Source organism: Salmonella sp. 2020_1395, from assembly GCF_043848115.1.
Classification (GTDB): domain Bacteria; phylum Pseudomonadota; class Gammaproteobacteria; order Enterobacterales; family Enterobacteriaceae; genus Salmonella; species Salmonella enterica.
Map to the genome: position 1 here is coordinate 1 of NZ_JBCMFH010000022.1, position 57671 is coordinate 57671.

The following is a 57671-nucleotide window of genomic DNA, read 5'->3' on the forward strand; positions in this document are numbered from 1 at the left end:
GGACGGTGTCCGCGGCCCCCGGCAGCGGCTGGTGGGTGGTGAGAATGACCATCCCGCCCTGCGCCGTGTGCGCCGCCATCCGCCGGGTGAGGCGCGCCACGCCGTTAACGTCAATGGCGGTGAACGGCTCGTCAAGCACCCACAGAGCGGCGCGGGTCAGCCACAGGCGGGCCAGCGCCACCCGGCGCTGCTGCCCGGCCGAGAGCTGAGCGACCGGCACGTCCTCAAATCCCGCCAGCCCGGCCTGCGCCAGCGCCTCCGGGAGACGCGCGCCGTCGCCGGGGTGGAAGAAGTGCAGGTTCTCCCGCGCCGTCAGGCGGGTTTTTATCCCCGGCTGGTGCCCTATCCACAGCAGACTGCGATGGAAGCTGTCGCGCACGCGGCGCAGGGGTTCGCCCTGCCAGTACACCTCGCCGCCGTCCGGGCGCGCCAGCCCGGTCAGCAGGCGCAGCAGGGTGGTTTTTCCGGCGCCGTTGCCGCCGGTGACCTGCACCCACTCCCCGGCCTCCACGGTGAACGACAGCCCGCGAAACAGCGTCCTCTCGTCCCGCTCGCAGTACAGATCTCTGGCTTCAAGCATTCCCACTCATCAACGTCCTGTCAGAAACCTGGTTTAACATCACGCATATCCGGCAGTTTATGCGCGATCCCTTTGTGGCAATCGATACAGGTCTGTCCATCTTTTACCGCCTGATCGTGCATTTTCGCCGCGACGCCTTTTTGCGCGGTCAGATCCATAAAATCGAAATTGTGGCAGTTACGGCATTCCTGCGAGTTGTTGTCTTTCATGCGCCGCCACTCATTTTGTGCCATTGTCAGGCGATGAGCTTCAAATTTCTGCGGTGTATCTATCAGCCCAAATACCTTCGCGTACAGCTCTTTACTGGCTTTGATCTTACGGATCATCTTCGGCCCCCACTCATGCGGCACATGGCAGTCAGGACAGGTGGCACGAACGCCGCTACGGTTGTTGTAGTGGACGGTTTCCATATACTCCTCATACACCGTGTTGCGCATTTCATGGCAGCTAATACAAAACTCTTCGGTGTTAGCCTTTTCCATTCCGGTATTGAAGCCGCCCCAGAAGATGATGCCGCCGATAAAACCGATTAACAGCAGCGTCCCCAACGCCAGGCGGCTGGGGCTGCGCCACCATCGCCAGACGCGCTTTATCCAGCCAGGTTTACGGTTAGAATTTTCCATAATGACCTCTTATTTCCCGTAACCTTGCGAGGGGGTAAAGGTATTGTCGATAATCGGCGCGGTATCAGACTGCGGTACGTGGCACTGCAGGCAGAAATAACGACGCGGCGCGACGTTGCCCGACACTTTACCGTCGCTGTCCATAAAGTGCGTCGGACTGATACGCGGCGCGCCCGTCGTACGATAACTTTCCACGCCGTGGCATTGCAGACAGCGGTTGGTATTAGTCGTCACCTGGTAGCCCTCGACGCTGTGCGGGATCATCGGCGGCTGGTTGACGTAATTTAGCGGCATACGTTCCTGCTCTTTCGGCATACGAATCGCCCCTTCCTGCGTCCCGGATACTTCCGGCGACTGGCTCAGATCCACTCCGTTTGCCGCCCAAACCGCACCACTTACCACCAGGGCAAGCGTGGCCATCCATTGACACAGCGCTTTCATCAGGTCATGGCTTTTCATTGTTTCGCTCCCGAACTCCATCGCATTTACACTTCATCCTTCGAACTGCCTCTTTGTTGGCTGCGCTCGAAAATCCCAGTCACATCGTTATCTATGCTCCCGGGGATTTCCTCGCTTACCGCCGCGATGCATCCCGAATGATGTTGTGTATCGTTATTGTAAAAACATCCTCAGAACAGACATCCACGCAGCGACCGCAGGTCATGCAGTCGCGGTGAGTGACCTGCGCCGGGCTTTGCTCATCCAGCACCGGCGCACGTAGCACATGCGGTTCCGGGCAAACATGAAAACAATCCATACAGCGATTACATTTCTCACGTTTTTTGGCCGTCACGGTCACTACGCCTTTACTGCCCAGCACGCCATACAGCGCGCCCATCGGGCAAATATGGCCGCACCAACCGTGCTCAACGACTAATAAATCAAATAAAAACAAAGCAATAATCAGCAACGCGCCGCTACTAAATCCCATAATCAGACTACGACCTAACAGCGACACGGGATTAATCCATTCCCACAGCAGCGTGCCGGTCAACGCCGAACCGATTAACACCACCACCAGAAGGACGTACCGTATATGGCGTGGAATCGTCGCAGACTGGTTCAGGTCAAATTTCCTGCGCATCCAGTTAGCCAAATCGGTAACGGGGTTTAGCGGGCAAACCCAACTGCAAAATAGTCGCTTTCCCGCCAGCGCATACAGCACAGCGATAATCACTGCTCCCGTCAGCGCCACGGTAGCGGGAAGATGTCCACTGGCGAGACTTTCCAGGGTAATCAGCGGATCGGTCAACGGGAGGGTATCGAACAGCAAACTACTGCTGTAGTTGCCATGCAAAACCCAAAAGCCCAACCACGGGCCGCTGAGAAACATCCCCAGCACCATAAACTGGCTTATACGGCGTAACACCAGCCAACGATGGCTACGCCACCAGCCTTTTTTCGCCCGCGCTTCTCGCCCGGCGTCGCGTTTACGATTTGCCATCTTTCCCCTCCAGCCAGCCGAAGCGGTAATGGTGTCCTAACTCCCCTTTCGCCAATGACAACGGCAACACTTTTATCGCTGGTTGCTCCAGTACGCAGACTTTTTCGCATTTGCCGCAGCCGGTACAGGCGTCGCTGTGTACGGTGGGCAGAAAGCGCGCATGTTTGCCGGTGCGCATGTTGCGATCCAGTTCCAGCGTGATGGCCTCATCGATTTTCGGGCATTCGCGGTAACAAACGTCGCAGCGCAGCCCCTGAAAGTTGAGGCAGTTTTCCTGATCCAGCAGCACCGCCAGCCCCATGCGCGAGTCATCAATGGAGGCGATATCTTTATTCAGCGCCCCGCTGGGGCAGACTTTGGCGCACGGAATGTCTTCACACATTTCGCAGGGGATGTCGCGAGCGACGAAATAGGGCGTACCTGCCGATAGCCCGGAGGCCAGCGTCGCCAGTTTTAGCGTGTCGTATGGACACGCCTGAACGCACTGCCCGCAGCGCACACAGGCGCTGGCGAAGACATTTTCATTCAGCGCGCCAGGCGGACGCAGCCGCACGCCCGTTGCGCGCGCGGTTTGCTGTTGCAAGCCCAGCGCCACGCCAACCGCCGCCAGCCCGCCCGCAGTGCGCACAACATCACGCAGGAAGCGGCGGCGGCCATTTTGGGGTTTCGCTGTACGGGACATAACGCGTTACACCTTCGCCAGCTTAACGGCGCACTTCTTGAAGTCCGTCTCTTTAGAGAGCGGGTCCGTCGCATCCAGCGTCAGGTTGTTCACTAGCTGAGCGGCATCGAAGAACGGCATATACACCAGTCCCTGCGGCGGACGGTTACGTCCACGCGTTTCGACAATCGAAATCACTTCGCCGCGGCGGGATGACACTTTAACCTTATCCCCACGACGCAGATCGCGCGCTTTCGCATCCAGCGGGTGAATAAAGACCACCGCTTCCGGGAAGGCGCGATGCAATTCAGGCACGCGGCGCGTCATACTGCCGGTATGCCAGTGTTCCAGCACGCGACCGGTGGAAAGCCACAGATCGTACTCGTTGTCCGGCGACTCCGCCGCAGGTTCAAATGGCAGCGCGAAGATCACCGCTTTGCCATCCGGTTTACCGTAGAATTTGTACCCTTCCCCCGCTTTTACATACGGGTCGTTGCCTTCGCTGTAACGCCATTGCGTCTCTTTGCCTTCGACGACCGGCCAGCGCAGACCGCGCGCGTTGTGGTAATCGTCGAACGGCGCCAGATCGTGCCCGTGGCCACGTCCAAACCAGGCGTATTCTTCAAACAGTCCTTTTTGCAGATAGAAGCCCAGCTCACGAGACTCATCGTTTAACTGATCCTCTTTCAGCTCGCTCAGCGGGAATTTGCTGACCGCCGGCGTGGCGAACAGAACGTCATACAGAGTTTTACCGCGCAGCTCCGGCTTCTGGGCCAGCAACGCCTCCGGCCAGACCTCCTCGGTTTTAAAACGACGGGAGAACTGCACCAGTTGCCAGAGGTCGGATTTGGCTTCGCCCGGCGCTTTAATTTGCTGACGCCAGAACTGCGTGCGGCGTTCGGCGTTGCCGTAAGCGCCTTCTTTCTCAACCCACATGGCGGTCGGCAGGATCAGATCCGCAGACAGCGCGCTCACCGTCGGGTAAGGATCGGAGACAATGATAAAGTTACGCGGATCGCGCCAGCCCGGCATCCGATCTTCATTGATGTTCGGCCCGGCCTGCATATTGTTATTACACATTACCCAGTAGACGTTCAGCTTGCCGTCTTTCAACGCGCGATCCTGCGCCACCGCGTGTAAACCCACTTTTGCCGGAATAGTGCCAGCGGGGATCTGCCAGTGTTTTTCGCAGATATCACGGTGTTTTTCGTTCGTCACGACCATGTCTGCGGGCAGACGGTGTGAGAAGGTTCCCACTTCACGCGCCGTACCGCAGGCGGAAGGCTGGCCGGTCAGCGAGAAAGGACCGCAGCCAGGCTGGGAGATTTTTCCGGTCAGCAGATGGAGGTTGTAAACCAGGTTATTCGCCCACACGCCGCGAGTATGCTGGTTAAAACCCATCGTCCAGTAAGAGATCACGCGCTTATTCGGATCGGCGTAGAGCTGCGCCAACTGTTCCAGCTGATCTTTCGGCACGCCGGTCATTTCAGCGGTCTTGTCCAGCGTATATTCCGCCACGAAGGCTTTATACTCGTCGAAGCTCATCGGCTCGGAAGCATCGGAGCCCGGATTCTTCGCCGCTTTTTCCAGCGGGTGCGTCGGGCGTAAGCCGTAGCCGATATCCGTCGCCCCTTTACGCAGGTTCACATGCTTTGTGAAGAAATCCTGATTTACCGCGTTGTTCTGAATAATGTAATTCGCGATATAGTTAAGGATCACCAGATCGCTTTGCGGGGTAAAGACAATACCGTTGTCCGCCAGCTCAAAGCTACGGTGCTGGAAGGTGGAGAGGACAGCGACTTTCACATTCGGGTCGGACAAACGGCGGTTAGTGATGCGCGACCATAAAATCGGGTGCATCTCCGCCATGTTGGAACCCCACAGCACAAACGCATCGGCCTGCTCAATATCGTCGTAGCAGCCCATCGGTTCATCCATGCCAAAGGTGCGCATAAAGCCCACCACCGCCGAGGCCATGCAGTGACGCGCGTTCGGGTCAATGTTGTTAGAGCGGAAACCAGCCTTGAACAGTTTCGCGGCGGCATAGCCTTCCCAGATGGTCCATTGACCCGATCCAAACATGCCGATCGCTTCTGGCCCTTTCTCTTTCAGGGAGGTTTTAAACTTCTCCTCCATCACATCGAAGGCCTGTTCCCAGCTCACCGGCGTAAACTCGCCGTCTTTGTGATAGCTGCCGTCTTTCATGCGCAGCATCGGCTGCGTCAGACGATCTTTACCGTACATGATTTTGGGCAGGAAGTAGCCTTTAATGCAGTTCAGACCACGGTTGACCGGCGCGTCGGGGTCGCCCTGGCAGGCGACCACACGGCCCTGCTGCGTTCCCACCAACACACCGCAACCCGTTCCGCAAAAACGGCACGGCGCTTTATCCCATTTGATGGCTTCCTGCTGCCCGACAACGGCGCGGGCGACGCCCGGCACGCTCAGACCGGCAGCCGCCGCAGCGGCCGCAACGGCGTTAGCTTTCATAAAGCTACGACGACTGAGTTTCATGGTGTTTCCTCACCTTGCTCATCCTGCTGGTGATAAACCAGCGACACCGCCAGTACGCCCTCGACATTGCGTACTGACTCAATTGTTTGCATCAGCGTTTCACTCTGGTCTGCTTCCGCCACCACGATCAGTTGCCCGCTTTCAACGTCGCTTAACGCGACTTCGCAACCCGGCAACGTGTTCAACTGTGTGCCAATGGCGGCGATGTTCTGACTTTTGGCCTGCACGACCAGGCTACAGACCTGCCAGTTAGTGCGCATGGTGGTTCTCCGCTTTGATGGCTGACACGGGACAGATAGCCACACACGCCCCGCATCCGTTACAGGCCTGCGAGTCAAGCTGCGGCTGGTAAATGCCGGATAGCGTGGGACGAAAGGTGATGGCCATAGGTTCACAACTGTCCTGGCAACGATGGCATTCAACCGACTGCCTGGCGAGGCAGTTTTCCGTGAGTGTAAAAATCAGATCCCAGGCCCTGGTGTGGCGCGGAAGAAAGAGAGATTCGGGACAGGCCTGCGCACAGGCATAACAAAAGCTGCACTCGCCCCGTTTGAAATCTACGCTCGGATATCCCCCCGCCCCTCGCTGCAGGATGTCGGCCTCACACGCCTGGATGCAGGCGTCGCAACGCAGACAATGTGCGAGAAAATAGGTTGTTTCTCTGGCCCACGGCGGAAGAATCCCATTGCTGGCGTTGCGCCAACTGCCGGTCAACATGCTTCGACGGGATAAATCAACCATGATATCGCCCTTCCATAACGACACGCTTCCATAGGGAGTGAATACCAATAAAAACCGTACAATTTATGAGTAGTTGTTTTTGTAAATAAGATATTTCAGGATGTGTAAGAGATGCATACCCCGATAGAGGTAAATGCTGTTGCCGGATCAAAAGAGTGCCGGGTAAAGACCCGTAAACGTGCTTTTTCTCACATTTCAATGAGTTATATAGATGCTTATATAACGAAAATCACTAATAGTTGATAATTTCATTTACATTATCAATATCGGAATATTCCACTATATAAAAAGACGCTATTTTATTAATAATCTTGAAAATATGAGTAAATACAGATTAATAGATAATATGAATGTGTTAATCTGTTGCCCGTGCATACCGAAAACAGCAGAAAGGAAATACTGTGAACAATCAAATGAAGATGTTTGTCCCTGCCGTCGTCTTCGCCGCCCTCGCCAGCGCCTCTGCCTGGGCTAACAATGGCGATACCGCCCAGCCGCTGGAAAAAATCGCCCCCTATCCGCAGGCGGAAAAAGGAATGAAGCGGCAAGTGATAACCCTTACCCCTCAGCAGGATGAATCTACCCTCAAAGTGGAACTGTTGATTGGCCAAACGCTGAATGTGGATTGTAACCAGCATCGCCTCGGCGGCACGCTGGAAACAAAAACGCTGGAAGGCTGGGGCTATGACTATTATGTCTTTGATAACGTCACCTCTCCGGTATCAACCATGATGGCCTGCCCTGACGGTAAGAAAGAGCAAAAATTCGTCACCGCCTGGCTGGGTGAAGACGGGATGCTGCGCTACAACAGCAAGCTGCCGATCGTGGTGTATACCCCGGCGAATGTGGACGTGAAATACCGCATCTGGAAAGCGGACGCTAACGTACAGAACGCCGTCACGCGATAATGTTACGCTGCCCGGTCACACTTACCGGGCATCTGAACATGTCGACTCACGCAGCGCTCCGGAGTTCTTTTTAAAACACGTCTGGAAACCCGCTCGCCCGCCGCAAGAAATAACCCGATGCCTGGTGGCGACGCGTGGCATCTTATCAGGCCTACCCGCGTGCGGACGTAGGGCTGCCATCAGGCGGTTCATCCGGCGCCATAGTCCATTACGCAGTACGCGCAACCGCATCACGCGAGGCGGCATCACGTTCGTCGCCGGTGAGTTCGGTTAGCTGTCCGTTACGCATTTCAAGCAGACGATCGGCGTGAATAAAATAGTGATCATCATGGCTGATGGCGAAAATGGTTTTGCCCATTTCCTGCATTAACGGCAACAGTACCTGATAAAACTCCCGGCGGAAATGCGGGTCCTGATCGGCGGCCCACTCATCCAGCAAAATAATATCGCGCTCTTCCGCCAGCGCCAGCAGCAGCGCAATGCGCTTTTTTTGCCCTTTCGACAGTTTAAGATTCAAAATGCGCCCGTCGTTTAGCTCCAGCTTGTGCGTCATTTTCAGGTGCTCAAGCCACTTTTCGACCAGAGCGGGATTGGCGGGTTTCCCCTGCGGCCCCAGCAGGCGGTCGAATAACCACACATCGGTGAACACCGCAGAAAACAGTTTGCGATAATCTTCCGGCTGTCCGGCGGCAATAGGTTGACCATCAAGTAAAATCGTTCCCGATTGCGGCTGGTATAAACCGGTCAATAACATAGCCAGCGTCGATTTCCCGCTACCGTTGCCGCCAATTAAAAACAGCAGTTCGCCGCGGTGAATCGTCAGGTTGATGGGCCCCACGGAAAACGCGTTATCCTGATAGTGGAAAACCACGTTGCGCAGCTCCAGCGTCTTCCAGTCGGGAAAGGCTTTCGGCTGCGGAAAATCAGGCTTATACGGGGCTAGCGCGAATTTATTCAGTTTATTAAACGCCACCTGGGCGGTCAGTAGCGTTGGCAACGCCCCCACCGCAGACAGCAGCGGCGTGCGCAGGAACAGCAACGTCAGTGAATAGGTCGCCGCGACGTTGGTATCCGCCCAGCCGAGACTATTCGCCATCCAGAAGACCAGGCCTATCGCTCCCAGCATCATGATATTCGACCAGTTGACGGCGCTCAGATGAAAAGTATCGGCACGGATAATGTGATGACGATACTCTTTGGCGTCCGGGATATAGCATTGCTGAAAAATCTGCTCCGCACGCTCGCGGTTTAGCGTCAGCTCTTTGCGTCCTTCCAGCACCGTCTGATAGTCGTTGTACAGCTTATCTTCGGTCTCGCGCAGGGTCGCCATATGCTGGTAAACCCGCGCCACCAGCACAAATCCGCCCCAGATAGTGACCGCCATCCAGATAGCCGTAACCAGCAGCATTTTTGTCGATAGCATCGCCAGATACGCCGCCGAGCCGACGGTGAGGATAATGCCCTGCACCAGCTCAGGCAGACGCACAAAGGCGATAGTAATATTGCGAATATCGCTGGTCAGACCGGCCAGTAAAGAGGCGCTGCCCAGTTGCTCAATGCGTTCAACGTGCGTATCCAGAATGCGCTTGATAAATTCGCTGCGCAGGCGGTAAACGAAATGGTGTCCCAGAGTGGTGAGCGCCAGTTGGGAACCTAATGTGACGACCATTAGCAACAGGAGCAGGCCGAGAAATTCCGGCAGCACCATGACGTTGGTGTCCACCGTTTCAATCAGGCGCTGATTGATAAACGCGATCAGGCCAATCCCCAGCGCCGCGCTGGCGAGGCTCAGCGCCATCACGCTAATAAATGGCCAGCGGTACTGCCGCCAGACAAGAATAAGAAGTTCCATGCTTACAACCCGGACCGATAATAACAGCCCGCAGTTTAACTAACTCCACCTGCACAGCAATAATAATTCTTATTTTTATTCTTTTTCAGCCGCCTGACGGAAGGTGAGATTGTAACGAAATTCACCGGTCATGGGATGAAAGCCCGCTTTAAGCGGCTGGATACCATGATAAAACAAACGGGACTCGCCGCCCCAGACCACGATATCGCCATGCTCCAGTAAGATCCGCTGGAGCGGATCGCTGCGACGCAGGCCGCCAAACTGAAAAACCGCCGGCACCCCCAACGAAACTGAGACGATAGGCGCGCGCAGATCCGGCTCGTCTTTATCCTGATGCAGCGACAGTTTAGCGCCGGGCGCGTAGCGATTGATCAGGCAGGCGTCCGGTTGGAAGCTCGCATACCCTGCCGCGATTGCCGCCTGACGACATACGCTGGCAAACGATAACGGCAGCGCAGGCCAGGGTTTATCGGTCAACGGATCGCGCACGGCATAACAATAACCGTGACGATCGGTAGTCCACCCTAACGCGCCGCAGTTGGTCATCGCCACCGACATGGTGTAGCCGCCCGGCGTCACCATCTGACGAAACGGAGACTGACTGGCGACAAACCCGATATCGTCTAATAGCGACTGCGCCGTGCGAAACGCAAAGCGGCGCAACACCACCGCGCCAGGCGCCAGGGGCTCTTGCCAGGGCGCTTCATCAGCAAATAGATCCAGCATTGCTACTCCTCTTTTTGCGCTTCTCGCTTTAATAGCTGCACTTTTCGACGCACGCCCCAACGATAACCGGAGAGCGCGCCATCGCGACGCACGACCCGATGACACGGGATCACCATCGCCAGTTTATTCGCGCCGCACGCGCTGGCGACCGCGCGTACCGCCGTGGGTTTGCCGATAGTCGCGGCAAGCTGTTGATAGCTTACGGTTTCGCCGCAGGGAATTGCGCATAACGCCTGCCAGACCTGCTGTTGAAACGCGGTTCCCTGGATATCCAGCGGCAACGAGAGCAGCACATCGCGTGTGTTGATAGCCGCGACAACCTGCCGCACCCGTTGCTGAAAAAGCGCGTCAGCAGGTTCGTGGCGGGCCGCCGGGAACAGGGTGTGTAATTCAGCCAGTAGCGCGTCGTCGCTATCACCGGGGAGAATCGCGCAAATCCCCCGCTCGCTCTCCGCCACCAGGCACCGTCCGTAAACCCAGTCCGTCAGCGCATAGCGAACGGAGACATTATCGCCGCCTTTGCGAAACTGTTTTGCCGTCATGCCCAGCGTCTGGTCGGCATGTCGGTAGTAGCTACTGCTATCCGGGAAGCCAGCGCGGTAAATAGCCGCCGTGATCGGCTCTCCTTTCGCCAAAGCCTCACGCAGCCGCCGGGCGCGCCACGCCTGCTGCCACCCTTTCGGCGTCATTCCGGTGCTCGCTTTAAACAGACGGTGCAGATGAAACGGGCTCATCGCCACCGCCTGCGCCAGAGACGCCAGCGTTACCGGCGTCTCCTGCTCAAGTAAACGGCAGGCGCAGGCAATCTTATCCAACCGCCGTTGCTGCGCGCGCGCATTATCCGGCTGACAGCGCTTGCAGGGGCGAAAACCGGCGTCCAGCGCCTGCTGCGCGTTGGCAAAAAAGCGAACATTTTTACGTAACGCCCGCTTCGAGCGACAAGAAGGACGGCAAAAAACGCCGGTGGTTCGCACCGCAAAAACGAAACGCCCATCCGCGCTGGCATCGCGCGCCTGCACCCGCAGCCAGCATTCATCATCGGTAAGTAACGCTTTTTTCATCATAGACTCCTTCATTAAGCATAGTGCTTGCTTACATGCAGTGTGTCCGTAAATCCGCCCACAAAAACCCGTAATCTTGCGTTTTAATTCTTATCGCTCACCAGGAACGTTTTGAACTGCGGCGACATCCAGGTTTTAAAGCCTTCACCTTCTTTCATGATCATAAAGACCGCCAGCCCTTCCCGCCGCACGACCTCTTGCGCCTTTTGCGTACCAAGCACCATCAGGCCGGTGTCCCAGCCGTCCGCTTCCAGCGCCGTTGGCGCGATAACCGTAACCGATACCAGGTTGTGTTCAATGGGGCGCCCCGTTTGCGGATCGATAACGTGCGAGATACGCTTGCCATCCAGCTCATAATAGTTACGGTAGCTGCCGGAGGTGCTGATGCCATGCCCGTTGATATCCACAATCGCCTGCACCGCGTTTTCCCGGTCGGTCGGCTTCTGAATCGCGACGCGCCACGGCAGCCCCTGCGCATTCATCCCGCGACTGCTTAATGCGCCGCCCACCGAGACCAGATAACGCGCAATGCCCTCCTGCTCCATCAGACGCGCCAGGTGATCCGCCGCATAGCCCTCCCCGACCGTGGAGAGATCAACATAAAGATCCGGCAGATCTTTTTGCAAAAACTGATGTCCAGCCCTGTCGATAACCTGCAAATGTTGCAGGCCTGTTTTCGCTTTTGCCGCATCGATTTGTGCTGGTGTTGGGATATGCAGCGGCTGCCGATCCGGTCCAAACCCCCACAGATTGACCAGCGGGCCCACGGTGATATCCATCGCGCCATCCGTCTTCGCGCCAATACGTAGCGCCGAGGTCACGATATCCGCCATGGCTTCGCTGACCGGCCAGGGCGCAAGGCTGCGTGAATGGTTAAAACGCATCAGCGCGGAGTCATTTTTATAGGTAGAAAGCAACCAATCATCAGCATCAAGCTGAGTCTGGATTTTAGTCTGTAACTCTGCGGCGCGTTTCGCATCGATACCAACCACGCTCACTCGCCAGAGGGTCCCCATCGTTTTACCTTCCAGCACCTGAGCGGCAGGTGACGCTGTTGTCGTTTCGGGAGCCTCATCGCAGCCCATAAGTAAAAAAGCCGCCGCCAGACACACGGCCCGGCAAAAAGTCATTTTCATCGCTGTTTATCCTCATTCGAATGGACGCAAGCGTATATCAAAACGTCGTATTTGTACGCCGGAATAAGGCATGAAAAAAGGGCCCGCAGGCCCTTTAGCAACATCTTTTGCTGATTAGAACTGGTAAACCAGACCCAGCGCTACGATGTCGTCGGTGTTGATGCCCGCATCGCGAGTAAAGTCGTTTTTATCCAGCAGGTTGATTTTGTAATCAACATAGGTGGACATGTTTTTGTTGAAGTAGTAAGTCGCGCCGACATCAACATATTTTACGATGTCCTGGTCGCCATAGCTGGCGCCGTAGCCGTTGCTGATGTCCTTACCTTTAGACTGCAGGTAAGCCACAGACGGACGCAGACCAAAGTCGAACTGGTACTGAGCAACCACTTCAAAGTTCTGCGCTTTGTTGGCAAAACCGTAAGAGGTGGACTTATTGTTGCCGTTAGAGGTACCAAAACGGGTTGCGTTATAGGTCTGAGAATACTGCGCTGCCAGATAGATGTTGTTCGCATCGTATTTCAGGCCGCCGGTGTAGACCGTAGCGCGATCGCCGTTACCATACAGGTGTTCGTCAGCGGTGTTGTTCTGATCGGCAGTACGTTTAGACGTGGTGATAGCGCCACCGACAGAGAAGCCTTCGCCGATTGCATAAGTCAGCGATCCGCCGTAACCGTCACCGTTCTGGTTCAGCAGGCTGCGACCGTTGGTGTTTTCACCGCTCACGCTGCCGTTTTTGCCCTGATACTGCAACGCGAAGTCCAGGCCATCCACCAGGCCGAAGAAGTCGGTGTTACGGTAAGTGGCATAGCCGTTACCACGCTGCTGCATAAAGTTGTCAGCGCCGTAGGTGTCGCCGCCGAACTCCGGCAGAACATCGGTCCAGGAGGTCACATCATAGGTTACGCCGTAGTTACGACCATAATCGAAGGAACCTGCGTCAGCGAATTTCAGACCCGCAAACGCCACACGCGTCCAGGAGTCGTTGCTGCCTTCAGTCTGGTTGCCCTGAATCTGATATTCCCACTGGCCATAACCGGTCAGCTGATCGTTAACCTGCGTTTCGCCTTTGAAGCCGATACGCATGTAGGTCTGGTCGCCGTCGCTGCCTTTGTCGTCAGAGAAGTAGTGCAGGCCATCAACTTTACCAAACAGGTCTAATTTGTTGCCGTCTTTATTATAAATTTCAGCCGCATTCGCTGCGCCCGCCACCAGCAGAGCTGGTACCAGGAGGGACAGTACTTTAACTTTCATGTTATTAACCCTCTGTTATATGCCTTTATTGCTTTTTTATGCCACTGCTTACTGGTTAACCCTCATTAACCAGTCGGCAAGTCCATTCTCCGCAAAAATACAGAATAATCCAACACGAATATGATACTAAAACTTTTAAGATGTTACAGTTATCTACATAGATGTTTCAAAATATGAATTTTACGGAACTTTTTTAAAGCAAAAATCAAGTAAAAATAAGCACAAATAGACAAAATATATTCACGAGACTTTTAAAATCAATGGGTTAAATTGATGAAATTCATAGCACTGAATGATAAAACAGAATCTTCATTCGCAACTAAAATAGTGACCGCTATCATCATTAACTTTATTTATTACCGTCATTCACTTCTGAATGTCTGTTTACCCCTATTTCAACCGGATGCTTCGCATTCGGTTTTTTTTAGCCTTTTTCAGACACACCCGGCTGATTTATGCTACCTGCCTAAAACTATCACGGTTATTCACTACACTCCCCTGCTCGACCGTTCGTAAGACATTAGCAAATAATTTCTTGATATTTAGTGCTAAACATTTATAAGTAGTCTTTATATTTGTACCGTTCTGCGAAGGTTGTACGCTTTTCCCGTCCCGCCGACGGAGCGCGTGTTAAGTTGCCCGGCATGACGTAAGAGTCTGGAAATTCATTCATTACCCTTTATACTGCCCTTCACCTTCAGCGTTGCTTTTACAGGTCGTAAACATAAATGAGTCAGTCTGACACAACGGTCTCTACCCGATTCTCCCTTCTACCGGGAAGCATTACCCGTTTCTTCTTATTGCTGATCATTGTGCTGCTGGTAACGATGGGCGTTATGGTACAGAGCGCCGTCAACGCCTGGTTGAAAGACAAAAGCTATCAAATTGTCGATATCACCCACGCTATTCATAAACGCGTGGATACCTGGCGGTATGTTACCTGGCAAATTTATGACAACATCGCCGCGACCACTACGCCATCGACAGGTGAAGGACTTCAGGAAACGCGTCTGAAGCAGGATGTGTATTATCTTGAAAAGCCGCGACGTAAAACTGAAGCGCTGATTTTCGGTTCCCATGACAGCGCCACGCTGGAAATGACGCAGCGTATGTCAACTTATCTGGATACGCTGTGGGGCGCGGAAAACGTGCCGTGGTCAATGTATTACCTCAACGGACAGGATAACAGCCTGATTCTTATCTCTACTCTACCGTTGAAAGATCTCTCTTCCGGCTTTAAAGAGTCCACTATTGGCAATATCGTCGATTCCCGCCGGGCAGAGATGTTGCAGCAGGCGAATGCGCTGGATGAGCGCGAAAGTTTCTCCTCATTGCGAAAACTGGCCTGGCAAAACGGTCACTATTTTACGCTGCGCACGACCTTCAATCAGCCAGGACATCTGGCAACCGTGGTGGCGTTTGATCTGCCCATTAATGATTTAATCCCGCCGGGAATGCCGCTGGACAGTTTTCGGATAGAGCCTGACGCAACCCAGGCGACGGGGCGAAGCAGTGAAAAGGAAGCGCCTGATAGCGTCACGATTAGCTTTAACGGTTCAAAAATTGAGATCTCCTCAGCGCTTAACTCTACCGGAATGCGCCTGATCTGGCAGGTACCTTTCGGTACGCTTTTGCTTGATACGTTGCAAAATATTTTGCTGCCTTTACTGCTGAACATCGGGCTGCTGGCGTTGGCGTTATTTGGCTACGCCACGTTCCGTCATCAGCCGGGACGGTCGACGGAATCGACATCCGGCAACGCGGCGAATAATGAGCTTCGCGTCTTACGCGCCATTAATGAAGAGATCGTTTCTCTGCTGCCGCTGGGTCTGCTGGTCTACGATCAGGAAGGCAACCGCACCGTGATCAGCAATAAAATCGCCGATCATCTGTTGCCGCATCTTAACCTGCAAAATATTACCAGCATGGCGGAACAGCATCAGGGCGTGATTCAGGCGACAATTAATAACGAACTGTATGAGATCCGTCTGTTTCGCAGCCAGATCGCTCCCCGCACGCAGATCTTTATTATTCGCGATCAGGACCGGGAAGTGCTGGTGAATAAGAAGCTTAAACAGGCGCAGCGTTTGTATGAGAAGAATCAGCAGGGCCGCGCCGCCTTTATGCAAAATATCAGCAACACGCTTAAAGAGCCCGTACGCCAACTGGCGGTTAACGCCGCGGCAGTCACCACGCCGGAAAGCCTGAAACTGGCGGATCAGGCGGATGTATTGGTACGTATGATCGATGAAATCCAACTGGCGAATATGCTGGAAAATGACGCATGGAAGAGCGAAGCAACGCTGTTCTCCCTGCAGGATCTTATTGACGAAGTCGTGCCGGAAGTGCTGCCCGCCATTAAGCGTAAAGGGCTGCAACTGCTGATTAATAACCATCTTAGCGGCAACGATGAACGCTGGGGCGATCGCGACGCCCTGCGCCGGATTTTGCTGCTGTTGATTCAGTATGCCGTCACGACGACTGCTATGGGTAAAATTACGCTTGAAGTCGAGCAGGATGAATCTATCGCGGAGCGTCTGACTTTCCGTATTCTGGATACGGGCGAAGGTGTAACGTTAAACGAGATTGATAATCTGCATTTCCCGTATATGAATGAAACGCAGGGCGATCGTTACGGCAAAGCGAATCCGCTCACCTTCTGGCTGTGCAATCAACTGGCGCGCAAACTGGGCGGTCATCTCAACATTAAAGCGCGAGAAACGCTGGGCACGCGCTATACCGTTCATGTCAAAATGCTTCCTCACGATCAGCATACTCAGGTCGAAGAGCGCCTGCTGGACGACGTGAGCGTGATGGTCGATGTGACGTCCAACGAGGTTCGCGCGATTGTGCTGCGTCAGTTAGAAAACTGGGGCGCCACCTGCATCACGCCGGATGAAAGGCAGATAAGTCAAGAATATGATCTCTTTTTAACGGATAATCCGTCTAATCTTACTGCCTCGGGCTTGCTTTTAAGCGATGATGAGTCAGGCGTGCGGAAAATTGGCCCGGGTCAGTTGCGCGTCAACTTTAATATGAGCAATGCTATGCAGGAAGCTGTACTACAACTTATCGAAGAGCAGCTGGCGCAGGAAGAGATTCCCGCCTCCCCGCTCGGCGGAGATGAAAATGCCGAGCTTCATGCCAGCGGCTATTATGCGCTATTTGTAGACACAGTACCGGATGATGTTAAGAGGTTGTATACTGAGGCGGCAACCAGCGATTTCGCTGCGCTGGCCCAAACGGCCCACCGCCTGAAAGGGGTGTTTGCCATGCTTAATCTGGTACCCGGCAAGCAGTTATGTGAAACGCTGGAACATCTGATTCGTGAGAAAGATGCTCCAGGTATAGAAAAATATATCAGCGACATTGACGCCTACGTCAAAAGCTTGCTGTAGCAAGGTAGCCCAATACATGAACAATATGAACGTAATTATTGCCGATGACCACCCGATTGTACTGTTCGGTATTCGCAAATCACTTGAACAAATCGAGTGGGTGAATGTTGTCGGCGAATTTGAAGATTCCACAGCATTGATCAACAACCTGCCGAAATTAGATGCGCATGTGTTGATCACTGACCTCTCCATGCCGGGAGATAAATACGGCGATGGGATCACCTTGATCAAGTACATCAAGCGTCATTTTCCGAGCCTGTCTATTATCGTTCTGACCATGAACAACAATCCGGCGATCCTGAGCGCCGTGTTGGATCTTGATATTGAAGGGATCGTACTCAAGCAGGGTGCGCCAACCGATCTGCCTAAGGCGCTGGCCGCGCTGCAAAAAGGCAAAAAATTCACCCCAGAAAGCGTTTCTCGTCTGCTGGAGAAAATCAGCGCAGGCGGTTACGGCGATAAGCGCCTGTCGCCAAAAGAGAGCGAAGTATTACGCCTGTTCGCCGAGGGTTTCCTGGTCACCGAAATCGCCAAGAAGCTCAACCGCAGCATTAAGACCATCAGCAGCCAGAAGAAATCGGCGATGATGAAACTGGGCGTAGAGAATGATATCGCGCTGCTCAACTATCTCTCTTCCGTCACCCTGAGTCCGACAGACAAAGAATAAATCGCTTTACGTTACCCAGCCTGATGGCGCTACGCTTATCAGGCCTACCAGTCGACTCATCTTTTGCAGGCCGGACAGGCGACGCCGCCATCCGGCATTTTTTATGCCCGCGTTTTACGTACCCGCTCGGCATACACCGCCAGCGTCTGTTTCAACACATCCAGCGTCACAGGCTTCGACAAACAGCTGTCCATACCGGACTCCAGGCAACGTTGTTTCTCTTCCGCCAGCGCGTTCGCCGTCACGCCGACGACCGGCAGCGTCAGCCCAAGCTGACGGATACGCTGCGTCAGGCGATAGCCGTCCATGTTCGGCATGTTCACATCGCTCAGAACAATATCGATAGCATTTTTACTCAGCACATTCAGAGCGTCCACGCCATCATTGGCTGTCTTACACTGATACCCCAGCGATCCCAATTGATCGGCCAGCAAGCGGCGATTGATAGGATGATCGTCAACGACCAGAATCATCATATCGTCATTTGAATCTGCGGTTTTATCCGTCGTCGGCAATGCGCTGGAAAGCGCTTCACTATCCAGCTCAATACTATAAATACGCGCCAACAGTGCGGGCAACTCATGCACCGACGCCACACTATGCACCCACTCGCCAGGCGCTCTTTCCAATGGAATCCCGATATGACGGCGGCAAAAGACGACCGCCGCCCTCCCCTGCCAGGTATGCTCCAGCGCGTCATCGACAATCAAAATATCGTCTGCGGCGGGTTCTTGCCCTTCATAACGCTGCGTATGAACGCCGCTACGCGCCAGACTGGTCTCAATAAACTGGCACAAAGAAGTATTGCGCACCGCCAGCCAACAGCAGGTTCCGGCGAGTCCTTCCACGCTCTTTTTCACAGGGTATTGCGCGCCATAAAGCGGGATGCGCAGCGTAAACTGGCTTCCCATGCCCGGCTCCGAATCGACGGAAATATCGCCGTCCATCATGCTGATCAATTTTTCGCAAATCGCCAGCCCCAGACCGGTCCCCTGAAAGTTACGCTGTACGCCGGTTCCCACCTGGAAGAAGGGATCGAACAGGCGAACCACCTCTTTTGCCGGAATACCAACGCCGGTATCCCGCACGCGAATGCTGAGATAATCCCCATCACAGCGCACATGCAGCACGATGCAGCCAATATCGGTAAACTTAATGGCGTTGCTCAACAGGTTTGAAATGACCTGCTGTAAACGCATCGGGTCGCCGTTCAGCGATACCGGCACGTCAGGCTCAATAAAACAATACAGGCCGAGCTGCTTACGCACCACCAGCGGCAGATAATTGGCGGTGATATGGTTCATCACCTCTCGCGGTGAAAATTCGCGCGGCTCAATCTTTAGCTGTTCCGACTCAATTTTCGAGAAGTCGAGAATGTCGCTGATAATTTTCAGCAACAGGCTGGAGGAGTTATTCATCGCCGTGACCAGCCGATCCACGCCTTTTGGCAACTCTTTGGTTTGCAGCAGATCGAGATTGCCGATGATACCGTACAGCGGTGTGCGCAATTCATGGCTGACCGTCGCAAGGAACATGGATTTAGACTGGCTTGCCTGCTCCGCCGCCTGCGCCATCTCCTGCAGCGACTCTTCCATTTTGACGCGCGTACTCACATCTACCAACACGCAAATCGCGACGTTTTCATTGCGATAGCGGGAATGGACGAAGCTAATTTGCAAATTGGTATTATTGCTGGTCAATACATCAACGAAGTTAACCTGCTGGCCGCAAATAATTTGCGTCAGGCGCTGTCTGTCTTCATGCGTGAGCATGTTCAGGTAGGTGTGCGCCAGTTCGTTACTCAGAATATTGACACCATCGATAGTGCGCAGAATACAGATCCCCACCGGCGCGGAGGCGACGATTTTACGGTTGAACTGTTCATGTTCTTCCAGGCGCTGAGCATCGCTCTCCGCCGGAATGAAAATTCGCCGCTCATACATCCGCGCAAGCGTAAACAGCCCTGCGCCCACCAGCACGTTCAGCAGGATAGCGTTCAGGATAAGAATACGAATACGCTCCAGGACTAAATCTACAGGCACAGAATAGACAATACTGAGCGAGGATGGCGGCAGGCTTTTTTTGAGTACCAGTTCGCGAAAACCTGGCGTATAACCAAACCAGGAACGCTCCTGCATCCAGCGCGGCTCCGCTTTAATAATGCCGTCAGGACCGGTCAACGAAATCAGCGAATGGCCGTTCTCATCAATAATAGTGACGCCCATCGGCAAACTGCCGGGCGTGAAAAAATTTTCCATGCGGATGGACTGCTCGACGCCCAGCAGCGCCTGCAGACGGTTGGCCAGATACACCGGCGTCAGCGCATAAAAGTAGCCCACGCCCTGACGCGCGCCCTGGCTTATCCAGAAAAGGTTATTCCCACTTTCTTCCTGCGGCGCGTTGCGGTATTTCATAATCCGCTCATGTAACGCTTTTAACGCATCATCGCGCTCCACGGGCATTTCACGCAGGCCGAAATTCGCCATACAGAGGTTATCGCTGCCAATCAGGAAAACGCGGTTAAGATCATACGCCGCTGAAAAGTTGTCGCGCCAGTAACGCATAAACCAGGCCAGCGACTCCAGCGATCCACGCCAGGCGGAGCCCATCGCCGCACAGTCTGAGTCGGCAAATAGCGGTTCAAAGTCCGGCACCACCATTTTGTCATCACGCGCACGCGACGACATGACGCCGTTTTCCGCCGTTAAACGGTTCTCGGCGATATATTTGAGCTCTTTCATCACATCCGACGTGCGCTGGATAAAACGCTGCGCCTGATCGGAGCTAAGGTTGAACTCCTGACGAATTTCAGATTCCCGCTGGTGCAGGGCATTGACGATGTAAAACACCGAAACAAAGGCGATTAAGAGCCAAATGAGTAACGCTAACGCTCTGAATAAGTAGCGCGAGACTTTCAGCGTAGTTCGAAAGGAAGCAAGGTATTTCAAAGGGGCGAAGCTCCGCCTCAGGATGTAAATAGAGTGTGACTAAGGTAGCGGTAAATGACGTAGCCCGCAACGGCAAAGAAAAAGGGCCGGATATCCGGCCCTCGCACAGCAATAACATTACTCGTCAGCGTCATCCGCAACGTCGTCATCGCTTTCCGCTTCCGGGGCGATATCCTCATCCCCTTCCGCCACGCTGCCGTCGATAGCGTCGAGTTCTTCGTCATCTACCGGTTCAGCAACGCGTTGCAGACCCACCACGTTTTCATCTTCCGCCGTGCGGATAAGGATAACGCCCTGGGTATTACGTCCCACTACGCTGATCTCGGACACACGGGTACGCACCAGAGTACCGGCATCCGTGATCATCATGATCTGGTCGCAATCGTCTACCTGTACCGCACCGACAACGGAACCGTTGCGCTCGGTCACTTTGATAGAGATAACGCCCTGCGTCGCACGAGACTTGGTCGGGTACTCGTCCGCTGCGGTACGCTTCCCGTAGCCGTTTTGCGTTACGGTCAGAATAGCGCCTTCGCCGCGTGGGATGATCAGAGAGACGACTTTATCGTCTCCCGCCAGCTTAATACCGCGCACACCGGTCGCGGTACGCCCCATCGCACGGACGGCGTCTTCTTTGAAGCGCACCACTTTACCCGCGGCCGAGAACAGCATGACTTCGTCAGAACCAGAAGTCAGGTCAACGCCAATCAGCTCGTCGCCGTCGTTGAGGTTTACCGCGATAATACCGGCGGAACGCGGACGGCTGAATTCGGTCAGCGCCGTTTTCTTCACGGTACCGCTGGCGGTCGCCATAAAGACGTTGACGCCTTCTTCGTACTCACGAACCGGCAGAATCGCGGTGATACGTTCGTTGGCTTCCAGCGGCAGTAGATTGACGATCGGACGACCGCGCGCGCCACGACTGGCTTCCGGCAACTGATAGACCTTCATCCAGTACAGACGGCCCCGGCTGGAGAAGCAGAGGATGGTGTCATGGGTGTTGGCCACCAGCAGGCGGTCGATAAAGTCTTCTTCTTTAATACGCGCGGCAGATTTACCTTTCCCACCACGACGTTGCGCTTCGTAATCCGTCAGCGGTTGATACTTGACGTAACCCTGGTGAGACAGCGTCACGACAACATCTTCCTGGCTAATCAGATCTTCGATATTAATATCGGCGCTGTTGGCGGTGATTTCGGTACGACGCTCATCGCCGAACTGATCGCGAATTAACTCCATCTCTTCACGGATCACTTCCATCAGGCGATCGGCGCTGCCCAGAATGTGCAGCAGTTCAGCAATCTGCTCCAGCAACTCTTTGTATTCGTCGAGCAGTTTTTCATGCTCCAGGCCGGTCAGTTTCTGCAAACGCAGATCCAGAATCGCCTGCGCCTGCTGCTCAGTCAGGTAGTACTGACCGTCACGCACGCCAAATTCTGGCTCCAGCCATTCCGGGCGCGCGGCGTCATCACCGGCGCGCTCCAGCATCGCAGCAACGTTGCCCAGATCCCACGGACGCGAAATCAGCGCCGCTTTTGCTTCTGCCGGCGTTGGCGCGCGGCGAATCAGTTCGATAATCGGGTCGATGTTGGCCAGCGCAATCGCCAGAGCTTCAAGGATATGCGCGCGGTCACGGGCTTTACGCAGTTCAAAAATAGTCCGACGCGTCACCACTTCACGGCGGTGGCGCACGAACGCTGAAATGATATCTTTCAGGTTCATGATCTTCGGCTGGCCGTGATGCAGCGCCACCATGTTAATACCGAAGGAAACCTGTAGCTGGGTCTGGGAGTAGAGATTATTAAGCACCACCTCGCCCACCGCATCGCGTTTTACTTCAATCACGATGCGCATCCCGTCTTTGTCGGATTCGTCACGCAGCGCGCTGATGCCTTCCACGCGTTTATCTTTCACCAGCTCGGCGATTTTCTCGATCAGGCGCGCTTTGTTCACCTGATAGGGAATTTCATGGACGATGATGGTTTCACGGCCCGTTTTCGCGTCAGCTTCAACTTCCGCGCGGGCGCGAATGTACACTTTGCCACGACCGGTACGGTAGGCTTCTTCGATACCACGACGACCGTTGATGATCGCGGCGGTCGGGAAGTCCGGACCCGGAATATGTTCCATCAGCCCTTCAATGCTGATGTCTTCGTTGTCGATATACGCCAGGCAGCCGTTAATCACTTCCGTCAGGTTGTGCGGCGGGATATTCGTCGCCATACCTACTGCGATACCGGAAGAACCGTTCACCAGCAGATTCGGAATTTTGGTCGGCATGACGTCCGGAATTTTTTCCGTACCGTCATAGTTATCCACGAAATCCACCGTCTCTTTTTCGAGATCGGCCATCAGTTCGTGGGCGATTTTCGCCAGACGGATCTCCGTATAACGCATTGCCGCCGCGGAGTCGCCGTCAATAGAACCGAAGTTACCCTGACCATCCACCAGCATGTAACGCAGCGAGAATGGCTGCGCCATACGAACGATGGTGTCATACACTGCGGAATCGCCGTGGGGATGGTATTTACCGATTACGTCACCAACGACACGGGCAGATTTTTTATAGGCTTTGTTCCAGTCATTGCCCAATACGTTCATGGCGTAAAGTACGCGACGGTGTACCGGCTTCAGGCCATCTCGGACATCCGGCAGCGCACGGCCAACAATGACCGACATCGCATAATCCAGATAGGAGCTCTTCAGCTCTTCCTCAATGTTGACCGGTGTAATTTCTCTCGCAAGGTCGCTCATCTAACCGCTATCCCTCTACTGTATCCCGGATTCAAAGGTCGCAAATTATAACACATTCGCCCACGTACTGGTAAACGGAATGCAGCCAGACAATGCTTTATTCGGGTGCCGCATGCTCTCTTCATTTATAAGCGTGGTCTCGGCGTTTATCGGCGATCGGTTTCAGAGGCGACACAGGGGAGATCGGGGTCTGGCCAGGAAGAGGCTGGAAAATCAATACCTCCCGTGTATACCCGTCATACTTCAAGTTTCATGTGCGTTGGCGGCAAGTTACTCGGCCCATCCCTGGGCCCCGCCCCGTCGGGGTTAGCGCAAGCGCTGTTCAAGACGGTTAACCATTTTATCCTGCAACTCGAATTATTTAGGGGATATGCCGGGAGGCATAAACCATAATCAGTATCACCAGATGCTATTTAATCACATAGGCCAGGTATTCTTTCACTACCTCATCGTTTAATTCCTGACCCAATCCGGGCTGTTCCGGCGCGACATAATAGCCATTTTCCGGCTGATAATCGTGGGTACAAAGTTCCCGAATAGATGCTTTCATCGCATTGGTATGATGCTCATGAATAATAAAGTTGGGAATTGCTGTTTCCATATGCAGCGCGGCTACCGTGGAAACAGGACCGCCGCAAACATGCACCTGTACAGTGGTGTCATAAATATTAGCATAGTCACAGATTTTCTTTCCTTCGGTAATTCCGCCGCAGAGACACAAATCAGGTTGCGCTACGGCAATAGACTGCTTCTCCAGTAATTCCCTGTATCCCCATCTTGTGTAGGAACGCTCGCCAGTGGCGATTGGAATCGTTGTTGAACGGGAAACTTTCTGCATATTATCAGAATTTAATGGATGAATCGGTTCTTCATAAAGAAAGATACGATACTTTTCTATCGCCTTCGCAAATTGAATAGCTGAGTTTGTACCGAGAAGAGAATGGATTTCCACGATAATATCAGCATCATCCCCCATTGCTTCACGCATAGCGGCAATTCGCGCTTCCCCCATTTTTAATTGATCGGCCAGTAACAATCCTGAATAGTTACGATTTTTATTCTGAAAAACACAGTCATCGCCATTACGATCGATTTCGAGTGGATCCACTTTAATCGCATCATATCCATCGTCAAGAGCCGCACGCGCCGCCTCAGCATATTCATCAGGTGTCACTAATATCTGGCGTTTATCCCCCCAACCAAATTGTAACTGACTAGCATAGGTTCTTAATTTTTCATTAGTTTTCCCGCCAAGGAGCTGATAAACAGGTACACCTAAATATTTACCTTTGATATCCCAAAGAGCAATATCAATAGCGCTCATTCCGGCATAAAAAACGTTCCCGCCCCCCATCCCCCAAAAAGTCTTTCTGAAAAAGAACTCCCAAATTTTTTCGATATTTAGTGGATCTTCACCCACAATCAATGGCGCCAGATCTCTGATGATCCCTACGCCAGCTTTAGCGCCTGCGCCATAGGCCAGTCCTACTTCGCCAATACCACTTAATCCTGAGTCGGTATTCACCCGGATAAGTACTGGATTATAGGAGGACATCGTTTGATCTCTTTTTTTTAATTCACAGTCAAAAACTTCAATAGACGTAATTTTCATAATTTCTCCATTTATCAGGTTCGTGATACAACATTTGTTTGTTGGCTTTTTTCTTTTTTCACATCAATTTTCATTAACGCCAAAACGGCTACCGCAGCGAAGCAAAGTATTGCCTCTACAATAAATATTCCTGTCGCACCATAATGAGTAGAAACGAATCCCAGTGACTTATTAATCAGGAATCCGCCAAGACTTGAACATGAGTTAATAAACGCAATGCTGACAGCCAACCCTGACGGCGACAATAATGCAGAAGGCAGCGCCCAGTAAGGTCCGTAATAGCTGAGGATCCCAACACCATAGAACGTTAGCCCCAGCATTCTCAGCGACATTGAGGGGACAAGAGCAATCATCAGAAAACCACAGCCTGCCAGAAACATGGGTAATGCAGCATGCCATTTTCGTTCATTCTTTTTATCGGAATGCCAGCCCCACCAGGGCATGCTGAACATAGCGAAAATAAACGGAATACTCATGATTAAACCAACGTCAGTATCCGTAAAATCAGCTGAAAATCCCTTCACCAACCCCGGCAACCAGTAGTTTGCCGCCAGAGCAGCCGCCTGAATCAACATGTAGGCGAAAGAAAGCTGAAGCAAAACTGGATTTTTGATTACGGAAAGAAAGGATGAGTTGGTATTTTTATTTAATGCAGCTGCGGTTTCATTGTCAGTGCGTAATTTATTAACTAAGGCCGATATCTGCTGTGGCGTAAGCCATTTAGCCTTTTCTGGACTGTCAGGCAGTAAATAAAATGTCAGGATGCCAAGGAATACGGTAGGGATACCTTCAATAGCAAAAAGCCAGCGCCAGCCTTCATAATCCGGGGTATTCAAATGCTCGATGATCCAACCAGACATCGGCGCAGCCAATACCGATGCAACAGCAATAGATAACATGAAGAAACTATTGACTTTTCCGCGTTCACGAGCCGGGAACCAGCATGCAAGATAATAAACCATGCCCGGGAAAAAGCCAGCTTCAAATACCCCCAAAAAAATGCGAGCCAGCAAAATATGTTGAGTATCTTTAGCAAAAAAAATCAGCCCTGTTACCGCTCCCCAGCCGATAATAATGGAACTAATCCATTTTCTTGCGCCAAGCTTTTGCAAGCCAATGCTACTCGGAATTTGAAAGATTAAATATGATATGAAGAATATAGAAGAAATATTAGCGAAATCCTCAGGCGTAATACCGAGAGATTCATTCATGCGTAATGCAGCAAACCCAATATTGACACGATCCATATAGTTAAAAAAGTAAAGAATAAAGGCCAAAGGAATGATTTTCCTTTTTACAATACGAATTGCATCGTATAAATTTTCTTGTGGACTACTCATTTTGCATCACCTTTTATGATTCAATGAATAAGGGTATTGACCGGAATCGATGTTACGTAAAAAACAATACAATTCAAAAGCTAATGTGTCATATCTGATATATCAGCAAGCAAACTTAATGAAATATACAATAACAACAATAAAGTATGTAAATTTTCTTATATCTGATATATTAGATCCGTTAATTTTGAATAAATTAATTACAATGGAGCCGGGTTTAACCATGGAGGAGAAGAAAATGAAAAATAGATTAAAGCGTGATTTTAGTCACATATCAATTGAAATACCCAAATCCATCACCCAGGTGATTAAAGAGAAAATAAGGGAGATGATTATCCATGGCGATTTCGATCTTGGGCAAGCGATCAGTGAAAATGAACTATCAAATATTCTGATGGTAAGTAAAACACCAATTCGTGAAGCTTTTATTTGGCTGAGCTATAATGAAAACCTGGTCAACATCATTCCCCGCAGTGGGACATTTGTTTTTTCTGTCACCGACGAGGATATCAATGATCTCATCAAAATGAGGGTTATCCTTGAACAGGGCGCAATTCGTGAAGCGATGGAGAAAAATGCTAACAATGTCATAGTCGAATTAAGCAATATTTTATCGAAGTCAGCAAAAATTAATGCAGAGCGAGATACGCAAGCTTACCTCAAACTGGATCATGATTTTCATTATGTTTTTGTGAAATATGCCGATAATAAATACATTTCACAAGCACACCTGTTGATCTCAGCACGTTTATTGGCAATTCGCTACAGACTGGATTTTACCGCTGAATATATCACCAGCTCTAACCGGGGACATGCCACTATTTTGGATATGTTAAAAAACAACAACGTCGAGGGCGTCTGTAATTTTATCACGCACCACATCGGTAGCGGTTTTACAGAACGCGCAAGAAAACTTCTTGCGCTGAAAGCGTAATAAAGACGGCAGTAGATATAACGCAGCGACTTTGCACCTGCTATACTGCCCCGATAGATCAATAGCGGAATCTCATGTACTCATGAACACTGAAAAACCGTCGGTAGCTCACAACGTTGACCATAATGAAATCGCCAAATTCGAAGCCGTCGCGTCGCGCTGGTGGGATCTGGAGGGCGAATTCAAGCCATTGCACCGCATCAACCCTCTACGCCTTGGCTACATTACTGAGCGCTCAGGCGGCCTGTTTGGTAAAAAGGTACTCGACGTCGGCTGCGGCGGCGGCATTCTGGCGGAGAGCATGGCGCGCGAAGGCGCTACCGTTACCGGGCTGGATATGGGCTTTGAGCCTTTGCAGGTCGCCAAACTGCATGCGCTGGAAAGCGGCATTGAGGTAGAGTACGTGCAGGAGACGGTTGAGGAACATGCGGCAAAACACGCCCAGCAATACGACGTCGTCACCTGTATGGAAATGCTGGAGCACGTTCCCGATCCGCAATCGGTCGTCCACGCCTGCGCCCAACTGGTTAAACCCGGCGGCGAGGTGTTCTTCTCAACGTTGAACCGCAATGGAAAATCCTGGCTGATGGCGGTCGTCGGCGCTGAGTATATTCTGCGCATGGTGCCAAAAGGCACGCACGACGTGAAGAAATTCATTAAGCCTGCTGAACTGTTAAGCTGGGTAGATGAAACCGTCCTGAAAGAGCAACATATCACCGGGCTGCACTACAACCCGATAACCAATACTTTCAAACTCGGTCCCGGAGTAGACGTTAACTACATGTTGCATACCCGCGCTAAAAAAGCCTGACATCAAAGAATTTTCCTATAAGGGTTGCGTTAGATCATCGGGCGCAACCTTTCCCTTCGATGAAGAAATCAGCATTCGATCAAATTTTGATTTTTTTTTATGAATTGTTGACATCCTCTCCAAGCCTTATCAGACGCGCATTTAGCGATTCTTACTCTTTTACAACCGCAATTTAACGCCAAAATCAACTCTTGTACTCAAAAGAATCCCTACTAGAATACTCACCATATAGCGTTTCACTTATCGATTACCCCCTATATATAGTATTTATCCACAGAGTTAGTCACAACGTGGCGTTGTGGATAAGCGGGGGGATATTTTTCTTTCACGGACAGGTAAACAGGTAGAAAACCACATGAATCAGAGTCTGCTGGTGACAAAGCGTGACGGCCGTACTGAGCGCATCAATCTCGACAAAATTCATCGCGTGCTTGATTGGGCGGCAGAAGGACTGAATAACGTATCGGTTTCTCAGGTCGAGCTACGCTCGCATATTCAGTTTTATGATGGGATTAAGACCTCCGATATCCATGAAACTATCATTAAGGCTGCCGCAGACCTGATCTCTCGCGATGCGCCGGATTATCAATACCTGGCTGCGCGTCTGGCGATTTTCCACCTGCGTAAGAAAGCCTTCGGCCAGTTTGAGCCGCCCGCACTTTACCACCATGTGGTAAAAATGGTTGAGCTTGGCAAATACGACAATCATCTGCTGGAAGACTACACGGAAGAAGAGTTCAAGCAGATGGATTCGTTTATCGTTCACGATCGCGATATGACCTTCTCCTACGCTGCCGTTAAGCAGCTGGAAGGGAAATATCTGGTGCAAAACCGCGTGACCGGTGAAATCTATGAAAGCGCGCAGTTCCTCTACATTCTGGTAGCGGCCTGCCTGTTCTCGAACTACCCGCGTGAAACGCGTCTTGACTATGTAAAACGTTTTTACGATGCGGTCTCTACGTTCAAAATCTCGCTGCCGACGCCCATCATGTCCGGCGTGCGTACCCCGACCCGTCAGTTCAGCTCCTGCGTACTGATCGAGTGTGGCGACAGTCTGGATTCCATCAACGCCACCTCCAGCGCGATTGTGAAATACGTTTCTCAGCGCGCCGGTATCGGCATCAACGCGGGACGCATTCGTGCGCTGGGCAGCCCGATTCGCGGCGGCGAGGCCTTCCACACCGGCTGTATTCCGTTCTACAAGCACTTCCAGACGGCGGTGAAATCCTGTTCGCAGGGCGGCGTGCGCGGCGGCGCGGCGACACTGTTCTATCCGATGTGGCACCTGGAAGTGGAAAGCCTGCTGGTACTGAAAAACAACCGCGGCGTGGAAGGCAACCGCGTACGTCACATGGACTACGGCGTACAGATCAACAAACTGATGTATACCCGCCTGCTGAAGGGCGGCGACATTACGCTGTTCAGTCCGTCCGATGTACCCGGGCTATACGATGCGTTCTTCGCCGACCAGGACGAATTCGAACGCCTGTACGTGAAATATGAAAACGACGACAGCATCCGCAAACAGCGTGTGAAAGCGGTCGAACTGTTCTCGCTGATGATGCAGGAACGCGCCTCTACCGGTCGTATCTATATCCAGAACGTTGACCACTGCAATACTCACAGTCCGTTCGATCCGGTTGTCGCCCCGGTACGCCAGTCTAACCTGTGTCTGGAGATTGCCCTGCCGACCAAACCGCTGAACGATGTCAACGATGAAAACGGCGAAATTGCGTTGTGTACGCTGTCTGCATTCAACCTGGGCGCCATTAAAACTCTGGACGAGCTGGAAGAACTGGCTATTCTGGCAGTACGCGCTTTGGATGCTCTGCTCGATTATCAGGATTACCCGATTCCGGCTGCCAAACGCGGCGCAATGGGCCGTCGTACGCTGGGCATTGGCGTGATTAACTTCGCCTACTGGCTGGCGAAAAACGGTAAGCGTTATTCCGACGGCAGCGCCAATAATCTGACGCATAAAACCTTCGAAGCCATTCAGTACTATCTGCTTAAAGCGTCCAACGAACTGGCGAAAGAGCAAGGCGCCTGCCCATGGTTCAACGAAACCACCTATGCAAAAGGCATTTTGCCGATCGACACCTACAAAAAAGATCTGGATGCGATCGTCAACGAACCGCTGCACTACGACTGGCAACAGCTGCGTGAGTCGATCAAAACCCACGGTCTGCGTAACTCCACGCTATCGGCGCTAATGCCGTCGGAAACGTCGTCCCAGATCTCCAACGCCACCAACGGCATTGAGCCGCCGCGCGGCTACGTCAGCATCAAGGCCTCGAAAGACGGTATTTTGCGTCAGGTCGTGCCGGATTATGAGCATCTGAAAGACGCTTACGAACTGTTGTGGGAGATGCCGAACAACGACGGTTATCTGCAACTGGTGGGTATCATGCAGAAGTTTATCGATCAGTCGATTTCCGCCAATACCAACTACGATCCGTCACGTTTCCCGTCAGGAAAAGTGCCGATGCAGCAACTGCTGAAAGATTTGCTCACCGCGTATAAGTTTGGCGTGAAAACTCTGTACTATCAAAATACCCGCGACGGCGCGGAAGATGCGCAGGACGATTTGGCGCCTTCTATTCAGGACGATGGCTGCGAAAGCGGCGCTTGTAAGATCTGATGAATAGTGCCGGGTAGCGCTATGCTTACCCGGCCTACGATTGTACGGTTTGTAGGCCGGATAAGGCGCTTGCGCCGCCATCCGGCGCTCATCCCATAAAGGATTCACTTCAATGGCATACACCACTTTTTCACAGACGAAAAACGATCAGCTCAAGGAACCCATGTTCTTTGGCCAGCCGGTCAACGTTGCACGCTATGACCAGCAGAAATATGACATCTTCGAAAAACTGATCGAAAAACAGCTCTCTTTCTTCTGGCGTCCGGAAGAGGTCGACGTCTCCCGCGATCGTATCGATTATCAGGCGTTGCCGGAGCACGAAAAACATATCTTCATCAGCAACCTCAAATACCAGACGCTGCTGGATTCCATTCAGGGACGTAGCCCGAACGTCGCCCTGCTGCCGCTCATTTCCATCCCGGAGCTGGAGACGTGGGTAGAGACCTGGGCGTTTTCTGAGACGATTCACTCACGCTCCTACACCCACATTATTCGTAACATCGTCAACGATCCGGCGGTCGTTTTTGACGATATCGTGACCAATGAGCAAATTCAGAAGCGCGCCGAAGGGATCTCCGCCTACTACGACGAACTTATTGAGATGACCAGCTACTGGCATCTGCTCGGTGAAGGCACCCATACCGTTAATGGCAAAACGGTTGTCGTGAATCTGCGTGAGCTGAAGAAAAAACTGTATCTGTGCCTGATGAGCGTGAACGCGCTGGAAGCCATCCGCTTCTACGTCAGCTTCGCCTGCTCTTTCGCATTTGCCGAGCGTGAACTGATGGAAGGCAACGCCAAAATTATCCGTCTGATCGCCCGTGACGAAGCTCTGCATCTGACCGGCACGCAACATATGCTGAACCTGTTGCGTAGCGGCGTGGACGACCCGGAGATGGCGGAAATCGCCGAAGAGTGTAAACAGGAATGTTATGACCTGTTCGTGCAGGCGGCGCAGCAGGAAAAAGAGTGGGCGGACTATCTGTTCCGCGACGGTTCGATGATCGGCCTGAATAAAGATATCCTGTGTCAATACGTTGAATATATTACTAATATTCGTATGCAGGCGGTAGGGCTGGATCTGCCGTTCCAGACCCGCTCCAACCCAATCCCGTGGATCAATACCTGGCTGGTGTCCGATAACGTTCAGGTTGCGCCACAGGAAGTGGAAGTTAGTTCTTATCTGGTCGGACAAATCGATTCGGAAGTCGATACCGACGATCTGAGTAATTTCCAGCTCTGATGGGACGCGTCACGCTGCGTATCACTGGCACACAGCTGCTGTGCCAGGATGAACACCCTTCTCTGCTGGCCGCGCTGGAATCGCATAACGTTGAGGTGGAGTATCAGTGCCGCGAAGGTTATTGCGGCTCCTGTCGTACCCGGCTGGTTGCCGGTCAGGTTGACTGGATTACGGAACCTTTAGCGTTTATCCAGCCGGGAGAGATTTTGCCCTGCTGCTGCAGGGCAAAAGGCGATATCGAAATCGAGATGTAACTCAGTGCAACTCGCTGGTGGAAACCAAAGGCATCACGCCACGTTTTTTCATCTGCACGGCATACAGTGCGCCAGCGAGTACCACCAGCACCGCGCCAGCGACATAAATCATACGATAGCCAACCGACTCAACCATCATTCCCATGATAAAGGCGCCAATCGCCATTCCGGCATCCATCGCGTTAAAGAACAGTGAATTCGCCACGCCGATTTTATGCGGTTCAACCGAGCTGATAATTTGCGTCTGGAAAACCGGTGTGACCGAACCGTAGCCGATACCGATGAGACCGCCGGAAATAATCATCATGATGCTGCCATTGGTGTAGCCCAGCGCCACCAGACCGATGGTAAAAGCCAACAGGCATGGGAAAACAACATATTTCGGCCCTTTTTTATCACAAATATTCCCGGTGAAGGTACGGCATATCATCAGGAAAATCGCGTAGCACAGCAGGAAATTACTGGCCGCCGCCATTAAATCCAGCTCACGCGCATACAGCGCCAGGAAAGCCGACACGCCGGCATAGGAGAAAGTCATAAAAAAGGTGACCAGCGCAAAAGGCAAGGCGGCGCGGTCAAACATCGCGGAAAAACCCAGATTCGGTTTCGAACCATCGGCATGACGAATTACCGGAGGGACCGTCACAATCAGGGAAAGCACAATCCCTAACGCCGCTACAGCGGAACAAAGCCAGAATGCGGCAGTGAACGCGTTCCAGCGGGCCATATTCAAACCGATCCACGGTCCTACGACCATCGCCAGGCCCATCGCTAAAGAGAAAAAGCTGATGCCCTCTCCACGTCGGGAGGCCGGAATTAACCGCGCTGAAATAGTTCCTTTTACCGTGGTAATAACACCAAACGTAATCCCATGAAGTACGCGGATAAAGAGCAGCGACTCGATAGAATGGCAAACCGGATACAGCGCAGTAATCACCAAAAAAGCCAGAGAAGAGAGCACCAGAATCTTTTTATTCGAATATTTTCCCACCCACTGCCCGGCAAACGGCCGAATAACAATTGCCGCGGCCAGGAAACATGTCACTAACAGCCCGGCCTTATCTGCAGAAGCATGCAGGCGGTCAGCGATATAAATGGGTAATAAAGTTAGCAGTACATAAAAAACAAAAAAGATAATAAAACTGACTATGGTGATTGCCCAAAAATCCTTCGTCCATAATTTTTCTTTCATTCTTAACGACCCGCTCAGATGGCGCACGCAGGCAACGCTCAGCTCAACTGAACACCTATCAGGTGCGTCAAAATGTGATGTATTCGATAGAATCGCAGTATAAACAAGTGCACTCTATTAGAAAAATTAATCGTTTTAATTATATTAATTAGGTTTTACTAATGACGCTAACCCAAATCCATGCCCTGCTTGCCGTACTGGAGTACGGCGGATTTACCGAAGCCAGCAAACGGCTATACATGACGCAATCCGCCGTCAGCCAGGCCATCTCCGCGCTTGAGGAGGAGCTCGGCGTTGATATATTGATTCGTGAGCGTCGTAAAGAGATTGAGCTTACCGCCGCCGGTAGCCGCATCGTCAGGCACTTACGCGCGATCCAGCGCGACGTCAACGCGGTAAAAGAGATTGCCGAACAAGAAAAAAAGAACCCGGCCCGTACGCTACGGATTGGCTGTTTTCCCAGCGCCTGCGCCTGCATTTTACCCGGCGTCATTCGCTATTTTGAAAGCCATCATCCAAATGTAAAAATTATCCCCTATGAAGAGAACAGTACGGCTATTATTGATTCGCTGCAGGATGGAAGTATTGATGCCGGTTTCGTTCCTTTTCCGGTCAACGGTATGTATTGCGTCCCCATTTACCGGGATAAATTCACCGTAGTGGTGCCTGAAAATCATCCCCTGGCGGCCAATAGTACAGTAACGGTCGAAGAACTGATGGACGAACCCCTTATTGTCAGTAAAGGTCGTTATGAATTAAGCATTATGGCGTTGTTTAAAGAAAAGGGTATTGAGCCGATATTTAAATATGAATTTAACCATCCCGATACTGCGCTGAATTTTATTCGCCAGGGATTAGGTATCGCCTTATTGCCAGAATTAACCTTAAAAGCCACGACAGGAAAATTATGCTCCGTGGCGCTGGAACCCACCTTTTATCGACAAATTTCCCTGTTAGCAAAAGAACCGCCGGTAGAAGGAAGTCCGCTATTTTTATTACAAAAATGTATGGAAACACTGACCGATGAGGGGTTGCTATAAAACAACCCCTGCCTGATGGCATTGCGTTTACCAGACTTACGCTGGCAAACGTTGCGCCAGGCCGGATGAGGCGTTTATGCCCTCATCCGGCGCGTCACTTCGACTATGGCAAACCTTTAGTCATTTTTTTGCAGGAACATGACCGCCTTATCCGGGAAGTCAGTGAACAGCCCGTCGACGCCCGCCTTGTTATACAGGATGTCGTACAACTGATTGACGTCTGTGGCATAGTCCGGCAATTGATCGGCACGCACAGTGTAAGGATGCACTACCATCTTATTCTGATGCGCGTCTTGCACCATTCCAGTCAGCTTGATATTCCCTTTCGTTGAGCCTTCCGCGACCAGCATATGGTAATCCGGACCAATACCGTCCGCATATTCCGCCACCTGCTTCATAGCGCCCGGCTTAAACATCCAGTCGTAGTTGTAATTTACCCAACGACCGTCCGGCTGTTTCTGCTGTGTTTCATTCCAGTCGGTATACGCAATAAGTTGAACCAGATTGAGATCCATCCCCATTTTGGGTTCCAGTTCATTCTTAATACGTTTCAGCTCAGCGACATCAAAACACTGCAAATAGACATTGTCCTGCTTGCCGGTGTAACCATACTTCTTCAGCACTTCCAGCGTTTTCGCGGCAATATCTTTCCCTTCCTGATGATGGAACCACGGCGCTTTAATTTCCGGATAAATACCGATATTTTTACCGGTAGAGTGATTTAATCCCTGAACGAATTCAATTTCCTCTTCAAAGGTATGAATGCGGAAATCAGATTTTCCCATCGGGAAACGGCCCGGATAAGTTTGTACTTTTTTGCCGTTTTCAATATCAAACCCTTCGGTAAACTTCAGGGATTTAATTTCATCCAGCGTAAAATCGATAGCGTAATAGCGCCCATCTTTACGCGCCCGGTCCGGAAAACGATCAGCGACGTCAGTCACCCGGTCAAGGTAGTGGTCATGGAGGACGACCAGATGGTCGTCCTTTGTCATCACTAAATCCTGTTCCAGATAATCTGCCCCTTGCGCATACGCCATCGCTTTCGCCGGTAGCGTATGCTCCGGCAGATAACCGCTGGCACCACGGTGGGCGATAACGACTTTTTCAGCCGCCACGGCGCCGCTTCCGATGGTCATTCCTGCCAACATTAACGCCACGCTAAGGTTTTTCAGTGTGGTTTTCATGTTATTAGCCTCCGTTGCGTTTTAACTGCAGCTCATCATGATGGCGTTTTTCACCAATCATCACGACCACCAGCAGGATTACCGCCAGAATGCTGCCGCCAATCATCACCATAAAGCCGCCATCCCAACCGAAGAAGTCAACGGTATAACCCACAATGGCGCTTGCAGCGACAGAACCGCCCAGGTAACCAAACAGACCGGTAAAGCCCGCCGCCGTACCCGCCGCTTTTTTCGGCGCCAGTTCCAGCGCATGCAGACCGATCAACATTACCGGGCCGTAGATCAGGAAGCCGATGATAATCATACAAGCCATATCAACGTTCGGGTTTCCTGCCGGGTTCATCCAGTAAACGATGGTCGCAATAGTGACCAGGGTCATAAAGAACACGCCGGTCGCGCCACGGTTGCCGCGGAAGACTTTATCCGACATCCAGCCACACAGCAGCGTGCCCGGAATACCCGCGTATTCATACAGGAAGTAGGCCCAGGAGGATTTATCCAGTGCGAAATGCTTCACTTCTTTCAGGTAGGTCGGCGACCAGTCGAGGATGCCGTAGCGCAGCAGATAAACAAACACGTTGGCGATAGCGATGTACCACAACAGTTTGTTTGGCAATACGTACTGCATGAAGATTTGCTTCGCGGTCAGCTCTTCTTCCGCTTTTTCGTTGTAGTCGTCCGGATAGTCGTTTTTATACTCTTCGATAGGCGGCAGACCGCAGGATTGCGGCGTATCACGCATCATTGCGAAAGCGAACAGCGCCACCACAATCGCGCCAAAGGCTGGCATATAGAGCGCCGCTTTCCAGTCGTTAAACCACGCCATCCCCAGCAGGAACAGCAGTGGCGGGATCCCGCCGCCGACGTTATGCGCACAGTTCCAGACCGACACAATGCCGCCGCGCTCTTTCTGCGACCACCAGTGAACCATCGTACGTCCGCACGGCGGCCACCCCATCCCCTGGAACCAGCCGCAAAGGAACAACAGTACAAACATCACGGCGATGCTGGATGTCGCCCACGGCACAAAGCCCATAAACAACATGACTGCTGCGGCCAGAATCAACCCTGCCGGCAGAAAAACGCGCGGATTCGAGCGATCGGACACCGAACCCATTATAAATTTCGAAAAACCATAAGCGATGGAAATCCCGGACAGCGCAAAGCCCAGATCGCCGCGTGAAAAACCCTGTTCTACCAGGTAGGGCATCGCGAGGGCAAAGTTCTTGCGCACCAGATAATACGCGGCATAGCCAAAGAATATCCCCAAGAAAATCTGCCAGCGTAATCGGCGATAGGTCGGATCAATCTCCGCCGCAGGCAAGCGCGCTTTATGCGGCGCTGGTTTAAAAATACTCAACATATTGTAGCCTCCGTGGCCCGTATTTTATTTAGAGGTAAACACCGCAGTTTGTTCAAACAACCCCGCTGCTCCCAGTGTGGCCGCGATGTTAAGTAAAGATACGTCACGTTAATGTGAATTACAGCACATATTGTTACAGATTTATGACTAATGTTCAGAAAGGCGCACGAAATCACGTTTCATTTTCGAATAGTGAGCGATTATGCGCGAAATCAAACATTCCATATGATTTGTATGGCTAAATGATAAAAAACGAACTGTGAGGAAAAACAATGAAAACTCGCGACTCGCAAGCAAGTGACGTGATTATCATTGGCGGTGGAGCAACAGGCGCAGGGATCGCCCGCGACTGCGCGCTGCGCGGTTTACGTGTCATTCTGGTGGAGCGGCATGATATAGCGACCGGCGCGACCGGGCGTAACCACGGGCTGCTGCACAGCGGCGCTCGTTATGCGGTTACCGACGCGGAATCCGCGCGCGAGTGCATTAGTGAAAACCAGATTTTAAAACGGATCGCCCGCCATTGCGTCGAACCGACGGATGGTCTGTTTATTACGTTGCCGGAAGATGATCTTGCGTTTCAGGCCACCTTTATTCGCGCCTGTGAAGCGGCAGGCATTCGCGCTGAAGCCATCGATCCGCAGCAGGCTCGCATCATCGAACCTTCCGTTAACCCTGCGCTCATCGGTGCGGTAAAAGTGCCGGATGGCACCGTGGACCCTTTCCGCCTTACCGCCGCCAATATGCTGGATGCCAGAGAACATGGCGCAATCGTGTTAACGGCGCATGAAGTGACCGGGCTCATTCGTGAAGGCGCAACGGTCTGCGGCGTCCATGTGCGCAACCATCTCACTGGCGAAACCCAGACGCTTCACGCGCCGGTGGTGGTCAATGCGGCAGGTATCTGGGGGCAACGGATCGCCGAATACGCCGACCTGAGTATTCGCATGTTCCCGGCGAAAGGCTCGCTGTTGATCATGGACCATCGGATCAACCAGCATGTCATTAACCGCTGCCGGAAACCATCGGATGCCGACATTCTGGTACCTGGCGATACTATTTCATTGATCGGCACTACCTCTACCCATATTGATTACAATGAGATAGACAGCAACCGCGTCACCGCAGATGAAGTCGATATCCTACTGCGTGAAGGGGAAAAACTGGCCCCTGTCATGGCGAAGACGCGTATTCTGCGCGCGTATTCCGGCGTCCGCCCGCTGGTGGCCAGCGATGACGATCCCAGCGGTCGTAACGTCAGCCGCGGTATTGTGTTGTTCGACCACGCCGAACGCGACGGGCTTGATGGCTTCATTACCATTACCGGCGGGAAGCTAATGACTTACCGCCTGATGGCGGAATGGGCGACCGATGCCGTGTGCCGCAAGTTGGGCAATACTCGCCCCTGCATCACGGCGGATACGCCGTTGCCTGGCTCAAAAGAGTCTACGGAACATACGCTGAAACGCATTATCTCGCTTCCCGCGCCGCTACGCGGATCGGCGGTTTATCGGCATGGCGATCGCACGCCGGGGTGGCTGAGTGAAGGCCGCCAACACCGTAGCCTGGTCTGTGAATGCGAGGCCGTCACGGCGGGGGAAGTGCAGTATGCCGTCGAAAACTTAACCGTGAATAGCCTGCTGGATCTGCGCCGTCGCACCCGCGTAGGGATGGGCACTTGCCAGGGCGAGCTATGCGCCTGCCGCGCGGCCGGGCTATTGCAGCGTTTTAATGTGACGACCGCGGCGCAATCTATTACGCAACTCTCTGAATTTCTGAATGAGCGCTGGAAAGGCGTACAACCTGTCGCCTGGGGAGACGCGCTGCGCGAAAGCGAATTCACGCGCTGGGTTTATCAGGGATTATGCGGTCTGGAGAAGGAGCACCAGGATGAAATTTGATACGGTTATTATGGGCGGCGGTCTCGCCGGTTTGCTATGCGGACTGCAGCTCCAGCAGCATGGATTACGCTGCGCCATCGTCACCCGCGGACAAAGCGCGCTGCATTTTTCCTCCGGCTCGCTGGATCTGCTCAGCACCCTGCCCGACGGCCAACCGGTGACCGACATTACCGCCGGGCTTGATGCGCTGTGCCGCCAGGCGCCTGAACATCCTTATTCGCGTTTAGGCGCGCAAAAAGTCCTTACGCTGGCGCAACAGGCGCAAACGCTACTTAACGCCAGCGGCGCGCAGTTATACGGCGACGTACAGCAGGCGCACCAGCGTGTCACGCCGCTTGGCACATTGCGTTCAACCTGGCTTAGCTCGCCGGAAGTACCGGTCTGGCCGTTATCCGCACAGCGAATTTGCGTCGTCGGCGTTAGCGGATTACTGGATTTCCAGGCGCACCTTGCGGCAGCGTCGCTGCGCCAACGCGACCTCAACGTGGAAACCGCAGAAATCGACCTTCCGGAACTGGACGTACTGCGTGATAACCCGACGGAATTTCGCGCGGTCAATATTGCGCGTCTACTTGATAACGAAGAAAAATGGCCACTGCTGTACGACGCGCTGTCGCCAATAGCGACAAACTGCGACATGATCATCATGCCCGCCTGTTTCGGGCTGGCGAACGATACGCTGTGGCGCTGGCTTAACGAACGTCTGCCCTGCGCGCTCACGCTGCTGCCGACGCTGCCGCCATCGGTGCTCGGTATTCGTCTGCACAATCAGCTCCAGCGCCAGTTTGTCCGTCAGGGCGGAATCTGGATGCCGGGCGATGAAGTGAAGAAAGTCACCTGCCGTCGCGGTACCGTGAGCGAAATATGGACCCGCAACCATGCCGATATCCCACTGCGCCCGCGTTTTGCCGTACTTGCCAGCGGTAGCTTCTTTAGTAGCGGTCTGGTTGCCGAGCGCGAAGGGATCCGCGAACCTATTTTAGGGCTCGACGTACAGCAAACGGCCACCCGCGCCGAATGGTATCAACAACATTTCTTCGACCCACAGCCCTGGCAGCAGTTTGGCGTCGTGACGGATGACGCTTTCCGCCCCTCCCTTGCGGGCAACACGGTAGAAAATCTGTATGCAATAGGTTCTGTGCTGGCGGGATTCGATCCTATAGCTGAGGGATGCGGCGGCGGCGTCTGCGCAGTCAGCGCCCTCCAGGCCGCGCACCATATCGCTGAGCGTGCAGGAGAACAGCAATGAGCGACACACGTTTTGAAAGTTGTATTAAATGTACGGTGTGCACCACCGCGTGCCCGGTCAGCCGCGTTAATCCTGGCTACCCTGGCCCTAAACAGGCCGGACCAGATGGCGAACGCCTGCGTCTGAAAGACGGCGCGCTGTATGATGAGGCGCTGAAATATTGCATTAACTGCAAACGGTGTGAGGTCGCCTGTCCGTCGGACGTGAAGATTGGCGATATCATCCAGCGCGCCCGCGCGAAATACGATACGACGCGCCCGTCATTGCGTAACTTTATTCTCAGCCATACCGATCTGATGGGCAGCGTTTCAACGCCGTTCGCGCCGGTGGTCAATACCGCCACCGCATTAAAGCCAGTGCGCCAGTTGCTTGATTACGCGCTCAAAATCGATTATCGCCGCACCTTACCAAAATACTCTTTCGGCACCTTCCGCCGCTGGTATCGTAGCGTGGCGGCGCAGCAGGCTAAATACAAAGATCAGGTCGCCTTTTTCCATGGCTGTTTTGTGAATTACAACCATCCGCAGCTCGGAAAAGATCTGATTAAGGTGCTGAACGCAATGGGTACCGGCGTACAGCTGCTGAGTAAAGAGAAGTGTTGCGGCGTACCGCTGATCGCTAACGGTTTTACGGATAAAGCTCGCAAGCAGGCTATCAGCAATGTGGAGTCGCTACGCGAGGCGATTGCCGTCAAAGGTATTCCGGTCATCGCCACGTCATCCACCTGTACGTTTGCGTTGCGCGATGAATATCCTGAAGTGCTGGATGTGGACAACGCCGGGCTGCGCGAACATATCGAGCTGGCCACCCGCTGGCTATGGCGCAAACTGGATGCCGGGAAAACGCTGCCGCTTAATCCTTTGCCGCTGAAAGTGGTCTACCATACGCCGTGTCATATGGAAAAAATGGGCTGGACGCTTTACACGCTTGAATTATTGCGGCAAATTCCGGGGCTTGAATTGACGGTACTTGATTCACAGTGCTGCGGCATTGCCGGCACGTATGGATTTAAAAAGGAAAACTATCCGACATCACAGTCCATCGGCGCGCCGCTGTTCCGCCAGATTGAAGAGAGCGGCGCCGACATTGTCGTCACCGATTGTGAAACCTGTAAGTGGCAAATTGAGATGTCTACAAGCAAACGCTGCGAACACCCCATTACGCTACTGGCGAAAGCGCTCGGCTAAGTAAAAAGCGCCGGAGCCCCTCCGGCGCCATTACCCTACTCACCAGGGCCGATTTTCCATCAGACATATACCCTTCATACTTCAAGTTGCTTATGTGTTGGCTACGGATTATTTTGGGTATAAACGCGTATGTCTCTTTGCAATAACCTGCCCTATTTGGTTAACCATGACCGCTAACCCACGGTGGCATGACAGATAACGACGTTACTGTTTATAGAGCAATATCTCTTGTATCGACGCGTTACCAGCCCCCTTTAAAGAGGGGGGATAACTGAATATCCCCAATAATAATTGAGTGTTATGTGAATAATAAGAAAATCAGGTCTATGCCTGATTTAATATATCCCCCACTAACAATAATATTTTTACAAATAATTATACATTACATCATATTCGCTACTTTCACTTACAAGGAAACAGAGCAAAATGAATATATGTGTAAATTCACTTTACCGATTGAGCACACCGCAATTTCACAGTTTATATGCAGGAGAGGTGAGCGATGAGACGCTTGCGTTGTTGTTTAGCGCCGTAGAGAACGGTGATCAGAATTGTATTGATCTGTTATGCAATCTTGCGTTACGCAATGATAACCTGGGACATAGAGTTGAGAAATTTCTTTTTGATCTCTTTAGCGGAAAAAGATCGGGATCACCAGACATAGACAAAAAAATCAATCAGGCTTGCCTTGTATTACATCAAATCGCCAATAACGATATAACAAAAGATAATACTGAGTGGAAAAAGCTACATGCCCCTTCCAGATTACTTTATATGGCCGGTTCCGCGACAACCGACCTTTCTAAAAAAATAGGAATAGCACATAAAATTATGGGCGACCAGTTCGCTCAGACAGATCAAGAACAGGTAGGAGTTGAAAATCTTTGGTGTGATGCGCGAATGATGTCGTCAGATGAGCTGGCAACCGCAACGCTAGGTCTGGTTCAAGAATCACCTATTCTCTCGGTAAACTATCCCATTGGGCTTATTCATCCTACCACCAAAGAAAATATATTAAGCACTCAGCTACTTGAAAAGATTGCTCAATCAGGATTATCTGAAAATGAAATCTTTCTGATAAATACAGGAGATCACTGGCTTCTCTGTTTATTTTATAAACTTGCAGAAAAAATAAAATGTCTCATATTTAACAGTTATCATGATTTAAATGAAAATACTAAGCAAGAGATTATAGAAGCAGCAAAGATTGCAGGTATATCAGAAAGCGATGAGGTTAATTTTATCGAAATGAATTTACAGAATAATGTACCCAACGGCTGTGGTCTATTTTGTTACCATGCAATTCAACTCTTATCGAATGCCGGACAAAACGATCCTGTTACCACACTACGAGAATTTGCGGAAAATTTCTTAACGCTTCCAGTAGAGGAACAAACACTATTTAACACCCAAACCCGGCGACAAATATATGAATACAGTCTCCAGTAATGGTGAGTACTTAGAGCCTATCCCATTAGGCTCTTATCCTGAAATGATGCCCTGCGAAGAATTTATAAGCCATATAAACCAATTTGAGGATGGGAAGGCCAGGCCTTCCCACTAAAAGTTCTATGCCGTCAATGATTCAACCACGTCTATCCAGCCATGCTCGCTGATAATGTCCTCGCCATTAAGCCAGCGGCGCAGCATATTTAGCGCCATCATCGCACAGACCTCCTGACGTATTGCCAGACTATACCGATTGGCGCTAAAACGCACGCGTAAGGCATACGTGCCATCCGGCATTTTTCTCAATAACTACGTTTTGCCGTGCTTACTGACTGAACAGATTTAAACATCGCCAACCTGCTGTCCAGCGCCTCGGTGTAGAGCATCGTATCTACCCCGACCGCGACAAAATTCGCGCCCCACGCCAGACATTTCTGCGCCATTGCCGGATCGACCGCCAAAAAACCCGCCGCTTTTCCGGCGGCGCGAATACGATAAATACACGCTTCAATGATCCGCTGCACTTCCGGGTGTCCGGCATTATCGGGGTAACCCAATGAAGCAGAGAGATCTGCCGGACCGATAAAGACGCCATCAATGCCTTCAACCTCCAGAATCGCGTCAAGGTTTTCCAGCGCCACTTTGCTTTCAACCTGCACCAACAGGCAGAGCGACTCATTGGCCTGTGCCATATAGTTGTCGATTCTCCCCCAGCGCGCCGCACGCGCCACGCTCGCGCCAACGCCTCGTTGCCCCAACGGCGGGTATCGGGTAGCGGAAACGACCTGGCGCGCCTGTTCTGCGGTGTCAACCATCGGGATCAGTAGCGTTTGCGCCCCGATGTCCAGTACCTGTTTAATGAGCGCTTTACTTCCCTCGATCGGGCGAATCACCGGCTGGCTGGCATATGGGGCGATGGCCTGTAACTGATGATACAAGTCCTGCACCGTATTAGGCGCGTGCTCGCCATCTATTAACAACCAGTCATAACCCGACGTCGCCGCAATCTCCGCCATATAAGAGGTGGTTGAACTGAGCCACAAACCAATTTGCGTATCCCCTTTACGTAATCCTTCTTTAAAAGGATTTGATAACAATGCGTTCATAGCGATCCTTACAACGTAGATAAGATTAATGATGCGCAGCGCCGGATTGCGCTACCGGACGATTAACGCTCAGCGTGAAGATAATTAATGAGCCAATGATGGCGACTCCGGCCAGCGTCAGCAGGCCCGCCGCATCGCTGGCAAACAACGTTTCCGCTTTTACGCGCAGAATTGGGGCAATAAAACCGCCCACAGCGCCAAACAGATTAACGAAACCAATTCCTGCCGCCAGAGCCGTACCGGAAAGTAGCTGCGTTGGCATGGTCCAGAATACGGGCTGAACGGCAATAAATCCTACTGCTGCAACACAGAGCGCCAGAATAGCGAGCACCGGAGAAACCAGACCTGACAGGCCAATGCCAATGCCCGCAGCCAGTAGCGTCACTGCCGCAACGTTACGGCGATCGCCGGTACGGTCGGAGTAGCGAGGAATAAGCCATGTGCCAAGCAAAGCCGCCACCCAGGGAACCGCTGTTACCACCGAAGCGGTAAAGCCCACTTTAGTGCCCAATAGCGCGGCAACCTGGGTCGGCAGGAAAAAGATGAGTCCGTATACCGCCACCTGAATCGTCAGATAAATAATAGCCAGTTGCCAGACGCGTCCATTACGCAGCGCATCCGCAAGCCTTGACGTGACCTTTTTCTCTTCTTCGCTCGCCAGTTGCCTGATAAGCGCGTTCTTTTCTTCCAGGCTAAGAAAACGCGCCTGCTGCGGAGTGTCATCAAGCCAGAAAAAGGTGAATATCCCTGCGCCAATCGCCAGTAGGCCTTCGATAACGAACATCCAGAACCATCCCGGGTGCCCCATAAAACCATGCATCTCCAGCAGAGCGCCGGAGAGCGGCGAACCCAACGTTAACGCCAGCGGCGCGCCCATATAAAATAGCCCCATAATGCTGGCACGGTTACGCTGCGGGAACCATTGTGAAGTTAGATAGATCATGCCGGGGAAAAATCCAGCCTCCGCCGCGCCCAATAGCGTGCGGATTATCAGAAATTTTGCTTCACTATCCGCCCAGGCCATCGCAGCAGAGAGAAAGCCCCACAGCAGGGTAGTCGTGCCGATCCAGGTTCTTGCGCCAAATTTGCGCATCAGCAGGTTAGCCGGTACGCCAAGGAAAGCGTAAACCACAAAGAAAATACCGGCCCCTAGCGCGTAGGCTTCATTACTTAGCCCGGTATCTATCTGATAGGTCTCTTTGGCAAAACCAATATTTGAACGATCCAGAAACGCCAGTACATACAGCGCCAACATAAAAGGAATTAAACGTGCGCGGTTTTTCTTCACTACGCCGTCAAGTAAAGTGATGCTCATAGCAATATCCTCAACAGGATGAGGGCGTTGCCGTACAAAGGCAACGCACGAGTTATTAGTGGCTATAAGGGCGTTTCAAGTGACAGTCACGGTTAAGCTCGACGCCGAAGCCCGGCTTATCCAGCACTGATTTATGGATGCGCCCATTCACCGGCACCGGCTCATCCAGGAGAATCGGGTCAAATTGCGGACGCAGGGTGGAGCAGTCCGGGCTGGTCATCAGAAACTCGCTGAAAGGGGTATTAGTGAAAGTAATAACTGCATGGTGCGAATAGACAGACGAACCGTGCGGCACCACCAGTTGCCCGCGCGATTTGGCAAGCGCGGCGATCTCAACCAGCGTGGTTAATCCGCCGCACCAGCCAACATCCGGCTGCATAATATCAATGCCGGTTTCTGCCAGAGTGCGGAAGGATTGCAGCGTACCATGGTGTTCGCCGCTGGTAACCATCATCCCTGCAGGCGCGTTGCGTTTTAATTCGCGATAGCCTTCATACTGCTGCGGCGGCAGACACTCTTCAATCCATTTGAGATTAAATGGCGCACAGGCGTGAGCCAGTTTAGTCGCGTAGTTCACATCCTGACTCATCCAGCAGTCGAGCATCAGCCAGAAATCCGGCCCGCACTTTTCACGCATATCCGCCACCATCGCGGCATCTTTACGGATCCCCGCATCACCATCGTGCGGTCCCCAGTGAGTCGGCATTTTACCGCCGATAAAGCCCATTTCTTTAGCCAGATCCGGGCGTGCGCCGGTGGCGTAAAACTGAATTTCATCGCGCACCGCTCCGCCCAGCAATTTATAAACCGGCAGCCCAACCACCTTGCCAAACAGATCCCACAGCGCCAGATCCACACAGGAAATCGTGTTCATCACCAGACCGCCGGAACCGGAGTAGTACATGGTCGCGCCGAGCATCTGATCGTGAATAAGTTTGATATCGCTTACGCATTTGCCTTCAATAAACCGGTTAAGATGTTTTTCTACGATAAAACAGCCCATCTCCCCTGCTGTCGAAACGGCGAACCCCGTCTGCCCATTTTCCGCCTCTACTTCGACAATCAGCGTCCCTAACACGTTGATCCCAAAAGACTGACGAGACTGCTCATAGTCGCGATATTTGCTCATGGGAGTGGCGATATGGTCATCAATCCAGTGATTTCCTCCCTGGTCGTGATAATCCCCGCCGCCAGCCCCTTTCTCTGCGGTAGCGCCCCCAATAAACCAGGCTCGAACGTGTTTAATTTTAGGAAGAGTCATAATATTCTCCATTTTAAGATGCGAGTGAGTCGAAGGGACTTTTCCATCCCAACAGGCGTGAAATATCTTTGGCACAGGCAATAGCTTTACCGGCCAAATAATCAAGATTCTCTTCGTTGATTTGCAGGCGCGTGCCGACCACTGAAATTGCCGCGGTCAGTTCGTTTCTGGCATTAAATACCGGTGCGGCAACGCAGCGGACATCCGGATAATCCTCCCCGTTATCAAAGCTCCATCCACGCTGGCGAATGCGTTCCAGCTCATCATTCAATTGTTGCGGCTCGGTGATGGTGGTCAGCGTGGCTCGCTCCCATACCATTTTTTCAATAATGGCTTTGCGTACGGCGGCCGGCTGCCATGCCAGCAGGCATTTGCCGATGCCGGAACGATAAAGAGAGAGGCTTTTCCCCTCATGCGAGCGCACGCTGATAGTGGATGAGGATTCCACTTTCAGTATGTAATACGCATTTTCGTGGTCGATGATCCCCAAGTGACACAGCAGCCCGGTTTCATCCATCAGTTGTGTTAGACGAGGACGCGCCAGCTCCCGCAGATCCATCTTGCTGAGCGCATGACCCGACAATTCAACGAGCTTAGTCCACAGGCAGTAGTTCTCCTGATGATCGAGGCTAATAAATCGCTGACGTTTTAATTCATTCAACAGCAGGTACGCGGTGCTTTTTGGAATACGCAACGTTTCAATAATGATTGCCGCGCTGCATGGGCCAATACGCGCGATCAAATTGAGGATGTCGATTGCGCGAGTAAGAGCCGGGACTTTACTTGATTCCAACATATTGGACTCCAGTCTGAGACACTGGAATCAGTGTGAAAGGTCAGCAGGGAAAAAATTGTGAAGCGCGTCAAAGCTTATCCGCCTTCCAACGGAGTGGAAGGGTTAACCATATAAATGTGAATTAACGCACGTATTACTTTGTATTCAGTACAATTGGCTGGACAAAAAAGCAGATAATATTGCCGGATAATGGCATAGCGGCCTTATCCGGCTCACGATGTCGTTCCCATCGCAGATAAGAGAAAGGGATTATGATGTCAATGATTCAACCACGTCTATCCAGCCATGCTCGCTGGTAATGTCCTCGCCATTAAGCCAACGGCGCAGCATATTTAGCGCCATCATCGCGCAGACCTCCTGACGTATTGCCAGACTATACCGATTGGCGCTAAAACGCACGCGTAAGGCATACGTGCCATCCGGCGTCGCCAGCGCGAAATTAAGATGTTCGTTTTCCAGCCCCGACACGGCCAGCGCCAGACCGGCATAATGATTGCTGCGCCGTTCTGTCGTCCAGTGCGCCGTTTGCGCCAGCGTCTCTTCCTGAGAAGGAACGACTTCGCTGGCAAGAACAGGCGCCCCGGCGCGAGAAAGCTGTAGCGCCAGTAAGCCGCTGGTGTATTGCTCGCTCAACGTCAGACTCAACTGCCTTTCCTGCAGGCGGCGGGCTATTTGCGCCGGCAGATTATCCGTACCTTCGAAAATCAGACTCTGCCCGGCAACCCGTTTGACCTCTGGCCATAACGCCAGCATCGCCTCCCGTTGCGTCGCCGGGCCGGTCAATTTCAGTTCAATGATCGGCATTGATGAGCGATACCCCATCGTCACGCCGGGCGGCAACGGCAGTGAATCGAGACGCTGCGCGAGGTCACTTTCTGAACGTCCAAAAGTCGTTAACCGCAGGCAAAGCGGCGGCTCCGGCAGCGAAAAACGCGCGCGTAACCGCGGTAAGATTTCCTTCTCCACCATAACCTTAAATTCCGACGGTACGCCGGGGGTGAAAAACATCAGGCAGCGGTTGAGCTGTAGCGCAAATCCACAGGCCGTGCCGACCGGATTATTAATAAACTCCGCGCTGGCAGGCAGTTCCGCCTGTTTACGGTTGCTCGGCGCCATCACGCGACCGCGCTGCTGAAAGTAACGTTCCATTTCGGTCAGCCACGCCTGGTGCAGTACTAATCCTTCGCCTTTTGCCGTTGCCGCGGCGAGCGCGCTTAAATCATCGCTGGTCGGCCCTAACCCGCCATTAACAATCAAAACATCAGCATGTTGACTGCGTTCACGCAAGATAGCGACCAGACTGTCCAGATTATCGCCTACCGTATTTCGCCGTGATAACGGAACGCCCTGATGAAAGAAAAAATCAGCCAGCCAGGCGGCATTGGTGTCAACGATTTGTCCGTGCAACACCTCATCCCCGGTGGATAGCATTTCCACATTTAGCATTGTGTTCTCCTGCTCTTATGATGAAAACACTATAACGCAAAGAGGAATAGGACGTGGAAAGAAGAATGACGGGAACAGGAGGAATATGGCGCGACGATTGCCGCGCCGTTAGCATCAAAAGCTGGCGTTTACGCCAACATAAGGGCCGTCAGCAATCGCATTATCGCGGTTGCCGTCTTTACCCGCCAGGTTCAGGTAACGATAACCGGCTTCAATGCTCAGCGGGCGCATAATGGTGAAACGCGCGCCTGCGTTCGCTTCTTCATAACTGTCGATACCGCTGGACAGCGAATCTGGTGAATAATAATACTCGCCGAACAGACGGAAGCTGTTGCCGATTTTCCATTGTAGCCCACCGCCGACAGCCGCCGCATAGCCTTCATCGCTGTCTTTCGGATTGGTATAAATACCTTTACCGCCGACCGTCGCCAGCAGTGGTCCCACCGGAATGTTCAGCCCCAGACCCACGCCCGCAGCGTCGCCATCATCATCGTTGTGCATCCAGTTGCCGCTTAGCGCCAGTCCCGTCGATTCCGTACCAAAACCCACGCCAATGTTGGTGTAATCTTCGCCCGCCTGGCCGCTAATACTGATGGCCTGCGCCGATGCAGAAACGAACAGCATTCCGGCAAAACCTAATAATATGCTTTTTTTCATTTTTACCCTTTCCAGCAAGCACATAAAGAAAAACTCCCCAAAACGGCAGAATTGTACTGCCAGACGCTGAGGAATCAATGCACTAAAAAACCATTCCAAAAACATATTGTAACGAAATACTACTTTCGCCATGCCGCATCATTGCGCCATCACATGGCGGCGCCTGCATCAACTGGATTAACAAAAAACGCAGTCTGCGTTATCGCTTCCATTTTTCACAAAGAATTTCGCAGAACGATTTGTTAAGCTGATGACCTGGTGGTTTAAGGAAGCGACTTATGCGTCAACGAACTATAGTTTGCCCATTAATTCAAAATGATGGCTATTATCTGCTGTGCAAAATGGCCGACAACCGCGGCGTCTTTCCCGGTCAGTGGGCGCTGTCGGGCGGCGGGGTCGAGCCGGGCGAACGCATTGAAGAGGCGCTGCGTCGGGAGGTTCGGGAAGAACTCGGCGAACAACTGATTCTGAGCGATATTACGCCATGGACCTTCCGCGACGATATCCGTGTTAAAACCTACGCTGATGGCAGACAAGAAGAGATTTATATGATTTATCTCATCTTCGACTGTGTTTCCGCTAATCGCGATATATGTATTAACGACGAATTTCAGGACTACGCCTGGGTCAAGCCAGAAGAACTGGCGCTGTATGATTTGAATGTAGCGACACGCCACACATTAGCATTGAAAGGGTTATTATAATGACGACAGCCGCTTCAGGCTGTCTTTACGCTTTTAACATGCGGCTAGCCGGGAACAAATTCACCATCTAAAAAGAGTTTTCCGTTTTCTGCATGCATAACGAGCGCATTAAGATAGTCCGGATCAAACTTTACGCCGCGCTTATTTTTTGCAATATACGTCAAACAATGATTATGGGTAAAAATGACTATATTTTTATTCTGCGACTTTTTCAGTAACGTATTGATTGAAGCATAAATACCGCTGCCGCAATCCATCATTTTTTTATCCACCGTAAGCGACCTGCCCGCAGAAAACCAGGTTGCCGACTGGATGGTGCGCACCGTATTACTGGAATAGAGATTGTAATTTTGTATATCGGCACTGAAGGCTTTACCCAGCGCTCTGGCATCTTGCGCACCGTTGACCGTAATCCCCGTGCTGTCTGACAGGCAGGTATTATCGGAACGATCGCACCGCTCGGCATGGCGGAATAACACGACTACCGGATGCTGCTTCGCCAGCGCCGCCAGCGCTTTACCGTTAATCTGCGGTAGACCGTTACCACTCCAGGCATGTTGTGAGGTCAACCCGGCGATAATAACCAACGCCCCCGCCAGAGTCGCGAGATAGCGTTTGTTTTTAATAAAGCGTAGGGTAAATGCCAGCACATTAACCTCTCAGGCAGACAGTGCAGCTAACTTAATAGCAATACGATTAAAATGAAATTCCGCAACGGAAGACCAGGCCAGAAACATAAAAACAGCTTTTGGGCATGCATAAAATGCCTTAAACTTTCGGCGAAAGCAAAGCATAATTCCGTTAAAAATTATCTTTTTACTTCACCTTAATTTCTTAATGTTAATTTAATATTCATCCAGTAGGGTTCAGCTAAATGCGTTAAAAAATAAGCCCTTTTCTATTGCCGAAATATTTGAAAAGCGGCTTTCAATGGCTGAAGGAAAAATGATGTCGGACTTTTTGCCTTTCTCCCGTCCGGCGATGGGCGCGGAAGAGCTTGCTGCCGTTAAGACCGTACTGGACTCAGGTTGGATAACAACTGGCCCGAAAAATCAGGAACTGGAAGCGGCGTTTTGTCGGCTAACAGGCAATCAATATGCCGTTGCCGTCAGTTCAGCCACTGCCGGTATGCACATCGCGTTGATGGCGCTGGGCATTGGTGAAGGCGACGAGGTCATTACACCGTCAATGACGTGGGTTTCTACGCTAAATATGATCGTTTTACTCGGCGCGACCCCCGTCATGGTCGATGTCGATCGCGATACGCTGATGGTCACGCCTGAACATATCGAAGCCGCGATTACGCCACAAACCAAAGCAATTATTCCCGTCCACTACGCTGGCGCGCCCGCCGATCTGGACGCTATTTACGCTCTTGGCGAGCGTTATGGCATTCCAGTGATTGAAGACGCGGCGCACGCGACAGGAACCAGCTACAAAGGTCGCCACATTGGCGCCAGGGGCACCGCGATTTTCTCCTTCCACGCCATTAAGAACATTACCTGCGCTGAAGGCGGTATCGTCGTCACGGATAACCCGCAATTCGCCGATAAACTGCGCAGTCTCAAGTTTCACGGGCTTGGCGTTGATGCCTGGGATCGACAGAGCGGGGGACGCGCGCCACAAGCGGAAGTCCTGGCGCCGGGCTACAAATATAATTTGCCTGATCTCAACGCCGCTATCGCGCTTGCTCAGTTACAGAAACTGGATGCGCTTAACGCTCGCCGCGCCGCCATCGCAGCGCAGTACCACCAGGCAATGGCAGACCTGCCTTTTCAGCCTCTGAGCCTTCCGTCGTGGGAACATATTCACGCCTGGCATTTATTCATTATCCGGGTCGATGAAGCCCGCTGCGGTATTACCCGGGATGCTCTGATGGCATCGCTGAAAACGAAAGGCATCGGCACAGGGCTGCATTTCCGCGCCGCGCATACGCAAAAATATTATCGCGAACGTTTCCCAACGCTCACGCTGCCTGACACCGAGTGGAACAGCGAGCGGATCTGCTCACTGCCGCTCTTCCCGGACATGACCGAGAGTGACTTTGATCGGGTCATTACCGCTCTTCATCAGATAGCAGGACAATAAGCATGTTTGACGCCGCCCCCATAAAAAAAGTCTCGGTGGTTATTCCTGTCTATAACGAACAGGAAAGCCTGCCGGAATTGATAAGACGCACCACCACCGCCTGCGAGAGTCTGGGCAAAGCGTGGGAGATTTTATTGATAGATGATGGTAGCAGCGATAGCTCGGCGGAGCTGATGGTTAAGGCGTCCCAGGAGGCCGATAGCCATATCATCTCTATTTTACTCAACCGTAACTACGGTCAACATGCAGCGATTATGGCGGGGTTTAGCCATGTAAGCGGCGATCTTATCATTACGCTGGATGCCGATCTGCAAAACCCGCCGGAAGAGATCCCACGTCTGGTGGCGAAAGCCGATGAAGGGTTCGATGTGGTAGGCACCGTGCGCCAGAACCGACAGGACAGCCTGTTTCGCAAATCGGCGTCAAAAATCATTAATCTACTGATCCAGCGCACAACGGGCAAAGCGATGGGCGATTACGGCTGCATGTTACGCGCCTATCGCCGCCCTATTATCGATACTATGTTGCGCTGCCATGAACGCAGCACCTTTATCCCTATTCTGGCCAACATTTTCGCTCGTCGGGCTACCGAGATCCCGGTGCATCACGCTGAACGTGAATTTGGCGACTCTAAATACAGTTTTATGCGTCTCATTAACCTGATGTATGACCTGGTGACCTGCCTGACGACGACGCCGCTGCGCCTGTTGAGCCTGCTGGGCAGCGTTATCGCCATCGGCGGGTTTAGCCTGTCGGTATTGCTTATTGTACTTCGCCTGGCGCTGGGGCCGCAGTGGGCGGCGGAAGGCGTATTTATGCTCTTTGCCGTCCTGTTTACCTTCATCGGCGCGCAATTCATCGGTATGGGACTGCTGGGCGAATACATCGGTCGCATTTATAACGATGTCCGCGCCCGCCCCCGCTATTTTGTTCAACAAGTTATCTACCCGGAAAGCACGCCGTTTACTGAGGAAAGTCACCAATGAAAGCCGTTATTTTTGCCTATCACGATATGGGATGTCAGGGTGTGCAGGCCGTACTGGATGCCGGGTATGAGATTGCCGCGATTTTTACTCATGCCGACAATCCTGCGGAAAACACCTTTTTTGGCTCCGTCTCCCGGCTGGCGGCAGAATTAGGGATTCCGGTTTATGCACCGGATAACGTAAACCATCCTATCTGGGTCGACCGCATCGCTGAGCTTGCGCCGGATATTATTTTTTCGTTCTATTACCGCAACCTGTTAAGCGAAGAAATTCTGCACCTCGCCCCGGCTGGCGCGTTCAATCTGCACGGTTCTCTATTGCCTGCCTATCGTGGCCGTGCGCCGCTAAACTGGGTTCTGGTTAACGGCGAAAGCGAAACGGGCGTAACGCTGCATCGTATGGTCAAACGTGCCGACGCCGGAGAGATTGTCGCCAGTCAACGCGTCGCTATTGCGCAGGACGATGTTGCGCTTACCCTGCATCATAAGCTATGTCAGGCCGCGCGCCAGTTGCTTAATAGCATCCTGCCCACCATGAAATGCGGCGATATACCTTCTGTTCCTCAGCGTGAGTCTGACGCTACATATTATGGTCGCCGCAGGCCGGAAGATGGCCTTATCGACTGGCACAAACCGGTTTCCACGGTGCATAACCTGGTGCGGGCGGTAGCCGCCCCCTGGCCCGGCGCGTTCAGCTATAACGGCTCGCAAAAATTCACTATCTGGTCTTCCCGAATTTGTCCGGATGCGCAGGGCGCGCTTCCCGGCTCGGTAATTTCGGTCTCTCCGCTGCGGGTCGCCTGCGCCGATGGCGCGCTGGAGATTATTACCGGCCAGGCCGGAGACGGTATTGCTGTACAAGGCTCGCAGCTTGCACAGACGCTTGGTCTGGTGGCGGGCGCGCGTTTGAACCGTCCACCAGCGACCAGCGGTAAACGTCGCATTCGCGTTCTCATCCTCGGCGTCAACGGTTTTATCGGCAATCATTTGACCGAACGGTTACTGAATGAAGAGAATTACGAGGTCTACGGTATGGATATCGGCAGCAACGCCATTAGCCGATTCCTGCTCCACCCTCGCTTTCATTTCGTGGAGGGAGATATCAGCATCCACTCAGAATGGATCGAATATCATGTCAAAAAATGCGATGTCGTACTGCCGCTGGTAGCAATTGCTACCCCGATTGAATACACCCGCAACCCGCTGCGCGTCTTTGAACTTGATTTTGAAGAAAACCTGCGGATTATCCGTTATTGCGTAAAATACCGTAAACGCGTGGTTTTCCCGTCTACCTCTGAAGTGTACGGCATGTGTACGGACGCCTCTTTTGACGAGGACAAATCGAATCTGATCGTCGGGCCGGTGAATAAGCCACGCTGGATTTATTCCGTTTCCAAACAGCTTCTCGACCGGGTGATTTGGGCTTATGGCGAAAAAGAGGGATTGCGCTTCACGCTTTTCCGTCCCTTTAACTGGATGGGGCCGCGGCTGGATAGCCTGAACGCGGCGCGTATCGGCAGTTCGCGCGCGATAACACAGTTGATTCTGAACCTGGTAGAAGGGACGCCGATCAAGCTTATCGACGGCGGTCAGCAGAAACGCTGTTTCACCGATATTCGCGATGGGATCGAAGCATTATTCCGCATTATTGTGAATGATGGCGATCGGTGCGATGGCAAAATCATTAATATCGGCAACCCTGACAACGAAGCCAGTATTCAGGAACTGGCGACGCTGTTGCTCGACAGTTTTGATAAGCATCCGCTGCGCTGCCATTTCCCACCGTTTGCCGGTTTCCAGGTCGTCGAAAGCCGTAGTTATTACGGCAAGGGTTATCAGGATGTCGCACACCGGAAACCCAGTATCGACAATGCCAGGCGCTGTCTGGGCTGGGAACCGTCTATTGCGATGCGTGATACGGTTGAAGAAACGCTGGACTTCTTCCTGCGCAGCGTAGATGTCGCGGAACGCGCATCATGACGAAAGTCGGTTTACGCATTGATGTTGATACCTTGCGAGGAACGCGTGAAGGTGTTCCCCGGCTGCTGGCGACATTGCATCGCCACGGCGTTCAGGCCAGCTTTTTCTTCAGCGTCGGGCCGGACAATATGGGACGTCATCTTTGGCGTCTGATAAGACCGCGATTTTTATGGAAAATGCTACGTTCAAACGCCGCCTCGCTCTACGGTTGGGATATCCTGCTGGCCGGCACCGCCTGGCCGGGAAAAAATATCGGCAACGCCAATGCCGGGATTATTCGTGAAACGGCAACATACCATGAGACGGGACTACATGCCTGGGATCACCATGCGTGGCAGACTCACAGCGGCCACTGGAGTATCCGCCAGCTTGAAGAAGATATTGCACGCGGCATAACGGCGCTTGAGGCCATTATCGGAAAACCCGTCACCTGCTCAGCCGCGGCTGGCTGGCGAGCGGATGGGCGCGTTGTTCGTGCGAAAGAGCCGTTCAACCTGCGGTATAACAGCGATTGCCGTGGAACCACCTTATTCCGTCCGCTACTGATGCCGGGCCAGACAGGGACGCCGCAAATCCCGGTCACCTTACCCACGTGGGATGAGGTTATCGGCCCCGCGGTTCAGGCGCAGTCGTTCAATACCTGGATTATCTCCCGTATGTTGCAGAACAAAGGCACGCCGGTATATACCATCCATGCGGAAGTCGAAGGCATTGTCCATCAGCCGCTGTTTGAAGATTTGCTCGTTCGTGCACGTGACGCGGGGATCACCTTTTGTCCTCTGGGCGAACTGCTGCCGACATCGCCTGAGTCTCTGCCGTTGGGGCAAATTGTACGTGGACACATCCCTGGCCGTGAAGGTTGGCTGGGGTGCCAACAGGCAGCGAGCGCCTCATGATGAAATCGATACGCTATTATCTGGCTTTCGCCGCGTTTATCGCGCTCTACTATGTTATTCCTGTCAATAGCCGCCTGCTCTGGCAGCCGGATGAAACGCGCTATGCCGAAATAAGTCGGGAGATGCTGGCGTCTGGCGACTGGATCGTGCCGCATTTTCTGGGATTACGTTATTTTGAAAAACCGATAGCCGGTTACTGGATAAACAGTCTGGGTCAGTGGCTTTTTGGCGCTACCAATTTTGGCGTGCGGGCTGGCGCTATTTTAACGACATTGCTGGCCGCAGCGCTGGTGGCGTGGCTGACGTTCCGCTTATGGCGGGATAAACGTACTGCGTTGCTCGCCTCCGTGATATTTCTCTCCCTCTTTGCCGTTTACAGTATCGGGACGTATGCGGTACTCGACCCGATGATCGCCCTTTGGCTTACGGCCGGGATGTGTTGTTTCTGGCAGGGGATGCAGGCCACGACCCGAACGGGCAAGATTGGGATGTTTTTGCTACTGGGCGCAACCTGCGGTCTGGGTGTATTAACTAAAGGGTTCCTCGCCCTGGCCGTACCGGTGGTGAGCGTGCTGCCGTGGGTTATTGTTCAGAAACGCTGGAAGGACTTTTTGCTATACGGCTGGCTGGCGGTCTTGAGCTGCTTTGTGGTTGTCCTTCCCTGGGCGATCGCCATTGCGCGACGCGAAGCCGATTTCTGGCATTACTTTTTCTGGGTGGAGCATATCCAGCGATTCGCCATGAGCGATGCCCAGCATAAAGCCCCTTTCTGGTACTATCTGCCGGTACTGCTCGCGGGAAGTTTACCGTGGCTGGGGTTACTGCCTGGCGCGCTTAAACTGGGCTGGCGCGAGCGAAACGGCGCATTCTATTTGCTCGGATGGACGATCATGCCGCTTCTCTTTTTCAGCATTGCGAAAGGGAAACTGCCCACCTATGTTCTTTCCTGTTTCGCACCGATAGCGATACTCATGGCGCGCTTCGTCCTGCATAACGTAAAAGAAGGCGTCGCCGCGCTACGTGTCAACGGCGGGATCAACCTGGTGTTCGGGATAATCGGGATCGTCGCGGCGTTTGTCGTCTCCTCATGGGGCCCGCTGAAATCGCCGGTGTGGACGCATATCGAAACCTATAAAGTTTTTTGCGTCTGGGGCGTCTTTACTGTTTGGGCGTTTGTGGGCTGGTATAGCCTCTGTCATAGCCAAAAATACCTATTACCCGCGTTTTGTCCGCTGGGACTGGCGCTGCTGTTCGGCTTTTCCATCCCCGACAGGGTGATGGAGTCCAAACAGCCACAGTTTTTTGTCGAAATGACCCAGGCGCCTTTGGCATCAAGCCGCTATATTCTTGCCGACAACGTGGGCGTCGCCGCCGGGCTGGCCTGGAGTCTGAAACGAGACGATATTATGCTCTACGGACACGCGGGCGAACTCAGGTATGGTCTTAGCTATCCTGATGTGCAGGATAAATTCGTTAAAGCCGACGATTTTAACGCCTGGCTCAACCAGCATCGTCAGGAGGGCATTATTACGCTAGTACTTTCAATAGCCAAAGATGAAGACATCAGCGCTCTTTCCCTTCCCCCTGCGGACAATATTGATTATCAGGGGCGTCTGGTGTTAATTCAGTATCGGCCTAAATGATCGGCGTCGTTCTGGTGCTTGCCAGTCTGCTCAGCGTTGGCGGTCAGCTCTGCCAGAAGCAAGCGACACGGCCATTGACGGCGGGCGGACGCCGCCGTCACCTGATGCTGTGGCTGGGCCTGGCGCT

The 57671-nt window shown here is 52.5% G+C and carries 48 protein-coding genes (1 of these 48 running past the window's edge); 20 read left to right on the forward strand and 28 right to left on the reverse strand.

Annotated elements, in window-relative coordinates; all coding sequences use genetic code 11:
* The 8 genes from ccmA to napF form a co-directional block, all read right to left on the reverse strand.
* Nucleotides 1–580 (reverse strand): cytochrome c biogenesis heme-transporting ATPase CcmA (gene ccmA / locus ACH0WD_RS22605; RefSeq protein ID WP_085389113.1); only part of this gene is annotated, 580 nt, incomplete at its 3' end.
* A 20-nt stretch (nucleotides 581–600) separates the two neighbouring features.
* A complete protein-coding gene (gene napC, locus ACH0WD_RS22610) occupies nucleotides 601–1203 on the reverse strand; it encodes a cytochrome c-type protein NapC (RefSeq protein ID WP_000431778.1) in 603 nt (200 codons plus the stop codon).
* Nucleotides 1204–1212: 9 nt separating this feature from the next.
* The gene (gene napB / locus ACH0WD_RS22615) at nucleotides 1213–1662 is read right to left on the reverse strand and encodes a nitrate reductase cytochrome c-type subunit (RefSeq protein ID WP_000835182.1); all 450 of its coding nucleotides are present in this window, start codon (nucleotides 1660–1662) and stop codon (nucleotides 1213–1215) included.
* A 115-nt stretch (nucleotides 1663–1777) separates the two neighbouring features.
* Nucleotides 1778–2647: a quinol dehydrogenase ferredoxin subunit NapH gene (gene napH / locus ACH0WD_RS22620; protein WP_000013528.1), complete on the reverse strand. Its 870-nt coding sequence runs from the start codon at nucleotides 2645–2647 to the stop codon at nucleotides 1778–1780.
* Nucleotides 2634–3329 carry a ferredoxin-type protein NapG gene (napG, locus tag ACH0WD_RS22625; RefSeq protein WP_000091679.1) on the reverse strand — a complete coding sequence of 232 codons (696 nt, stop codon included), beginning with the start codon at nucleotides 3327–3329 and terminating at the stop codon, nucleotides 2634–2636. The genes napH and napG overlap by 14 nt, the downstream gene beginning before the upstream one ends.
* 6 nt (nucleotides 3330–3335) lie before the next feature.
* Nucleotides 3336–5822, reverse strand: a complete 2487-nt coding sequence (gene napA / locus ACH0WD_RS22630; RefSeq protein ID WP_000778097.1) for a nitrate reductase catalytic subunit NapA — start codon at nucleotides 5820–5822, stop codon at nucleotides 3336–3338.
* Nucleotides 5819–6082, reverse strand: coding sequence for a chaperone NapD (gene napD, locus ACH0WD_RS22635; RefSeq protein ID WP_001260058.1), 264 nt, complete (start codon nucleotides 6080–6082; stop codon nucleotides 5819–5821). Before napD ends, napA begins: the two co-directional genes overlap by 4 nt.
* The gene (gene napF / locus ACH0WD_RS22640; protein ID WP_000228064.1) at nucleotides 6072–6563 is read right to left on the reverse strand and encodes a ferredoxin-type protein NapF; all 492 of its coding nucleotides are present in this window, start codon (nucleotides 6561–6563) and stop codon (nucleotides 6072–6074) included. Before napF ends, napD begins: the two co-directional genes overlap by 11 nt.
* A 413-nt stretch (nucleotides 6564–6976) precedes the next feature.
* On the opposite strand from napF, the gene eco reads away from it, so the two are divergent.
* A complete protein-coding gene (eco, locus tag ACH0WD_RS22645) occupies nucleotides 6977–7471 on the forward strand; it encodes a serine protease inhibitor ecotin (protein WP_001747464.1) in 495 nt (164 codons plus the stop codon).
* Nucleotides 7472–7679: 208 nt separating this feature from the next.
* Here the strand turns inward: eco and ACH0WD_RS22650 are convergent, their stop codons facing one another.
* From ACH0WD_RS22650 to ACH0WD_RS22670, 5 genes are all read right to left on the reverse strand, one after another.
* The gene (locus ACH0WD_RS22650) at nucleotides 7680–9323 is read right to left on the reverse strand and encodes a multidrug ABC transporter permease/ATP-binding protein (RefSeq protein WP_000421574.1); all 1644 of its coding nucleotides are present in this window, start codon (nucleotides 9321–9323) and stop codon (nucleotides 7680–7682) included.
* 75 nt (nucleotides 9324–9398) lie between these two features.
* The gene (gene alkB, locus ACH0WD_RS22655) at nucleotides 9399–10049 is read right to left on the reverse strand and encodes a DNA oxidative demethylase AlkB (RefSeq protein WP_000884998.1); all 651 of its coding nucleotides are present in this window, start codon (nucleotides 10047–10049) and stop codon (nucleotides 9399–9401) included.
* Nucleotides 10050–10051: 2 nt separating this feature from the next.
* A complete protein-coding gene (gene ada, locus ACH0WD_RS22660; protein WP_000975969.1) occupies nucleotides 10052–11113 on the reverse strand; it encodes a bifunctional DNA-binding transcriptional regulator/O6-methylguanine-DNA methyltransferase Ada in 1062 nt (353 codons plus the stop codon).
* A gap of 80 nt (nucleotides 11114–11193) precedes the next feature.
* Complete coding sequence (gene apbE, locus ACH0WD_RS22665) at nucleotides 11194–12246, reverse strand: FAD:protein FMN transferase ApbE (RefSeq protein ID WP_000784301.1); 1053 nt, start codon at nucleotides 12244–12246, stop codon at nucleotides 11194–11196.
* A gap of 114 nt (nucleotides 12247–12360) precedes the next feature.
* Nucleotides 12361–13497 carry a porin OmpC gene (locus tag ACH0WD_RS22670; protein WP_000865521.1) on the reverse strand — a complete coding sequence of 379 codons (1137 nt, stop codon included), beginning with the start codon at nucleotides 13495–13497 and terminating at the stop codon, nucleotides 12361–12363.
* Between the two features lie 728 nt (nucleotides 13498–14225).
* Between ACH0WD_RS22670 and rcsD the strand changes: the two genes are divergently transcribed.
* Nucleotides 14226–16895: a phosphotransferase RcsD gene (gene rcsD / locus ACH0WD_RS22675; protein WP_000083201.1), complete on the forward strand. Its 2670-nt coding sequence runs from the start codon at nucleotides 14226–14228 to the stop codon at nucleotides 16893–16895.
* A 16-nt stretch (nucleotides 16896–16911) separates the two neighbouring features.
* The gene (rcsB, locus tag ACH0WD_RS22680) at nucleotides 16912–17562 is read left to right on the forward strand and encodes a response regulator transcription factor RcsB (RefSeq protein WP_001061919.1); all 651 of its coding nucleotides are present in this window, start codon (nucleotides 16912–16914) and stop codon (nucleotides 17560–17562) included.
* 101 nt (nucleotides 17563–17663) lie between these two features.
* On the opposite strand, the gene rcsC is transcribed toward rcsB, so the two are convergent.
* The 4 genes from rcsC to ACH0WD_RS22700 form a co-directional block, all read right to left on the reverse strand.
* Nucleotides 17664–20510 (reverse strand): two-component system sensor histidine kinase RcsC, encoded by a 2847-nt coding sequence (rcsC, locus tag ACH0WD_RS22685; RefSeq protein ID WP_000876075.1) that lies wholly within the window; start codon nucleotides 20508–20510, stop codon nucleotides 17664–17666.
* A gap of 117 nt (nucleotides 20511–20627) precedes the next feature.
* Nucleotides 20628–23264: a DNA topoisomerase (ATP-hydrolyzing) subunit A gene (gene gyrA / locus ACH0WD_RS22690; RefSeq protein WP_001281271.1), complete on the reverse strand. Its 2637-nt coding sequence runs from the start codon at nucleotides 23262–23264 to the stop codon at nucleotides 20628–20630.
* Nucleotides 23265–23673: 409 nt separating this feature from the next.
* On the reverse strand, nucleotides 23674–24876 hold the full coding sequence (locus ACH0WD_RS22695; RefSeq protein ID WP_000705581.1) for a mandelate racemase/muconate lactonizing enzyme family protein: 1203 nt from the start codon (nucleotides 24874–24876) through the stop codon (nucleotides 23674–23676).
* Nucleotides 24877–24890: 14 nt separating this feature from the next.
* Complete coding sequence (locus ACH0WD_RS22700; RefSeq protein ID WP_000098081.1) at nucleotides 24891–26216, reverse strand: MFS transporter; 1326 nt, start codon at nucleotides 26214–26216, stop codon at nucleotides 24891–24893.
* Nucleotides 26217–26265: 49 nt separating this feature from the next.
* Between ACH0WD_RS22700 and ACH0WD_RS22705 the strand changes: the two genes are divergently transcribed.
* The 5 genes from ACH0WD_RS22705 (at nucleotide 26266) to yfaE (ending at nucleotide 32099) form a co-directional block, all read left to right on the forward strand.
* Nucleotides 26266–27150: a GntR family transcriptional regulator gene (locus ACH0WD_RS22705; protein ID WP_000944714.1), complete on the forward strand. Its 885-nt coding sequence runs from the start codon at nucleotides 26266–26268 to the stop codon at nucleotides 27148–27150.
* An 82-nt stretch (nucleotides 27151–27232) separates the two neighbouring features.
* Nucleotides 27233–27961 carry a bifunctional 2-polyprenyl-6-hydroxyphenol methylase/3-demethylubiquinol 3-O-methyltransferase UbiG gene (gene ubiG / locus ACH0WD_RS22710; protein ID WP_001091009.1) on the forward strand — a complete coding sequence of 243 codons (729 nt, stop codon included), beginning with the start codon at nucleotides 27233–27235 and terminating at the stop codon, nucleotides 27959–27961.
* 355 nt (nucleotides 27962–28316) lie between these two features.
* Complete coding sequence (gene nrdA / locus ACH0WD_RS22715) at nucleotides 28317–30602, forward strand: class 1a ribonucleoside-diphosphate reductase subunit alpha (protein WP_001076495.1); 2286 nt, start codon at nucleotides 28317–28319, stop codon at nucleotides 30600–30602.
* Between the two features lie 112 nt (nucleotides 30603–30714).
* A complete protein-coding gene (gene nrdB, locus ACH0WD_RS22720; RefSeq protein ID WP_000332026.1) occupies nucleotides 30715–31845 on the forward strand; it encodes a class Ia ribonucleoside-diphosphate reductase subunit beta in 1131 nt (376 codons plus the stop codon).
* Nucleotides 31845–32099, forward strand: coding sequence for a ferredoxin-like diferric-tyrosyl radical cofactor maintenance protein YfaE (gene yfaE / locus ACH0WD_RS22725; RefSeq protein WP_000533921.1), 255 nt, complete (start codon nucleotides 31845–31847; stop codon nucleotides 32097–32099). Before nrdB ends, yfaE begins: the two co-directional genes overlap by 1 nt.
* 1 nt (nucleotide 32100) lies before the next feature.
* On the opposite strand, the gene ACH0WD_RS22730 is transcribed toward yfaE, so the two are convergent.
* Nucleotides 32101–33291 (reverse strand): MFS transporter, encoded by a 1191-nt coding sequence (locus ACH0WD_RS22730; protein ID WP_000660249.1) that lies wholly within the window; start codon nucleotides 33289–33291, stop codon nucleotides 32101–32103.
* Nucleotides 33292–33452: 161 nt separating this feature from the next.
* Here ACH0WD_RS22730 and ACH0WD_RS22735 point away from each other — a divergent pair, with 161 nt between their 5' ends.
* Entirely contained in the window at nucleotides 33453–34331 is an 879-nt protein-coding gene (locus tag ACH0WD_RS22735) for a LysR family transcriptional regulator (RefSeq protein ID WP_000176719.1), read from the forward strand.
* Nucleotides 34332–34447: 116 nt separating this feature from the next.
* On the opposite strand, the gene glpQ is transcribed toward ACH0WD_RS22735, so the two are convergent.
* Together glpQ and glpT are read right to left on the reverse strand one after the other, a co-directional pair.
* Complete coding sequence (glpQ, locus tag ACH0WD_RS22740; protein ID WP_000858952.1) at nucleotides 34448–35518, reverse strand: glycerophosphodiester phosphodiesterase; 1071 nt, start codon at nucleotides 35516–35518, stop codon at nucleotides 34448–34450.
* A 4-nt stretch (nucleotides 35519–35522) separates the two neighbouring features.
* Nucleotides 35523–36881 (reverse strand): glycerol-3-phosphate transporter, encoded by a 1359-nt coding sequence (glpT, locus tag ACH0WD_RS22745; protein WP_000948739.1) that lies wholly within the window; start codon nucleotides 36879–36881, stop codon nucleotides 35523–35525.
* Nucleotides 36882–37153: 272 nt separating this feature from the next.
* Here glpT and glpA point away from each other — a divergent pair, with 272 nt between their 5' ends.
* The 4 genes from glpA to sseL all read left to right on the forward strand — a co-directional run bounded on the left by glpA (nucleotide 37154) and on the right by sseL (nucleotide 42667).
* Nucleotides 37154–38782 carry an anaerobic glycerol-3-phosphate dehydrogenase subunit A gene (gene glpA, locus ACH0WD_RS22750; protein ID WP_000857205.1) on the forward strand — a complete coding sequence of 543 codons (1629 nt, stop codon included), beginning with the start codon at nucleotides 37154–37156 and terminating at the stop codon, nucleotides 38780–38782.
* Complete coding sequence (gene glpB, locus ACH0WD_RS22755) at nucleotides 38772–40031, forward strand: glycerol-3-phosphate dehydrogenase subunit GlpB (RefSeq protein WP_000667161.1); 1260 nt, start codon at nucleotides 38772–38774, stop codon at nucleotides 40029–40031. The genes glpA and glpB overlap by 11 nt, the downstream gene beginning before the upstream one ends.
* Nucleotides 40028–41218 (forward strand): anaerobic glycerol-3-phosphate dehydrogenase subunit GlpC, encoded by a 1191-nt coding sequence (gene glpC, locus ACH0WD_RS22760; RefSeq protein ID WP_395202430.1) that lies wholly within the window; start codon nucleotides 40028–40030, stop codon nucleotides 41216–41218. Before glpB ends, glpC begins: the two co-directional genes overlap by 4 nt.
* A 426-nt stretch (nucleotides 41219–41644) precedes the next feature.
* On the forward strand, nucleotides 41645–42667 hold the full coding sequence (sseL, locus tag ACH0WD_RS22765; RefSeq protein WP_001017731.1) for an SPI-2 type III secretion system effector deubiquitinase SseL: 1023 nt from the start codon (nucleotides 41645–41647) through the stop codon (nucleotides 42665–42667).
* Between the two features lie 120 nt (nucleotides 42668–42787).
* Here sseL and ACH0WD_RS22770 read toward each other — a convergent pair whose 3' ends face one another.
* The 7 genes from ACH0WD_RS22770 to ACH0WD_RS22800 form a co-directional block, all read right to left on the reverse strand.
* Entirely contained in the window at nucleotides 42788–42964 is a 177-nt protein-coding gene (locus tag ACH0WD_RS22770; RefSeq protein ID WP_001112765.1) for a hypothetical protein, read from the reverse strand.
* A 5-nt stretch (nucleotides 42965–42969) separates the two neighbouring features.
* Entirely contained in the window at nucleotides 42970–43773 is an 804-nt protein-coding gene (yfaU, locus tag ACH0WD_RS22775; protein WP_000992941.1) for a 2-keto-3-deoxy-L-rhamnonate aldolase, read from the reverse strand.
* A gap of 25 nt (nucleotides 43774–43798) precedes the next feature.
* A complete protein-coding gene (locus tag ACH0WD_RS22780; protein ID WP_000028931.1) occupies nucleotides 43799–45088 on the reverse strand; it encodes an MFS transporter in 1290 nt (429 codons plus the stop codon).
* 55 nt (nucleotides 45089–45143) lie between these two features.
* The gene (gene rhmD, locus ACH0WD_RS22785; protein WP_001530644.1) at nucleotides 45144–46349 is read right to left on the reverse strand and encodes an L-rhamnonate dehydratase; all 1206 of its coding nucleotides are present in this window, start codon (nucleotides 46347–46349) and stop codon (nucleotides 45144–45146) included.
* Nucleotides 46350–46362: 13 nt separating this feature from the next.
* Nucleotides 46363–47145, reverse strand: coding sequence for an IclR family transcriptional regulator (locus ACH0WD_RS22790; protein WP_000894173.1), 783 nt, complete (start codon nucleotides 47143–47145; stop codon nucleotides 46363–46365).
* A 249-nt stretch (nucleotides 47146–47394) separates the two neighbouring features.
* Nucleotides 47395–48591, reverse strand: a complete 1197-nt coding sequence (locus tag ACH0WD_RS22795; RefSeq protein WP_000935688.1) for a nicotinamide mononucleotide deamidase-related protein YfaY — start codon at nucleotides 48589–48591, stop codon at nucleotides 47395–47397.
* Between the two features lie 114 nt (nucleotides 48592–48705).
* On the reverse strand, nucleotides 48706–49248 hold the full coding sequence (locus tag ACH0WD_RS22800) for a YfaZ family protein (RefSeq protein ID WP_001670658.1): 543 nt from the start codon (nucleotides 49246–49248) through the stop codon (nucleotides 48706–48708).
* Between the two features lie 278 nt (nucleotides 49249–49526).
* Between ACH0WD_RS22800 and nudI the strand changes: the two genes are divergently transcribed.
* Nucleotides 49527–49952, forward strand: a complete 426-nt coding sequence (gene nudI / locus ACH0WD_RS22805; protein WP_001249907.1) for a nucleoside triphosphatase NudI — start codon at nucleotides 49527–49529, stop codon at nucleotides 49950–49952.
* Nucleotides 49953–49996: 44 nt separating this feature from the next.
* On the opposite strand, the gene pmrG is transcribed toward nudI, so the two are convergent.
* On the reverse strand, nucleotides 49997–50602 hold the full coding sequence (gene pmrG, locus ACH0WD_RS22810; protein WP_000879258.1) for a lipopolysaccharide core heptose(II)-phosphate phosphatase PmrG: 606 nt from the start codon (nucleotides 50600–50602) through the stop codon (nucleotides 49997–49999).
* Between the two features lie 298 nt (nucleotides 50603–50900).
* Here pmrG and arnB point away from each other — a divergent pair, with 298 nt between their 5' ends.
* The 6 genes in view from arnB to arnE are tightly spaced (at most 2 nt apart) and all read left to right on the forward strand, a layout consistent with a single transcriptional unit that may run on beyond the window.
* Nucleotides 50901–52040: a UDP-4-amino-4-deoxy-L-arabinose aminotransferase gene (gene arnB, locus ACH0WD_RS22815; RefSeq protein WP_001279291.1), complete on the forward strand. Its 1140-nt coding sequence runs from the start codon at nucleotides 50901–50903 to the stop codon at nucleotides 52038–52040.
* A 2-nt stretch (nucleotides 52041–52042) separates the two neighbouring features.
* Complete coding sequence (gene arnC / locus ACH0WD_RS22820) at nucleotides 52043–53026, forward strand: undecaprenyl-phosphate 4-deoxy-4-formamido-L-arabinose transferase (protein WP_000458893.1); 984 nt, start codon at nucleotides 52043–52045, stop codon at nucleotides 53024–53026.
* Nucleotides 53023–55005, forward strand: a complete 1983-nt coding sequence (gene arnA / locus ACH0WD_RS22825; RefSeq protein ID WP_000648760.1) for a bifunctional UDP-4-amino-4-deoxy-L-arabinose formyltransferase/UDP-glucuronic acid oxidase ArnA — start codon at nucleotides 53023–53025, stop codon at nucleotides 55003–55005. Before arnC ends, arnA begins: the two co-directional genes overlap by 4 nt.
* On the forward strand, nucleotides 55002–55901 hold the full coding sequence (arnD, locus tag ACH0WD_RS22830; RefSeq protein ID WP_000169767.1) for a 4-deoxy-4-formamido-L-arabinose-phosphoundecaprenol deformylase: 900 nt from the start codon (nucleotides 55002–55004) through the stop codon (nucleotides 55899–55901). Before arnA ends, arnD begins: the two co-directional genes overlap by 4 nt.
* A complete protein-coding gene (gene arnT / locus ACH0WD_RS22835; RefSeq protein ID WP_000978050.1) occupies nucleotides 55898–57544 on the forward strand; it encodes a lipid IV(A) 4-amino-4-deoxy-L-arabinosyltransferase in 1647 nt (548 codons plus the stop codon). The genes arnD and arnT overlap by 4 nt, the downstream gene beginning before the upstream one ends.
* A protein-coding gene (gene arnE / locus ACH0WD_RS22840) for a 4-amino-4-deoxy-L-arabinose-phosphoundecaprenol flippase subunit ArnE (protein ID WP_000580685.1) crosses the window boundary here: on the forward strand, nucleotides 57541–57671 show its beginning. 205 nt of this gene lie beyond the right edge of the window; 131 of the gene's 336 nt are visible here — the first part of the coding sequence; its start codon is at nucleotides 57541–57543; the stop codon falls past the right edge of the window. The genes arnT and arnE overlap by 4 nt, the downstream gene beginning before the upstream one ends.

Excerpts from the sequence above, each read along its gene's own strand:
- ACH0WD_RS22770 (WP_001112765.1), bottom strand. The coding sequence starts at position 42,964 with ATGCCGGATGGCACGTATGCCTTACGCGTGCGTTTTAGCGCCAATCGG.
- ada (WP_000975969.1), bottom strand. The coding sequence starts at position 11,113 with ATGATGAAAAAAGCGTTACTTACCGATGATGAATGCTGGCTGCGGGTG.
- eco (WP_001747464.1), top strand. The coding sequence starts at position 6,977 with ATGAAGATGTTTGTCCCTGCCGTCGTCTTCGCCGCCCTCGCCAGCGCC.
- arnA (WP_000648760.1), top strand. The coding sequence starts at position 53,023 with ATGAAAGCCGTTATTTTTGCCTATCACGATATGGGATGTCAGGGTGTG.
- ACH0WD_RS22700 (WP_000098081.1), bottom strand. The coding sequence starts at position 26,216 with ATGAGTAGTCCACAAGAAAATTTATACGATGCAATTCGTATTGTAAAA.
- arnD (WP_000169767.1), top strand. The coding sequence starts at position 55,002 with ATGACGAAAGTCGGTTTACGCATTGATGTTGATACCTTGCGAGGAACG.
- nrdB (WP_000332026.1), top strand. The coding sequence starts at position 30,715 with ATGGCATACACCACTTTTTCACAGACGAAAAACGATCAGCTCAAGGAA.
- napH (WP_000013528.1), bottom strand. The coding sequence starts at position 2,647 with ATGGCAAATCGTAAACGCGACGCCGGGCGAGAAGCGCGGGCGAAAAAA.
- ACH0WD_RS22670 (WP_000865521.1), bottom strand. The coding sequence starts at position 13,497 with ATGAAAGTTAAAGTACTGTCCCTCCTGGTACCAGCTCTGCTGGTGGCG.
- sseL (WP_001017731.1), top strand. The coding sequence starts at position 41,645 with ATGAATATATGTGTAAATTCACTTTACCGATTGAGCACACCGCAATTT.
- nrdA (WP_001076495.1), top strand. The coding sequence starts at position 28,317 with ATGAATCAGAGTCTGCTGGTGACAAAGCGTGACGGCCGTACTGAGCGC.
- rhmD (WP_001530644.1), bottom strand. The coding sequence starts at position 46,349 with ATGACTCTTCCTAAAATTAAACACGTTCGAGCCTGGTTTATTGGGGGC.
- apbE (WP_000784301.1), bottom strand. The coding sequence starts at position 12,246 with ATGAAAATGACTTTTTGCCGGGCCGTGTGTCTGGCGGCGGCTTTTTTA.
- arnB (WP_001279291.1), top strand. The coding sequence starts at position 50,901 with ATGTCGGACTTTTTGCCTTTCTCCCGTCCGGCGATGGGCGCGGAAGAG.
- rcsB (WP_001061919.1), top strand. The coding sequence starts at position 16,912 with ATGAACAATATGAACGTAATTATTGCCGATGACCACCCGATTGTACTG.
- napB (WP_000835182.1), bottom strand. The coding sequence starts at position 1,662 with ATGAAAAGCCATGACCTGATGAAAGCGCTGTGTCAATGGATGGCCACG.
- ACH0WD_RS22695 (WP_000705581.1), bottom strand. The coding sequence starts at position 24,876 with ATGAAAATTACGTCTATTGAAGTTTTTGACTGTGAATTAAAAAAAAGA.
- ACH0WD_RS22790 (WP_000894173.1), bottom strand. The coding sequence starts at position 47,145 with ATGTTGGAATCAAGTAAAGTCCCGGCTCTTACTCGCGCAATCGACATC.
- napF (WP_000228064.1), bottom strand. The coding sequence starts at position 6,563 with ATGGTTGATTTATCCCGTCGAAGCATGTTGACCGGCAGTTGGCGCAAC.
- ubiG (WP_001091009.1), top strand. The coding sequence starts at position 27,233 with ATGAACACTGAAAAACCGTCGGTAGCTCACAACGTTGACCATAATGAA.
- ACH0WD_RS22795 (WP_000935688.1), bottom strand. The coding sequence starts at position 48,591 with ATGCTAAATGTGGAAATGCTATCCACCGGGGATGAGGTGTTGCACGGA.
- ACH0WD_RS22780 (WP_000028931.1), bottom strand. The coding sequence starts at position 45,088 with ATGAGCATCACTTTACTTGACGGCGTAGTGAAGAAAAACCGCGCACGT.
- ACH0WD_RS22705 (WP_000944714.1), top strand. The coding sequence starts at position 26,266 with ATGTTACGTAAAAAACAATACAATTCAAAAGCTAATGTGTCATATCTG.
- arnT (WP_000978050.1), top strand. The coding sequence starts at position 55,898 with ATGATGAAATCGATACGCTATTATCTGGCTTTCGCCGCGTTTATCGCG.
- nudI (WP_001249907.1), top strand. The coding sequence starts at position 49,527 with ATGCGTCAACGAACTATAGTTTGCCCATTAATTCAAAATGATGGCTAT.
- glpC (WP_395202430.1), top strand. The coding sequence starts at position 40,028 with ATGAGCGACACACGTTTTGAAAGTTGTATTAAATGTACGGTGTGCACC.
- alkB (WP_000884998.1), bottom strand. The coding sequence starts at position 10,049 with ATGCTGGATCTATTTGCTGATGAAGCGCCCTGGCAAGAGCCCCTGGCG.
- glpT (WP_000948739.1), bottom strand. The coding sequence starts at position 36,881 with ATGTTGAGTATTTTTAAACCAGCGCCGCATAAAGCGCGCTTGCCTGCG.
- rcsD (WP_000083201.1), top strand. The coding sequence starts at position 14,226 with ATGAGTCAGTCTGACACAACGGTCTCTACCCGATTCTCCCTTCTACCG.
- ACH0WD_RS22650 (WP_000421574.1), bottom strand. The coding sequence starts at position 9,323 with ATGGAACTTCTTATTCTTGTCTGGCGGCAGTACCGCTGGCCATTTATT.
- arnC (WP_000458893.1), top strand. The coding sequence starts at position 52,043 with ATGTTTGACGCCGCCCCCATAAAAAAAGTCTCGGTGGTTATTCCTGTC.
- napA (WP_000778097.1), bottom strand. The coding sequence starts at position 5,822 with ATGAAACTCAGTCGTCGTAGCTTTATGAAAGCTAACGCCGTTGCGGCC.
- yfaU (WP_000992941.1), bottom strand. The coding sequence starts at position 43,773 with ATGAACGCATTGTTATCAAATCCTTTTAAAGAAGGATTACGTAAAGGG.
- ACH0WD_RS22735 (WP_000176719.1), top strand. The coding sequence starts at position 33,453 with ATGACGCTAACCCAAATCCATGCCCTGCTTGCCGTACTGGAGTACGGC.
- glpQ (WP_000858952.1), bottom strand. The coding sequence starts at position 35,518 with ATGAAAACCACACTGAAAAACCTTAGCGTGGCGTTAATGTTGGCAGGA.
- napG (WP_000091679.1), bottom strand. The coding sequence starts at position 3,329 with ATGTCCCGTACAGCGAAACCCCAAAATGGCCGCCGCCGCTTCCTGCGT.
- napD (WP_001260058.1), bottom strand. The coding sequence starts at position 6,082 with ATGCGCACTAACTGGCAGGTCTGTAGCCTGGTCGTGCAGGCCAAAAGT.
- gyrA (WP_001281271.1), bottom strand. The coding sequence starts at position 23,264 with ATGAGCGACCTTGCGAGAGAAATTACACCGGTCAACATTGAGGAAGAG.
- glpB (WP_000667161.1), top strand. The coding sequence starts at position 38,772 with ATGAAATTTGATACGGTTATTATGGGCGGCGGTCTCGCCGGTTTGCTA.
- ACH0WD_RS22800 (WP_001670658.1), bottom strand. The coding sequence starts at position 49,248 with ATGAAAAAAAGCATATTATTAGGTTTTGCCGGAATGCTGTTCGTTTCT.
- yfaE (WP_000533921.1), top strand. The coding sequence starts at position 31,845 with ATGGGACGCGTCACGCTGCGTATCACTGGCACACAGCTGCTGTGCCAG.
- napC (WP_000431778.1), bottom strand. The coding sequence starts at position 1,203 with ATGGAAAATTCTAACCGTAAACCTGGCTGGATAAAGCGCGTCTGGCGA.
- glpA (WP_000857205.1), top strand. The coding sequence starts at position 37,154 with ATGAAAACTCGCGACTCGCAAGCAAGTGACGTGATTATCATTGGCGGT.
- ACH0WD_RS22730 (WP_000660249.1), bottom strand. The coding sequence starts at position 33,291 with ATGAAAGAAAAATTATGGACGAAGGATTTTTGGGCAATCACCATAGTC.